Origin of the sequence: Paeniglutamicibacter sp. MACA_103 (genome assembly GCF_045798555.1) — a bacterium.
Taxonomy (GTDB): domain Bacteria; phylum Actinomycetota; class Actinomycetes; order Actinomycetales; family Micrococcaceae; genus Paeniglutamicibacter.
Genome location: NZ_JBIXLN010000031.1, coordinates 1 through 56,517, shown reverse-complemented (window position 1 = coordinate 56,517; position 56,517 = coordinate 1). Strand labels below are relative to the sequence as shown.

General features: G+C 67.2%; 51 protein-coding genes, 1 tRNA gene and 1 pseudogene (1 of these 53 only partly in view). 13 read left to right on the top strand and 40 right to left on the bottom strand.

Translation table 11 applies throughout. The annotated features are described in order from the left end of the window. The 3 genes from murI to clpS form a co-directional block, all read right to left on the bottom strand. On the bottom strand, window positions 1-67 hold the 5' end (the start) of the coding sequence (gene murI / locus ACIPVK_RS14975) for a glutamate racemase (protein ID WP_407612772.1). 863 nt of this gene lie to the left of the window's left edge; 67 of the gene's 930 nt are visible here — the first part of the coding sequence; its start codon is at window positions 65-67; the stop codon falls past the left edge of the window. A gap of 65 nt (window positions 68-132) precedes the next feature. Beyond that, on the bottom strand, window positions 133-702 hold the full coding sequence (locus tag ACIPVK_RS14970; RefSeq protein ID WP_407612771.1) for a DUF2017 domain-containing protein: 570 nt from the start codon (window positions 700-702) through the stop codon (window positions 133-135). A gap of 2 nt (window positions 703-704) precedes the next feature. Then, window positions 705-1,001, bottom strand: coding sequence for an ATP-dependent Clp protease adapter ClpS (gene clpS / locus ACIPVK_RS14965; protein ID WP_407612777.1), 297 nt, complete (start codon window positions 999-1,001; stop codon window positions 705-707). A gap of 283 nt (window positions 1,002-1,284) precedes the next feature. Here clpS and ACIPVK_RS14960 point away from each other — a divergent pair, with 283 nt between their 5' ends. Both ACIPVK_RS14960 and ACIPVK_RS14955 read left to right on the top strand, forming a co-directional pair. Next, window positions 1,285-2,598: a nicotinate phosphoribosyltransferase gene (locus ACIPVK_RS14960; protein ID WP_407612770.1), complete on the top strand. Its 1,314-nt coding sequence runs from the start codon at window positions 1,285-1,287 to the stop codon at window positions 2,596-2,598. Window positions 2,599-2,620: 22 nt separating this feature from the next. Continuing rightward, window positions 2,621-3,256 carry an isochorismatase family protein gene (locus ACIPVK_RS14955; protein ID WP_407612769.1) on the top strand — a complete coding sequence of 212 codons (636 nt, stop codon included), beginning with the start codon at window positions 2,621-2,623 and terminating at the stop codon, window positions 3,254-3,256. Window positions 3,257-3,350: 94 nt separating this feature from the next. Here ACIPVK_RS14955 and ACIPVK_RS14950 read toward each other — a convergent pair whose 3' ends face one another. From ACIPVK_RS14950 to ACIPVK_RS14920, 7 genes are all read right to left on the bottom strand, one after another. After that, window positions 3,351-4,955 (bottom strand): alpha/beta hydrolase domain-containing protein, encoded by a 1,605-nt coding sequence (locus tag ACIPVK_RS14950; RefSeq protein ID WP_407612768.1) that lies wholly within the window; start codon window positions 4,953-4,955, stop codon window positions 3,351-3,353. Window positions 4,956-5,224: 269 nt separating this feature from the next. Continuing rightward, window positions 5,225-7,021: a DEAD/DEAH box helicase gene (locus tag ACIPVK_RS14945; RefSeq protein ID WP_407612767.1), complete on the bottom strand. Its 1,797-nt coding sequence runs from the start codon at window positions 7,019-7,021 to the stop codon at window positions 5,225-5,227. A 94-nt stretch (window positions 7,022-7,115) separates the two neighbouring features. Continuing rightward, on the bottom strand, window positions 7,116-7,412 hold the full coding sequence (locus ACIPVK_RS14940; protein ID WP_407612766.1) for a DUF3039 domain-containing protein: 297 nt from the start codon (window positions 7,410-7,412) through the stop codon (window positions 7,116-7,118). Window positions 7,413-7,499: 87 nt separating this feature from the next. Then, window positions 7,500-9,068 carry a transporter gene (locus tag ACIPVK_RS14935; protein WP_407612765.1) on the bottom strand — a complete coding sequence of 523 codons (1,569 nt, stop codon included), beginning with the start codon at window positions 9,066-9,068 and terminating at the stop codon, window positions 7,500-7,502. Continuing rightward, window positions 9,050-9,829, bottom strand: a complete 780-nt coding sequence (locus ACIPVK_RS14930) for an ABC transporter ATP-binding protein (RefSeq protein ID WP_407612764.1) — start codon at window positions 9,827-9,829, stop codon at window positions 9,050-9,052. Before ACIPVK_RS14930 ends, ACIPVK_RS14935 begins: the two co-directional genes overlap by 19 nt. A gap of 254 nt (window positions 9,830-10,083) precedes the next feature. Beyond that, the gene (locus ACIPVK_RS14925; protein WP_407612763.1) at window positions 10,084-10,998 is read right to left on the bottom strand and encodes a co-chaperone YbbN; all 915 of its coding nucleotides are present in this window, start codon (window positions 10,996-10,998) and stop codon (window positions 10,084-10,086) included. 202 nt (window positions 10,999-11,200) lie between these two features. Then, complete coding sequence (locus tag ACIPVK_RS14920) at window positions 11,201-12,913, bottom strand: hypothetical protein (RefSeq protein WP_407612762.1); 1,713 nt, start codon at window positions 12,911-12,913, stop codon at window positions 11,201-11,203. Between the two features lie 225 nt (window positions 12,914-13,138). On the opposite strand from ACIPVK_RS14920, the gene ACIPVK_RS14915 reads away from it, so the two are divergent. Continuing rightward, window positions 13,139-14,440 (top strand): AI-2E family transporter, encoded by a 1,302-nt coding sequence (locus ACIPVK_RS14915; protein ID WP_407612761.1) that lies wholly within the window; start codon window positions 13,139-13,141, stop codon window positions 14,438-14,440. Between the two features lie 53 nt (window positions 14,441-14,493). On the opposite strand, the gene ACIPVK_RS14910 is transcribed toward ACIPVK_RS14915, so the two are convergent. Further along, window positions 14,494-14,844 (bottom strand): hypothetical protein, encoded by a 351-nt coding sequence (locus tag ACIPVK_RS14910; RefSeq protein ID WP_407612760.1) that lies wholly within the window; start codon window positions 14,842-14,844, stop codon window positions 14,494-14,496. 104 nt (window positions 14,845-14,948) lie between these two features. Between ACIPVK_RS14910 and nucS the strand changes: the two genes are divergently transcribed. The 3 genes from nucS to ACIPVK_RS14895 all read left to right on the top strand — a co-directional run bounded on the left by nucS (window position 14,949) and on the right by ACIPVK_RS14895 (window position 17,457). After that, window positions 14,949-15,644 (top strand): endonuclease NucS, encoded by a 696-nt coding sequence (gene nucS, locus ACIPVK_RS14905; protein WP_407612759.1) that lies wholly within the window; start codon window positions 14,949-14,951, stop codon window positions 15,642-15,644. Between the two features lie 158 nt (window positions 15,645-15,802). Continuing rightward, complete coding sequence (gene nagA, locus ACIPVK_RS14900) at window positions 15,803-17,026, top strand: N-acetylglucosamine-6-phosphate deacetylase (RefSeq protein WP_407612758.1); 1,224 nt, start codon at window positions 15,803-15,805, stop codon at window positions 17,024-17,026. Between the two features lie 227 nt (window positions 17,027-17,253). Then, window positions 17,254-17,457, top strand: a complete 204-nt coding sequence (locus ACIPVK_RS14895) for a cold-shock protein (RefSeq protein WP_068735141.1) — start codon at window positions 17,254-17,256, stop codon at window positions 17,455-17,457. 147 nt (window positions 17,458-17,604) lie between these two features. Here ACIPVK_RS14895 and ACIPVK_RS14890 read toward each other — a convergent pair whose 3' ends face one another. The 21 genes from ACIPVK_RS14890 to argS form a co-directional block, all read right to left on the bottom strand. After that, a complete protein-coding gene (locus ACIPVK_RS14890) occupies window positions 17,605-18,042 on the bottom strand; it encodes a DUF2550 domain-containing protein (protein WP_407612757.1) in 438 nt (145 codons plus the stop codon). 7 nt (window positions 18,043-18,049) lie between these two features. Continuing rightward, a complete protein-coding gene (locus ACIPVK_RS14885; protein WP_407612756.1) occupies window positions 18,050-18,334 on the bottom strand; it encodes a F0F1 ATP synthase subunit epsilon in 285 nt (94 codons plus the stop codon). Window positions 18,335-18,336: 2 nt separating this feature from the next. Continuing rightward, on the bottom strand, window positions 18,337-19,794 hold the full coding sequence (gene atpD, locus ACIPVK_RS14880) for a F0F1 ATP synthase subunit beta (RefSeq protein ID WP_217389146.1): 1,458 nt from the start codon (window positions 19,792-19,794) through the stop codon (window positions 18,337-18,339). 59 nt (window positions 19,795-19,853) lie between these two features. Continuing rightward, window positions 19,854-20,747: a F0F1 ATP synthase subunit gamma gene (locus tag ACIPVK_RS14875; RefSeq protein WP_217389145.1), complete on the bottom strand. Its 894-nt coding sequence runs from the start codon at window positions 20,745-20,747 to the stop codon at window positions 19,854-19,856. Window positions 20,748-20,825: 78 nt separating this feature from the next. Then, window positions 20,826-22,463 (bottom strand): F0F1 ATP synthase subunit alpha, encoded by a 1,638-nt coding sequence (atpA, locus tag ACIPVK_RS14870; protein WP_407612755.1) that lies wholly within the window; start codon window positions 22,461-22,463, stop codon window positions 20,826-20,828. A 122-nt stretch (window positions 22,464-22,585) separates the two neighbouring features. Further along, window positions 22,586-23,398: a F0F1 ATP synthase subunit delta gene (locus ACIPVK_RS14865; RefSeq protein WP_407612754.1), complete on the bottom strand. Its 813-nt coding sequence runs from the start codon at window positions 23,396-23,398 to the stop codon at window positions 22,586-22,588. Then, window positions 23,398-23,952, bottom strand: a complete 555-nt coding sequence (locus ACIPVK_RS14860) for a F0F1 ATP synthase subunit B (protein WP_407612753.1) — start codon at window positions 23,950-23,952, stop codon at window positions 23,398-23,400. Before ACIPVK_RS14860 ends, ACIPVK_RS14865 begins: the two co-directional genes overlap by 1 nt. Before the next feature lie 74 nt (window positions 23,953-24,026). Continuing rightward, the gene (locus tag ACIPVK_RS14855; protein ID WP_071213157.1) at window positions 24,027-24,242 is read right to left on the bottom strand and encodes a F0F1 ATP synthase subunit C; all 216 of its coding nucleotides are present in this window, start codon (window positions 24,240-24,242) and stop codon (window positions 24,027-24,029) included. A 100-nt stretch (window positions 24,243-24,342) separates the two neighbouring features. Next, on the bottom strand, window positions 24,343-25,149 hold the full coding sequence (gene atpB / locus ACIPVK_RS14850; protein ID WP_407612752.1) for a F0F1 ATP synthase subunit A: 807 nt from the start codon (window positions 25,147-25,149) through the stop codon (window positions 24,343-24,345). Between the two features lie 78 nt (window positions 25,150-25,227). Continuing rightward, the gene (locus tag ACIPVK_RS14845) at window positions 25,228-25,476 is read right to left on the bottom strand and encodes a hypothetical protein (RefSeq protein WP_407612751.1); all 249 of its coding nucleotides are present in this window, start codon (window positions 25,474-25,476) and stop codon (window positions 25,228-25,230) included. Then, window positions 25,463-25,960, bottom strand: a complete 498-nt coding sequence (locus ACIPVK_RS14840; protein ID WP_407612750.1) for a hypothetical protein — start codon at window positions 25,958-25,960, stop codon at window positions 25,463-25,465. Before ACIPVK_RS14840 ends, ACIPVK_RS14845 begins: the two co-directional genes overlap by 14 nt. Window positions 25,961-26,126: 166 nt before the next feature. Continuing rightward, window positions 26,127-27,245 (bottom strand): MraY family glycosyltransferase, encoded by a 1,119-nt coding sequence (locus ACIPVK_RS14835; RefSeq protein ID WP_407612749.1) that lies wholly within the window; start codon window positions 27,243-27,245, stop codon window positions 26,127-26,129. Continuing rightward, window positions 27,242-28,153 carry an L-threonylcarbamoyladenylate synthase gene (locus ACIPVK_RS14830; protein ID WP_407612748.1) on the bottom strand — a complete coding sequence of 304 codons (912 nt, stop codon included), beginning with the start codon at window positions 28,151-28,153 and terminating at the stop codon, window positions 27,242-27,244. The genes ACIPVK_RS14835 and ACIPVK_RS14830 overlap by 4 nt, the downstream gene beginning before the upstream one ends. Window positions 28,154-28,174: 21 nt before the next feature. Beyond that, complete coding sequence (gene prmC, locus ACIPVK_RS14825; RefSeq protein WP_407612776.1) at window positions 28,175-29,041, bottom strand: peptide chain release factor N(5)-glutamine methyltransferase; 867 nt, start codon at window positions 29,039-29,041, stop codon at window positions 28,175-28,177. 11 nt (window positions 29,042-29,052) lie between these two features. After that, window positions 29,053-30,135 (bottom strand): peptide chain release factor 1, encoded by a 1,083-nt coding sequence (gene prfA / locus ACIPVK_RS14820; RefSeq protein WP_407612747.1) that lies wholly within the window; start codon window positions 30,133-30,135, stop codon window positions 29,053-29,055. 131 nt (window positions 30,136-30,266) lie between these two features. Further along, a complete protein-coding gene (gene rho, locus ACIPVK_RS14815) occupies window positions 30,267-32,492 on the bottom strand; it encodes a transcription termination factor Rho (RefSeq protein ID WP_407612746.1) in 2,226 nt (741 codons plus the stop codon). 344 nt (window positions 32,493-32,836) lie between these two features. Next, window positions 32,837-33,772 carry a homoserine kinase gene (gene thrB / locus ACIPVK_RS14810; protein ID WP_407612745.1) on the bottom strand — a complete coding sequence of 312 codons (936 nt, stop codon included), beginning with the start codon at window positions 33,770-33,772 and terminating at the stop codon, window positions 32,837-32,839. 33 nt (window positions 33,773-33,805) lie between these two features. Beyond that, window positions 33,806-34,906: a threonine synthase gene (gene thrC / locus ACIPVK_RS14805; RefSeq protein WP_407612744.1), complete on the bottom strand. Its 1,101-nt coding sequence runs from the start codon at window positions 34,904-34,906 to the stop codon at window positions 33,806-33,808. Further along, a complete protein-coding gene (locus ACIPVK_RS14800; protein WP_407612743.1) occupies window positions 34,907-36,193 on the bottom strand; it encodes a homoserine dehydrogenase in 1,287 nt (428 codons plus the stop codon). Window positions 36,194-36,201: 8 nt separating this feature from the next. Then, window positions 36,202-37,623: a diaminopimelate decarboxylase gene (gene lysA / locus ACIPVK_RS14795; protein ID WP_407612742.1), complete on the bottom strand. Its 1,422-nt coding sequence runs from the start codon at window positions 37,621-37,623 to the stop codon at window positions 36,202-36,204. Window positions 37,624-37,629: 6 nt separating this feature from the next. Next, window positions 37,630-39,270, bottom strand: a complete 1,641-nt coding sequence (argS, locus tag ACIPVK_RS14790; RefSeq protein WP_407612741.1) for an arginine--tRNA ligase — start codon at window positions 39,268-39,270, stop codon at window positions 37,630-37,632. 203 nt (window positions 39,271-39,473) lie between these two features. Here argS and ACIPVK_RS14785 point away from each other — a divergent pair. The 3 genes from ACIPVK_RS14785 (at window position 39,474) to ACIPVK_RS14775 (ending at window position 41,683) form a co-directional block, all read left to right on the top strand. Then, window positions 39,474-39,549, top strand: a tRNA-Arg gene (locus ACIPVK_RS14785). A gap of 410 nt (window positions 39,550-39,959) precedes the next feature. Beyond that, complete coding sequence (locus ACIPVK_RS14780; RefSeq protein ID WP_407612740.1) at window positions 39,960-40,385, top strand: YciI family protein; 426 nt, start codon at window positions 39,960-39,962, stop codon at window positions 40,383-40,385. 32 nt (window positions 40,386-40,417) lie between these two features. Further along, window positions 40,418-41,683: an RNA polymerase sigma factor gene (locus tag ACIPVK_RS14775; protein WP_407612739.1), complete on the top strand. Its 1,266-nt coding sequence runs from the start codon at window positions 40,418-40,420 to the stop codon at window positions 41,681-41,683. A 145-nt stretch (window positions 41,684-41,828) separates the two neighbouring features. Here ACIPVK_RS14775 and ACIPVK_RS14770 read toward each other — a convergent pair whose 3' ends face one another. Further along, window positions 41,829-42,494, bottom strand: coding sequence for a response regulator (locus ACIPVK_RS14770; protein ID WP_407612738.1), 666 nt, complete (start codon window positions 42,492-42,494; stop codon window positions 41,829-41,831). Then, complete coding sequence (locus ACIPVK_RS14765) at window positions 42,491-43,858, bottom strand: sensor histidine kinase (protein WP_407612737.1); 1,368 nt, start codon at window positions 43,856-43,858, stop codon at window positions 42,491-42,493. Before ACIPVK_RS14765 ends, ACIPVK_RS14770 begins: the two co-directional genes overlap by 4 nt. Before the next feature lie 266 nt (window positions 43,859-44,124). On the opposite strand from ACIPVK_RS14765, the gene ACIPVK_RS14760 reads away from it, so the two are divergent. After that, window positions 44,125-44,355, top strand: coding sequence for a hypothetical protein (locus ACIPVK_RS14760; protein WP_407612736.1), 231 nt, complete (start codon window positions 44,125-44,127; stop codon window positions 44,353-44,355). A 90-nt stretch (window positions 44,356-44,445) separates the two neighbouring features. On the opposite strand, the gene ACIPVK_RS14755 is transcribed toward ACIPVK_RS14760, so the two are convergent. After that, on the bottom strand, window positions 44,446-44,817 hold the full coding sequence (locus ACIPVK_RS14755) for an iron chaperone (RefSeq protein WP_407612735.1): 372 nt from the start codon (window positions 44,815-44,817) through the stop codon (window positions 44,446-44,448). Window positions 44,818-45,009: 192 nt separating this feature from the next. On the opposite strand from ACIPVK_RS14755, the gene ACIPVK_RS14750 reads away from it, so the two are divergent. Beyond that, window positions 45,010-46,476, top strand: coding sequence for a carboxylesterase/lipase family protein (locus ACIPVK_RS14750; protein ID WP_407612734.1), 1,467 nt, complete (start codon window positions 45,010-45,012; stop codon window positions 46,474-46,476). Window positions 46,477-46,610: 134 nt separating this feature from the next. Then, entirely contained in the window at window positions 46,611-48,119 is a 1,509-nt protein-coding gene (gene cls, locus ACIPVK_RS14745) for a cardiolipin synthase (protein ID WP_407612733.1), read from the top strand. Between the two features lie 207 nt (window positions 48,120-48,326). On the opposite strand, the gene ACIPVK_RS14740 is transcribed toward cls, so the two are convergent. The 3 genes from ACIPVK_RS14740 to ACIPVK_RS14730 all read right to left on the bottom strand — a co-directional run bounded on the left by ACIPVK_RS14740 (window position 48,327) and on the right by ACIPVK_RS14730 (window position 51,136). Beyond that, on the bottom strand, window positions 48,327-49,118 hold the full coding sequence (locus ACIPVK_RS14740) for an ABC transporter ATP-binding protein (protein ID WP_407612732.1): 792 nt from the start codon (window positions 49,116-49,118) through the stop codon (window positions 48,327-48,329). Continuing rightward, a complete protein-coding gene (locus ACIPVK_RS14735) occupies window positions 49,111-50,034 on the bottom strand; it encodes an ABC transporter permease (RefSeq protein WP_407612731.1) in 924 nt (307 codons plus the stop codon). Before ACIPVK_RS14735 ends, ACIPVK_RS14740 begins: the two co-directional genes overlap by 8 nt. A 94-nt stretch (window positions 50,035-50,128) precedes the next feature. After that, window positions 50,129-51,136: an ABC transporter substrate-binding protein gene (locus ACIPVK_RS14730; RefSeq protein WP_407612730.1), complete on the bottom strand. Its 1,008-nt coding sequence runs from the start codon at window positions 51,134-51,136 to the stop codon at window positions 50,129-50,131. A 415-nt stretch (window positions 51,137-51,551) separates the two neighbouring features. Between ACIPVK_RS14730 and hrpA the strand changes: the two genes are divergently transcribed. Continuing rightward, window positions 51,552-55,538, top strand: coding sequence for an ATP-dependent RNA helicase HrpA (hrpA, locus tag ACIPVK_RS14725; RefSeq protein ID WP_407612729.1), 3,987 nt, complete (start codon window positions 51,552-51,554; stop codon window positions 55,536-55,538). 109 nt (window positions 55,539-55,647) lie between these two features. Here hrpA and ACIPVK_RS14720 read toward each other — a convergent pair whose 3' ends face one another. Then, window positions 55,648-56,076, bottom strand: a complete 429-nt coding sequence (locus ACIPVK_RS14720) for an HIT family protein (protein ID WP_407612728.1) — start codon at window positions 56,074-56,076, stop codon at window positions 55,648-55,650. Between the two features lie 9 nt (window positions 56,077-56,085). After that, a pseudogene (locus tag ACIPVK_RS14715) lies at window positions 56,086-56,517 on the bottom strand (NAD(P)-dependent alcohol dehydrogenase); the annotation flags it as partial.

The window sequence follows — 56,517 nt, the reverse complement described above, 5'->3', positions numbered from 1 at the left end:
TGCCCAGCGGGGCATTCGGATGGGGCCGTTCGGAGGGTCGATCCTCGCTAGTGGACACACTTGTCATGGTGTACGAAGCCTACGTGGTTTTCGCGCCCAACGGCTAGCAAGCGCGACACACTGTAGCCCAGCTCACAAGGACTTGAGCATGGCCTGCATCAGGGATTCCTGCAGCCAGGTCACGAAGTTGTAGACCAGCGCGAGGTATTCGTCGACGGTTTCGGCCTTGGACCAGTCGTCCTGCGCGTGGATCCGCTCGGCGTCTTCCTCGGACTCCAGGCCCAGCCTTTCGGCCAGCACCAGGCGCACGTCGTTGACGGCGGAGGCAAAGCGCGGGGCCGTCTGCTCGTTGAGCAGGATGGAACCGGACTCCATCAACAGGGCGGCCTCGCGCAGGGCACCGATCTTGCGTTCGCGGATCCCGCGCTCGGAGAGCCTGCGGAATTCCAGCGAGGCCGCGGCGTCGTCCGGATCCGCGTCCGGCAGCAGGCGCTTGGTGGCCCTGTCGCTGGGTGCGGCGAAGTCCGCCTTGTGCGAGTTGGGATCCAGGCCGACCATGGCCCACAGGGGATCCTCGTCCACGGCCCGTTGCGGCTCCAGCAGCGTGATGACGTCCTCGAAGAGGCCGCGAAGCAGTTGGCGTTCGGCGGCTTCCAGGGATGCGGAGAACCCGCGCATGGTGTTCTTGAATGCTCTTGCCATGCCTAGGCCGCGTCCGCCTTGGACAGGGTGGCCCACAGGCCGAACCCGTGCATCGCGGCCACGTCGGCCTCGATCTTCTCGCGGTTGCCGGTGGCCACCACGCTGCGGCCCTCCTGGTGGACCTGCATCATCAGCTTCTCGGCCTTGGCCTCGGAGTATCCGAAGTAGGAGCGGAAGACAAAGCTGACGTAGCTCATCAGGTTGACCGGGTCGTTCCAGATGATCAGGATGTAGGGCTGGTCGAGTTCGTGTGCTTGTGCCTGCTCCGCGTGCTCAAGCACATCGGGCATCGCAGTCATGATTGGCATAACTCCCATTCTACGACCGGGCACGATGGATGCGAACCGGGTGCCGGCGGGGCCGTGGACGCAACGGTTGGCGACCCGTCGGGCGGCGACTCACGGGCTCCAACGCGGCGCGGAGGCAACGCCGGGTCTAGAGTATCTACTAGCGTTTGTACCGACGAGCCGGTCGCGCCCGCCACCCGCGGCGGACCGGATCGCGCGCCCGGCGCCCGATAAAGGTGCAACCCAGTCCGGCATTCCATTGCCCCAGTCCCCCGTCGCGAGGAGCCCACCGGCCATGTGGCAGCAGCCCACCTCCCTTTTCACCGACCACTACGAACTGACGATGCTGCAGGCCTCCCTGCACTCGGGCGCGGCCCACCGCCCCAGCGTGTTCGAGGCCTTCGCCCGCCGCCTGCCCGAGGGCCGGCGCTACGGCGTGCTGGCAGGAACCGGCCGGGTGCTCGAGGGCATCAAGGAGTTCCGCTTCGGCGACGAACAGCTGCGCTTCCTCTCCGACACCAAGGTCGTGGACGCCGCCACCATCAAGTACCTTGAGGACTTCAAGTTCAGCGGCAACATCCACGGCTACGCCGAAGGGGAGATCTACTTCCCCTACTCCCCGGTGATGATCGTCGAGTCGACCTTCGCCGAGGCCTGCGTGCTGGAGACCTTCATCCTTTCGGCGCTGAACCACGACTCCGCGATCGCCTCGGCGGCCTCGCGCATGATCGCCTCGGCCGGAAGCCGGCCCTGCGTGGAAATGGGCTCGCGCCGCACCCACGAGGAATCGGCCGTCGCCGCGGCCCGTGCCGCGATCATCGCCGGCTTCGACTCGACCTCGAACCTGGAGGCCGGGCACCGCTACGGGCTCAAGACCGTGGGCACCGCAGCCCACTCCTTCACGCTGCTGCACGACACCGAGCGTGCCGCCTTCGAGGCGCAGGTCGCCTCCATGGGCGCCGGCACCACGCTGCTGGTCGACACCTACGACGTGGAGCAGGGGGTGCGCACCGCCGTCGAGGTCGCCGGCCCGGACCTGGGCTCGGTGCGCCTGGATTCCGGGGACCTGGTGGAACAGGCCCGCTGGGTCCGGGTGCTGCTCGATGACCTCGGCAACGAGAACACCCGCATCATGGTCACTTCCGACCTGGACGAATACGCCATCGCCGCACTCGGCTCCGCCCCGGTGGACGCCTACGGCGTGGGCACCTCGCTGGTCACCGGTTCCGGGCACCCGACCGCCTCCATGGTCTACAAGCTGGTGTCCCGGCAGAACGACGCCGGCGACTACGTCGACGTGGCCAAGGCCGCCAAGAACAAGGTCTCGGTGGGCGGGCGCAAGTTCGCGGTGCGCCGGCTCAACGAGCGCGGACGCGCCACCGAGGAACTCATCGGGGTGGGCGAACTGCCCGCCTCCGATGCCAACGACCGCGCCCTGCTCACCCAATTTGTCTCACACGGGGAGGTCGACGAGGCCTTCACCGGGGCCGCCGGCGTGCGCCGGGCCGTGAAGCGCCACCGGGACTCCATCACGGAAATGCCCGGCAGCTCCCGCCGCCTGCAGCGCGGCGAACCGGTCATCCCCACCAGCTTCATTGACGAGAACTGAGTACTGCGAGAGGTAAGTCATCATGACCCAGGAACCAACCAACGCGCCGGAGCAACCCGCGGCACGGGCATTGATCATCGTCGACGTCCAGAACGACTTCTGCGAGGGCGGCAGCCTCGGCGTGGAAGGCGGGGCCGCGGTGGCCGCCTCCATCGCCACGGTGCTGCGCGAGCGCGCCGACACCTACGCCGCCGTGGTGGCGACCCAGGACTGGCACATCGACCCGGGGTCCCACTTCTCCGACTCCCCCGACTTCATCGACTCCTGGCCGGTGCACTGCGTTGCCGCCACGGACGGCGCCGCCCTGCACCCGGAGCTGGAAGAGGCCGCCGGCTTCATCGGCCAGCACTTCCGCAAGGGCCGCTTCGCCGCCGCGTACTCGGGCTTCGAGGGACGGCTGGCCTCCGACGCCGAGAACGTGGACGACGAATCCGGCGAGTTGCTGGGCGACTGGCTGCGCGGGCAGGAAATCGGCGAGGTGGACATCGTGGGGATCGCCACCGACTACTGCGTGCGTGCCACCGCGCTCGATGCGAAGGCCCAGGGCTTTGCCACCACCGTCATCGCCCCGCTGACCGCCGCCGTCCATCCGGACAACACCCCCGCGGTGCTGCAGGAACTGCGCGACGCGGAGGTCACGGTCCTGTCCCTGGGCTGAGCCGTGCACGGCGGTCCTTGCCCTGGCCGATTCGCCGCCCATTTTCCAACGTCCGGGATTCCGCGCCCGCACCGATGCGTGCGGGCGCGGCCAATCAGCCCTGGCTGCCGGGCTTTTCGCCGGTTGGGCCCTTCGGCACACCGATGCGATCCATGAGACCGTTGGCGAAGCCGGCGAAATACTCCGCGCCCCATTCATTGAGGTAGCCGCGCTCGATCTGGGCGGCATCGACCTCGGCGATGAGCGCGAGATAGTCGGCGCGGCTCCCGTAGTTCTCCGCGAATTCCCCGGCCGAGATGAGCTCCGTGGAACCGTAGACGGCCCCGGGGGCCGCGGCACCGCGGTACTGCCCCAACGGGTGTGAGATGAGTCCGTAGCGGACTCCCCCGGAGACGTTGCCTTCCTTGTTCCGGGTGAGCGCCCCCTGGGCTTGGCCGAACCACTGGGAGGGCGCCGCCTCGCGGTTCGTTTTGCTCCATGCCATGAGCGCCTCGGCGGCCGCGATGACCGTTGGCTCCAGCGGATAGGGGTTCAGCGAATCCCGGAACGCGGCGTCGTGGACCGCGGTGTTGGGGAGCCGTCCCGCCTTGAGGATCTCCCCGTCCGCCGGGACGACCGGCGAGAGCAGGTCGGTGTGCGGGGTTCCGGGCACCTGCCAATGCCGGCGGTTCGCCGGCAGCTCCTTCTCGGCAAGTGTCGCGGCGCCGAACAGGCCGGCGTCGCCCTCCGAGGTGACGGTGATGAACGGGACGTCCAGCGCCGGCTCCGTGCCGGGCACCGTGACCAGGCCGCCCGCCTCCGCCTGGCGCAGCGGCCGTTCAAGGACTGCGCCGACGGTGTTGAGGTAGCCGTCGAACACCGGTCCGCCGTTGGCCTCGGTCACCGCCCGGTGGAAGTTGGAGGCATAGGTGTTGAGGTAGATCCCGGATTGGGACTGGCCCATGAGCAGGACGGTCTTCGCCTTCTGCCCGCCGAGGATCTTGCGTCCGTCCTTGCTCTGAAGCAGCGTGCCGACCTGGGTGATGATGTCCCACGCCAGTCCCTCTTCGGCACCGGGCACGGCCATGAACGGATCGAACGCCGCCGGATCCGCCGGGTCGGCAATGATCGGCTCGCGCTCGATGTCCTTCACGTCCCAGGTCAACTCCGCATAGCGCTCCGGGTCGAAGTTCTTCAGCGCATCCACCTGGATGGGCTTGGAGGTCACGCCGATGACGGTGTGCCCCTGCTCCATCGCCCAGTCCCCCATGCGCCGCAAGTGGTCCTCGCCCGGGAAGCCGTTGGAGGCGTTGAGGATGTCCACCAGCACGACCCCGGAGGAGTCCGCCTTCTTGGCGGGGCGGCGCACCAGGATGTGGTTGTTGTACGGCACGCCCCCGGTCAGGACCTGCAGTTCACCGTCCGGGTTGTCGTAGACGTTCGCCGTCCCGGAGAGGAAGTACTCCTCCTCGACATATCCGCGCTCGGCGACATCGAGGGGCACCCGGGCGCGCTCCAGCGTCGAGAACGGGTAGCTGTCGGCGGTCACGGCGATCGGCCCGACGACCTTGGGGATGGAGTCCAATGACGCGGTGGCCGCGCCCGTGTCACCCTCCGGCGCCGCGCCCGCGGGCGTCGACATCATGACCAGTCCAAGCGCACCGGCGCACGCGGCGGCCAGCACGGCACGATACCGGCGGCCTCTCAGTTGATTAGGCATAAGCCCCTCCTCGGTGGAACACCATTGTTCGAAAGGGAGCGCCCTTGCACCCCCGGCCCAGTGTGTCCAGCAACACATTCGAAGGTCCACTTGTTGCCACTTGTTGCCGGGTGCAGCTGAACCTCGACGGCATTGGCCAGTCGTCCGAGGCAGCGGCGCGCGTGCAACCCCTGATGCCCGGCGCCGAAACACCCAGACAAGCAAAAAACCGGTGGTTCGGTGCGTTGGATTCGCTCCCACGCACCGAACCACCGGCCTTCTTGGCGCAGCTACTTCTTGCCGATGAACCAGCCCTGCAGCTTGTTCAGCCGCTTCTGCAGCTGCTCGGCATTGGCCTGGGCGACTGCCGGTCCCCCGCACACCTCGCGCAGCTTGGTGTGGATGACCCCGTGCGGGGTGCCGGTGCGCGCGCTCCAGGCCGAGACGTTCTTCGAGAGCGTCGAGCGCATCTCCATCAGCGCCCGGTGGTCCACCACCGGTGCCGCCGCGGGTTCCTCGTGGCTCTTGCGCACCTTGCGCCGCGAAACCTGTTCGGCCTGGCGCTGGCGCAGCAGCACGCCCACCTGGTCGGCGTCCAGCAGCCCGGGGATTCCCAGGAAGTCTTCCTCCTCCTCGGAGCCCACGGCGCCGCCGGTGCCGAACTCGCCGCCGTCGAAGAGCACCCGGTCGAAGGAGGCGTTGGAGTTCAGCGCCTCGAACTTCTGCTTGTTCAGCTCGTCGCTGGCCTTTTCCTCGCGGTTGGCCTCGGCGACCAGGTCGTCCTCGGGGTTGTAGTCCGGGTCCTGGAAGTGCTTCTCCGGGCGGTCCAGCGCGTGGTCGCGCTCGGTCTCCATCTCGTTGGCCAGGGCCATGAGCACCGGCACCGAGGGCAGGAAGATGGAGGCGACCTCGCCGCGTTTCCGGCTTCGCACGTAGCGGCCGATGGCCTGCGCGAAGAACAGCGGGGTGGAGGTGGAGGTGGCGTAGACGCCCACGCACAGCCGGGGCACGTCGACGCCCTCGGACACCATGCGCACCGCGACCATCCAGCGGCTGTCGCCGGCGGAGAACTCGTCGATCTTCTTCGAGGCGCCCGCGTCGTCGGAGAGGATCACGGTGACCTTTTCGCCGCAGATCTTCTCCAGCTGCTCGGCGTAGCCGCGCGCGTCCTCGTGGTCGGTGGCGATCACCAGGGCGCCGGCGTCCGGCACGGTGCGCCGCACCCGGGTCAGGCGCTTGTCCGCGGCCTGGAGCACCGAGGGGATCCAGTCCCCGGCCGGGTCCAGGGCGGTGCGCCAGGCGTGCGCGGTGATGTCCTTGGTGAAGCCCTCGCCGAGCTGGGCCTCCATCTCCTCGCCCGAGCTGGTCTTCCAGCGCATGGAACCGGAGTAGGCCATGAACAGCACCGGGCGCACCACGTGGTCGCGCAGCGCATTGCCGTAGCCGTAGGTGTAGTCGGCCTTGGAGCGGCGGATGCCGTCGGGACCTTCGGCGTATTCGACGAAGGGGATCGCCGCGGTGTCCGAGCGGAAGGGGGTGCCGGTCAGCGCCAGGCGGCGGATCGCCGGCTCGAAGGCCTCGCGGATGCCGTCGCCCCAGGAAAGCGCGTCGCCGCCGTGGTGGATCTCGTCCAGGATCACCAGGGTGCGGGCGGCCTCGGTCTTGGCGCGGTGCAGCATCGGCTTGGAGGCGACCTGCGCGTAGGTGACGACGACGCCGATGTAGCCGTCACCGTGCCGGCCGTCGGAGTTCTTGAAGTTCGGGTCGATGGCCAGGCCCACGCGCCCGGCGGCATCGGCCCACTGCTTCTTGAGGTGGTCGGTGGGGGCGACCACGATGATGCGGTTGACGGTCTTCGCGTCGACCAGCACCTTGGCCAGGCGCAGCGCGAAGGTGGTCTTGCCCGCGCCGGGGGTTGCCACGGCCATGAAGTCGCGGGGGTTGGTGGTGAAGTACTTGTCCAGCGCCTCGGCCTGCCAGGCGCGGAGCTTCGGTCCGGTGCCCCAGGCCGCCCGTTCCGGGTAGGCGGGAGGAAGACGGTCCTCCATGGGCAGCTTGTCTGCAAGTGAGAACAAGGTATCGGTCATGCATACACCTCCACGGCAATAAAAAACTTCCCCCTGGGGCGCGGGCCGGCGCGCCCAAGGGGGTTCTGTGTGAACCTACGATGCGTGGAAGATGTTATTTCTTGTCCTTGTCCCCGCCGCCGGTGAGGCCCTCGTAGATTTCCTTGCACTCGGGGCACACAGGAAACTTCTGCGGGTCGCGGCCCGGGATCCACACCTTGCCGCACAGGGCAATGACCGGATCGCCGGAAAGCGCGGACTCCATGATCTTTTCCTTGCGCACGTAGTGCGCGAAGCGCTCGTGGTCACCGGCCTCGACTTCCTGGGCCACCTCGGTGCGCTCGATGGTGGTGGCACCGCCGCCGGAGGTTGTGCGCGGGTCATCTCGGAACGGATCTAGGGGCATGCTCATGTCCACCAGTCTAACAACGGATTGATCGACTTCCGGTAGATTCGCCGGGTGCCGTGCATCGCACCGGCGGGTCGGCGGCCCGGCGGCTCAACGGTTCACCATGACCGCCTGCATCAGTTCCGGCATCCGCGCCTCGAGCCAGCGCCCGCCGATGCGGATGCCCAGGACCAGCAGCACCGCGCCCTCCGCGACGCCCACCACCAGCGCCAGCCAGCCGAAGAGCGCATCCCCGGTGAGCACCTGGGCCACCAGCAGCCCGAGCCCCGGCAGCAGCAGCACGAACATGAGCGTGAAGGTGGCCAGCTGGACGATGGCCATCCGCGCCCCGGCACCCGGGGGCGTCTTGAACGGGCTCTCCCCGGGCAGCGGGACCGCGTAGGTGAAGCGCGCCGAGGCGACCGATGCCACGCCGAACCCGGCCAGCAACCCGCACAGCGAGATCCCGAGAAGCGCTGGCAGCAGGTCCAGCCGGTCCAGGAACACGGGCGGCAGGACCGCGGCCAGCAACGTCACCGGCAGCGCGAAGACGGCACACGCCAGCACTCGCCCGGTGCGGTCCGCGACCCCGCGCACCCCGGTGAGCACGTGCAGCGAAAATGCGGTGGAGTCGTAGGAGACGTCGGCGGAAATCGCGAAGGCCATCAGGATCCCCAGCAGCGGGCCCAGGACCAGCATGATCTCCGGGCTCCCCGCGTTCGTGGCGGTGAACCAGATCAGCACCGGCATCAGCGGGACGACCACGATGGACGCGGCGTAGCGCGGGTCCTTGAGCCAGTAGGTCAGCGACCGGGCAGCCACCGCCCCGACGGGGGTCGCGGGGAAGATGCCGAAGGCGCCCCTGCCCACGGCCTTGGTGCTCGTGCGCGGGGCCATCGGGTTCTCCATCGACCGGTGCAGCCCGCGCTCCCACGCCCAGAGCACCGCGCCGAGGTACCCCAGCCCCAGGGCCAGGCGGGCCGCGCCGGTCCCCCAGGCCCCGGCGGCCAGGTCCCCGGGCAGCGCCGCGAAGACGCCCAGCGGGGTGAACCCCAGCACGGTGACGAGCCGCGGCAGCCAGTCCAGCACCGAATCGATGCCCTCGGCCGCCGAGCCGATGATCGGGCCCAGCAGGATCAGCGGGATGATCGCGATGATCCCGGCGACGTCGCGGAAGCGCCGCGAACCGGTCAGCCGGGCCATCGAGGTGGTGGTCAGCCGTGCCAGCGCCAGGCACATCACCGCGGCCAGCACGCCGCCGAGGAGCGCCGCCGCCAGGGTTGCCGGGTTCTGGCGCCAAGCCAGGAACTGCCCGCCGAGCAGCACCAGCGTCAGCGCGCCCGGGACCCCGATGAAGCCCGAAAGCAGCAGCCCGGTCGCCAGCCGGGGCCGCGAAAGCGTGAAGGTGGTGAAGCGTGCCGGGTCCAGGGTCAGGTCGACCCCGAAGGCGACGAGCGGGATGAGAGCCCAGCCCAGGGTGATGAGCGAGACCGCGGACACCAGGATGGTGTTGGCCAGTGCCGGGTCGACCTCGGCGAGGTACACCGTGCCGGCCACCAGGGTCACGGCCATGCCCAGGCCGTAGAGCGCGCCGATGCCGACGCCGACCAGCTGCCAGGGACTGCGACGGAAAGAGTTCTTCAGCAGCAGGAGCTTGAGCCTTAGGAGGTGTGCAACCACGAGAGCCCCTCGTTCGTGCCGCGGCCGCCGACCAGCTCGACGAAGCGTTCCTCCAGGGAGGATCCGCCGCGCACTTGATCCACGGTGCCTGCCGCGAGCAGGTTGCCGTTGGCGATGACCGCCACATGGCTGCACATGCGCTGGACCAGGTCCATGACGTGGGAGGAGACGATGACGGTGCCGCCGTGGGCGACGTAGTCGGCGAGGATCTCGCGGATGTTCGCGGCGGAGACCGGGTCCACGGCCTCGAAAGGCTCATCGAGCACCAGCACCCGCGGGGAGTGGATCAGCGCGGTGGCCAGGGCGATCTTCTTGGTCATGCCCGCGGAGTAGTCCACGACCAGCTTGGCACCGGCGTCCTGAAGGTCCAGCACGCGCAACAGGTCCTCGGTGCGCTCTTGGACCGTGGCGCGGTCCATGCCGCGCAGCAGGCCGGAATACGTGACCAGCTGGCGCCCGGAGAGCCGGTCGAAGAGCCGCACCCCGTCGGCCAGCACGCCCATGGCGGCCTTGGCCTTCAGCGGTTCGGCCCAGACGTCGATCCCGTTCAGCCGGACCTGGCCGGCATCCGGGCGCAGCAGCCCGGTGGCCATGGACAGCGTGGTGGTCTTGCCGGCGCCGTTGGGCCCGACGAGGCCGAAGAAGGACCCCGCGGGGACGTCGAGGGAAATGCCGTTGACCGCGACCTTTTCGCCGAATCGCTTGCCCAGCGATCGGATCGACAGGGCCGGGGTGCCGGGTTCCGGAAAGGAGTTGCTCATGGAATCGAAATTAGCAGTCGTCACACGGTTTTGCCGTCATCCCTGCGGACTAATCCTCCCGCCCGAGCCATCTTTTCGGATGACGGCGGCGCCGGTGGCGGACAAGCCGGCAGGACGCGCGGCCCCCAATCCGGGCACGAAAAAGGGGAGTGCCGCCGCGATCCTTCCGGGCCCCGGCGACACTCCCCCACACCTATTCGGTTCCCTGCACGGCCCGCGGGCGGGCACACGCGCAAGGGCCGGCGAAGGCGTTCCTAGAACAGGACGCGTGCCAGCTTCTGGCGGGAGGCGACGACGCGCTCGTCGGCCACGCCTACCACCGAGTACAGTTCGACCAGGCGGGCGCGGGCGGCTTCCTTCTCGTCTCCGGCATTGCGGCCGATGAAGGCGACCAGCCGGGCGAAGGCGTCCTCGACGTGGCCGCCGACCAGGTCCATGTCCGCCACGTCCAGCTGCGCCTGCAGGTCATCCGGGGCGGCGGCGCCGGCTGCGCGCACGGCGGCAAGGTCCTTGTCCTCGGTGCGCATCAGCAGGCGCACCTGGTTCAGCCCGATGGAGGCCTCGTTGTCGTTGGGCTTCTCGTTCAGCGCCTGCTTGTACGCGGTTTCGGCGGCCGGCAGGTCGCCGGACTCGATGGCGTCCAGGGCGGCCTGGTGCAGCGGCGGCAGCGGGGCCGGGCCGGTGGCCGGCGCCGTGGTGCCCAGCGGCGGGATGGTCCCGGCCACGCCGTGCTGGACGCCCAGGGCCAGCAGCTCGTCGATCAGCGACTGGATCTGCGCGGTCTCGGCGCTGCCCTGGAACAGCGGGACCGGCTGCCCGTTGATCAGGGCGATGACGGAGGGAACCTGCGTGACCTGGAAGGCCTGGGCGATGGCGGGCTGCTGCTCGGCGTCGACGGTGGCCAGGGCGAGGGTGCCGCGCTTGGCATCGACCAGGGAGGCCAGCACCCCGTCAAGCTGCACCGATCCCGGGGAGCGCGGGCTGCCGAGCGAAACGATCACCGGCACCTGCTGGGAAAGGGCAACGACTTCCGGGAAGCTCTCCTGGTTGACGGAGCGCACCCAGGTGGGCAGCGCCTCCCCGGGTGTGCCAACCGGCTCCGGCTGGGATTGCTTGAAGGCTGCCAGATCAATGGCGCCGCGTGAGGAGGGTGCAGTGGGTTCAGGCATGCTGGTGGTCATTCCTCTACTTTAGGCCGCATCGGGCCCGGGTGGAAAACCCGTTGCCGCACCGCTGCCCGCGCACCGGCACGGCGCCAACGACGGAAGGCGCGGTGCCTCGGCCACGGGATCCGCTACCCGTGTCCTGCGGCACCACGCCTTCCGATGCGGGAACCGTGCGGTTCCCGGCTCCCTGGAAAGGGTGGGAGTGCTACTTCAGCAGCTTTGCTCCCCTGGTGAGGACCTCGGCGGCAACCACGGAAATCTTGTCCTTGGAGTCTGCAGCCGGGATGTAGATGAGCGCCGGCTCGCCGTAGGTGATTTCGATGCCCTTCTTGGTGTCCTTGGCGCCGACGATCTTGGCGGTCGTGTCGTCCAGGCCAATGGTCCCGCCGTCTTCCTTGGGCTTGGCGGTGGTCGTGGCGGTGAAGCTGCCCGAGACCAGTGCCCCGCCGTCCGGGGTGGCCAGCACCACGGTGTCCTTGGCGTTCACGGTCCGCTTGAAGGTGATCGTCGCGTCCTTGTTGGCCTTGACCAAGGCGTTCTGGTCCTTGGCGTTCAGGGTCAGGAAGGCGTTCTTGGCGAACTTGTCGCCATCTTTGGCCTTCTCGTTGTCCATGAACCCGGCGAGGCGCTCGAGGGCGGTCTTCGGGTTCATGACCAGGTCCTTGGCGTCGTCCTTGAGCTGCTTCACCGACTGGTCGCCCACGGCGATGCCGGGGAACGTGGAGCCGGGGAGCATCGGGGTGGCGAAGGCGACCTTGTAGTTCTCCCGAGGCCCGGACTGCGTCAGCGTGATCGCGGTGGGGATCGTGGAGGCGCCGGAGTCCTTGGCGGTGACGACCATGATGGAGCGCGGGAAGTGCGCGCCGTCGTCAGTGGGCACGGCAGCCGAGCGGATCACGCTGGTGTCGATGGCCGCCGGGGCGTCGATCTTGACCTTGTCATTGCGCAGCGCGTAGTTCTGGTTGCGCAGGGCCTTCAGTGCACCGGTGGTGCGGGCGTCCAGGTCCTTGGGGTTCCGGGACTTGTCGGCCTTGGCCACGGAGGCGGAAGCCTCGCCGAGGATGCGCTCGAGTTGGTTTTGCAGCACCACGGGGAAGACCTTCTCGGCTTCCTCGGTGGCGGAGCTTTCCGCCGGGCTCGACGAAGAACCGACGGCCAGGGCCGGTGCGGAGGGCAGCAGCACCAAGGCCAGCACGGAGGCGGTCGCCACGACCTTGGCCACGGTGTTCTCGCCGGACTTGGGCGCGGGCGTGGTGGGCAGCGTGTCGGTCTGCGGGGCGTCGGGCTGGCCGGCAGCACGGCGTCCGCCGCCGGAACCGCCGCGGGGCGCGGTGCGCACGGCGGCCAGGGCGATGCCGGCAATGAGCAGCAGCGAGCCGGCAATGATCAACGGCATCGAGAACGGGGTGGCGGTGTCGCCGGGCCAGGTCGCGGTGATGTCGGTGGGGGCCGCGGCCTTGCCGTCGGCGGCCAGCAGCAGCGTCCAGGATCCCTCGTCGGGATTGGTCCAGCGGTAGGTCATGGTCTTGTCGGCGTTTTCGGTCGCCTGGAAGATGTCGTCGCCGGCCGGGTTGGGCACCTGGTCTTCCCCGGTCTCGGAGGTCGACTCGAGGAGGGTATCTTCGGCATTGATGCCGGTGATGGTGGTGTGGGCGGCCTTGCCGACCCACGCCTGCGCATCGGCGGAGCGCACCAGCGAGGCGGTGAACTTGCCTTCGGCGTTGATGGTGATTTCCGTGGGGTGTCCGCCCACGGTTCCGGCCCCGGCTTCGATGAGTGTCACTGGGGCGGCTGCGGGGGCCTGGGCAAAGGAAGCGGTCAGCGTCTCGGGCGGTGCCCAAATGGTTCGCTGGCCGATCCCCACCACCAGGGCTGCCAGCCCAAGAATGATAGCGATCGCTGAGAAGATCTTTCGCACAATTACACCTAACGGATGAGGGGGTCGAGATTCGGCCTCGGGTGCCACCCACATCATTTATCAGGATGACACGCTCACAAGTCTAACGAGTTCTAGCGCATCGGGGTTCCGGAATGTGGGTAGCACCACGCCGACACCCCGTGAGGCGTCGGCCACTTTTCGGCCCATGCGACTTCGATAGGCCAATGCCGCCAAGTGGGCGCTCGGGGCATTAAGCTCGGAATTGTGACTACTCAAGACGGGGACGAAGCAGCAACGCCGGAAGGCACCGGGGCCCACGGCACCGAACCGGGAGCCGATGCCGAAGGACAGGCCGTCCCGGGCCCGAATGCCGTCCCGGAAAGGTCCGCGGCACCCCGCCGATGGTGGCGCAGGGCGCTGGGCAGCGCCCAGCAGACCCTGGACGCACGGATCAAGCCGCCGGCGAATTTCGGGTTCCCGCCGGAACCGCACCGCGATCCCGCCGAGGGCCCGCCGGATACCGACGTCTCCCCCCAGGCCAACCCGATCGCCTTCGGCTTCCTCTTCACCGTGGGCGTGGGGTTGGCACTGCTGGGCTTCTTCCTGCTGACCAACGTGGGGTCGCTGGTCATCTGGATCGCCATCGCCCTGTTCATTGCGCTGGGCCTGGACCCGATCGTGCGATTCCTGGTGGCCCGCGGATTCCCGCGGGCCGTCGGCGTGGTGGTCACGATGCTCGCTCTGCTCGGCGGTGTCGCCGGATTCATGGGCGCCATCATCCCGACGCTCACCGAGCAGACCGCGCAGTTCATCGAGCGCGCGCCGAAGATCGTCGACGACTTCCTGAAGTCCGAATTCTTCGTCACCCTCGATGCGCAGTACCAGCTCTCGGACCGGATCAGCGATGAGATCGGAAAGTTCTTCTCCGACACCGGTGCCGTGGGCGGGATCTTCGGAGGGGTGCTGGGGGTGGGCAGCGTGATTGCCCAGGGCATGTTCGGCGTGCTGACCGTGCTGGTGCTGGCCATCTACTTCCTGGCCTCGCTGCCGGCATTGAAGTCCTTCGCCTACCGACTGGCCCCGCATTCGCGCCGGGCCCGCGTGGAGGAACTGGGCAACACCATCACCCTTTCGGTCGGCAACTACGTCATGGGCCAGGCGTTCGTGGCGTTGTTGAACGCGACGGTCGCACTGGTGCTCATGAGCATCCTGGGCGTACCGTTTGCCGCGCTGCTGACCCTGCTGGTGGCCATGTTGGCCTTCATCCCGCTGGTCGGCGCCGTCATCGCCGGCATCCTCGTTTCCCTGGTCTCCCTGACCCTGGGCTGGCAGACCACCGCGATCTACGCGATCTGCTACTTCGGGTACCTGCAGATCGAGGCCTACTTCGTCTCCCCGCGGGTCATGCAGAAGGCGGTGTCCGTCCCCGGCGCGGTGGCGGTGATCGCGGTGATCGCGGGAGGCTCGCTGCTCGGCGTCGTCGGCGCGCTCATGGCCATTCCCGTGGCGGCCGCGGTCATGCTGATCCTGCGCGAGGTCTTCATCGTCAGGCAGGACAACCGCTAGGTGCACGGGTAGCGGGTTCGCGGCCGTGCGCCGCAGCCGTGTCGGCTCGCCCGTCAGTAGCGGTAGGAGCGTGATTCCCAGCACTTGGGGTGCCAGTGGCGCCGCGCCGCGGCCGAGGCGTCGTCGCCGGACCAATGGTCGGCTCGCCACGCCACCAGGTGCTCGGTCCCAGGCTTGATGAACTGCCCGCATCCGGGACACTTGTAGGTCTTTGCCGCGCCCACCGCGGATATCCGGCGCACGTGCCACTGGCCGTCAGGCGCGTCCTGCAGGCGCTGCACGCCGTAGCGGGCCTTTTCCAGCCACGGTTCATCCGACCCGTCGTCGGGCCGCGTCCACTTGTTGACCCGGCCGGAACGGGGCTTGGGGGCGGATGAGCGGGAGGGACGGTTCGAGCGGGCCATGGTCCAATTCTGCCCCAGATGCGCCGCCCGCCCGGCGCGGGACGCACCCGGGGCACCGCCCGTCGGGCCACGGCCGGCGCGCGAAACCCGGTAGAGTGCCTGTTGTGCGTTTAGTCATTGCCAAGTGTTCAGTTGATTACGAGGGCCGTTTGCGTGCCCACCTCCCCCTGGCGACCCGCCTGCTGATGGTCAAGGCCGACGGCTCGGTGCTGGTCCATTCCGACGGCGGCAGCTACAAGCCGCTGAACTGGATGAGCCCCCCGGCCGTGATGCGGGTCCTCGAGCCCGACGAGGAGCAGGCCGCCGAGGGCGACGTCGAGCTCTGGCACGTCGCGCACCAGAAGTCCGACGACCGCCTGGTGGTGCACATCAAGGAGATCATCCACGACACCGAGCACAACCTCGGGATCGATCCCGGGCTGATCAAGGACGGGGCCGAGGCCGACCTGCAGCGCCTGCTGGCCGAGCAGATCGAGACCGTCGGCGCCGGCTACACGCTGATCCGCCGCGAGTACATGACCGCCATCGGCCCGGTGGATATCCTGGCCCGCGACGCCGACGGCGCCACCGTGGCCATCGAGCTCAAGCGCAACGGCGACATCGACGGCGTCGAGCAGCTCACCCGCTACCTCGAGCTGCTCAACCGCGACCCGCTGCTCAAGCCGGTGCGCGGCGTCTTCGCCGCCCAGAAGATCAAGCCGCAGGCCCGCACGCTCGCCGCCGACCGCGGCATCGCCTGCCTGGTGTTGGACTACGACGCGATGCGCGGCGTCGACGACGTGGCGGCACGCCTCTTCTAGGTCCGCACCCTACGCCCCGCTCCCCCGCGGCCGGCCCCGCATTCCCGCGCGGCTGGGGGTCCCGGCGCGCGCATCGGCCGGCGGCGCGGAACCGTCCTCCGAAACTTTTGCGGCGCGGATGCATGATTCGCCGCCGTCCCCGGACCTAGACTGGGTCCATGACTGCCACCGATTCACCCGAACGTTACGCGCTGACCGGACGACTCGTCACTCCCGGAAGGGACATCGCCGAGGGCATCGTTGCCGTGGAGGGCGACCGCATCGCCTTCGCCGGCGACGAGCACGAGTTTACGTTTTTCGACGGATCGGACACCTTCGAGCTGCGCGAGAGCCCGGAAGGCACCATCATCATCCCGGGCCTGATCGACCTGCACTGCCACGGCGCCGCCGGCGGGGACTTCCCTTCCGGGGACCCCGAGTCGATCACCGCGGCCATCGAGCACCTGCACCGTTCGGGCACCACCACGTTCCTGGCCTCGCTGGTCACCGCCCCGCGCGCGGACATGCTGGCGGCCGCGGGAGTGCTGGCCGGATTCGCCCAGCGCGGGGACCTCGCCGGAATCCACGCCGAGGGCCCGTTCCTCTCCGTGACCCGCTGCGGCGCCCAGGACCCCGCGTACCTCTCCGACCCGGATCCGGACTTCGTCGACGAGCTGATCGATGCCGCCGCCGGCCAGCTGCGCACCATGACCTATGCCCCGGAACGCCCCGGGTCCGACGCCCTGCTCGAGCAGCTGGTCTCCCAGGGCGTGGTCCCTTCCCTGGGGCACACCGACGCCGACGCCGCGATGGCCACGGCCTCCCTTGAGGTTGCCCGCGAAGAACTTTCCAGCGCCGGGGTCGACGGCTTCACCGAGCGCCCCACCGTGACCCACCTGTTCAACGGCATGCCGCCGATGCACCACCGCGCGCCCGGGGCCGTCGCGGCCTGCCTGGAACTGGCCGCGCAGGGGAAGATCATCGTCGAGCTCGTGGCCGACGGCGTCCACCTGGACCCCGCCATGGTGCGGACCATGTTCGGCTTGCTGGGCGCCGAGTCCATCGCACTTGTCACCGACTCGATGGCCGCCGCCGGACTGGCCGACGGCAGCTACACGCTGGGTCCGGCGGAGGTCACGGTGAGCAACGGGGAGGCCCGCCTGGCCTCGGACGGATCGCTGGCCGGCGGCACCGCAAGCCTGCTCGAGGTGGTGCGTGCCGCGGTGGCCGCGGGCGTGGAGCTGCGCGACGCCGTCATCTCCGCCACGACGGTGCCCGCGAGCGTGCTGGGGCTGATCGACGAGGCAGGGCGCCTCCACCAGGGCTTCGTGGCCGACCTGCTGGTGCTGGACGCGGATCTGGGCCTGCGGCAGGTCGTGCGCAATGGCCGCAATCTTTTGTGAAGTTTCCGCTTAGCAACCGGCCTCGGGGTATTGACCCAAGTCACGCGATTGTGTGATGCTTGACTCAGTCTTTGTGTTGGTTAGTCATACCCGCCAAAGCAGTGCTGCGGGTGTGAAGTAGCTGCGGTGGGGTCAACCTCTCGCCAGTGTTCTTCTCACTTGAGTACCACCAAATGGTCGTTGCACAGTGCAACGGTCAGTTTTTCGCACTAAATGAGGAGAAATACATGGCTCAGGGAACCGTGAAGTGGTTTAACGCCGAAAAGGGATTCGGCTTCATCACTCCCGATGGCGCCGAGGCCGACGTGTTCGTGCACTACTCGGAAATCCAGACCAACGGTTTCCGCACGCTGGAAGAAAACCAGCGCGTGGAATTCGAAGTTGGCCAGGGCGCCAAGGGTCCGCAGGCCACCGGCGTCGTCGGTCTCTAAGGACTTCACAGACTCTTTGATCTTTTCGCCCGCAGGGAGACCGGCCGCGACGCGGCACGGAACCGGATGGGCGTCAACCTAAGAAGAAGCAAAAGGCATGGGGCGGGATGATTTATTCATCCCGCCCCATGCCTTTGTCTTGCTTGTTCAGTCTTGCCGCCAGGTGCCGACGCCCGCAACGGGGCCGGCTTCCAACCATGCCGAAAGGCCGTTGTAGGTCTGGTAATCCATGGCGACCAATACTTCTCGGCCTTCATAGCTCATCATCACGATGACGCTTCCGGGCTGCACCAGATGCTTTTCCTCTTCCGCGGGACGCCGCCAGCCCTTGAGCCGGATGGAGGTCCGCAGGAATCGATGCACCGGGATCGGGGAGACCGAAAAGAGCTTGAGGAACTCAAGCTCTCCGGGGCCATAACGCGCAATCGCCATCATCCACTTCCCGGAGGAAGTGCAGATGGAAGCGTCGAAAGTGCCAAGAGTGCGCCGCAATTGAATGCGGCGCACTCCCATGGCACCCAAGAACATCACCACAAGCAGCAGGGCTGCCAACACGATGAGCACAGGAATGCCGAGTTCGTTCAAGGCAGGACTATCGAGTTCCCGCCGGGACGGAGTCGGCCATGACGGCGTTGTCCGCTACGATCACGACGCGGTCGGCGTCAACGGAGAAGAACCCGCCATCAACCTGGACCGAGAACCGTGACCCGGAGACCGGAACGATTTCCATATCCCCGGCAGCCAGGACGGCCAACATCGGCACGTGGCCGGGAAGGATCCCGATCTCGCCGTTGCTGGTGCGTCCCTTGACCAGTTTCGCCGCACCCGACCACACGAAGTGGTCGGCTGCAACGATTTCGACTTGGAGTTCGGCCATGATTAGCGAGTCGACTTCTGGATGTCGGCCCACTGGCGCTCAACGTCGTCCATGCCGCCGATGTTGAAGAATGCCTGCTCGGCAATGTGGTCAACGTCGCCGTTGCAGATCGCGTTGAAGCCCTCGATGGTGTCCTTGATGGCAACCGTCGAACCCTCGACACCGGTGAACTGCTTGGCAGTGTAGGTGTTCTGGGAGAGGAACTGCTGGATGCGACGAGCACGCGATACAACGATCTTGTCCTCTTCACCGAGTTCGTCGATGCCGAGGATCGCGATGATGTCCTGCAGTTCCTTGTTCTTCTGGAGGATCTGCTTGACGCGAACCGCGGTGTTGTAGTGGTCGTGACCAACGTACTGCGGGTCAAGGATTCGCGACGTGGAGGTCAGCGGATCGATGGCCGGGTACAGACCACGGGAAGCGATTTCACGGGAAAGTTCCGTGGTCGCATCCAAGTGGGCGAAGGTCGCGGCCGGGGCCGGGTCCGTGTAGTCATCGGCAGGCACGTAAACGGCCTGCATCGAGGTGATCGAGTGGCCCTTGGTCGAGGTGATGCGCTCCTGGAGGAGACCCATCTCGTCGGCAAGGTTCGGCTGGTAACCCACGGCCGAAGGCATGCGGCCCAGCAGGGTCGACACCTCGGAACCGGCCTGGGTGAAGCGGAAGATGTTGTCGATGAAGAGCAACACGTCCTGCTTCTGCACATCGCGGAAGTACTCCGCCATGGTCAGTGCCGAAAGCGCCACGCGAAGACGCGTTCCTGGCGGCTCATCCATCTGGCCGAACACCAAGGCGGTGTCCTTCAAGACGTTGGCTTCTTCCATTTCGACCCAGAGGTCGTTGCCTTCACGGGTGCGCTCGCCAACACCGGCGAATACCGAGGTACCACCGAAGTTGCGGGCCACACGGGTGATCATTTCCTGGATCAGCACGGTCTTGCCAACGCCGGCGCCGCCGAACAGGCCGATCTTTCCACCCTTGATGTACGGGGTGAGAAGGTCGATCGACTTGATGCCGGTCTCCAGCATTTCGGTCGAGCCTTCGAGGCTCGCGAAGCTCGGAGCCTTGCGGTGGATCGGCCAGCGCTCGGTGATCTCGAGTTCCGAGGCCGCAACGTCGAGGGGCTCGCCCAGCACGTTGAAGATGTGGCCCTTGACAACGTCGCCAACGGGTACGGAGATCGGGGCACCGGAATCGACAACCTGGGTACCGCGGACAAGTCCGTCGGTGGCCTGCAGGGCGATGGCACGAACCATGGAGTCACCGAGGTGCTGGCTGGTTTCGAAGGTGATGGTGGTGGTCTTGCCGTTGAGAGTAATCTCAGCGGAAAGAGCATTGTAAATAGCAGGCAGGGAGTCGGCGGGGAATTCAACGTCGACAACCGGGCCGATAACGCGTGCGATACGACCGATTGCACCGGTCGAGGCAGCGGTACCCTGCTCGTTGAGTTGGGCAGTCATCTCTCTCTCACTTCACTTGTGTAGATGGCGTGGATGTAAGTGTGGGTAGGAAGTTCCCGTTAGCCGTTCAGCGCGTCAGCGCCGGCAACGATTTCGGAGAGTTCCTGGGTAACCTCGGCCTGGCGGGCGTTGTTACGAAGACGCGTGTACTTCTTGATGAGTTCCTTGGCGTTGTCGCCGGCGGACTTCATTGCACGCTGTCGGGCTGCGAGCTCGGAAGCCGCCGCCTGCAACATCGCGTTGAAGATGCGTGATTCGATGTACCGCGGAAGCAGTGCGTCAAGCACCTGCTCCGGCTCCGGCTCGTATTCGTAGAGCGGCAGCAGCTCGTCGGCAGGAGTCTCGGACTCCTCCTCGACAACCTCAAGCGGCAGCAAACGAATGACCGTCGGTTCCTGAACGACCATCGACTTGAACTGGGTGAAGACAACGTGGATCTCGTCCACGCCTCCCACTTCAAATTCGTCGGCGAAGTCCTTGAGCAGGGCTTCGCGCAGTTCGCGTGCGGTCGTAAACTCCGGGGCGTCGGTACCACCGGTCCACACCTTCGCGTATTCGCGTCCACGGAAATCGAAGTACGCCTGAGCCTTGCGGCCGACCAGGTAGGTCTTGACGTCCTTGCCTTCTTCATGGAGCAGTTCTACGAGGTGCTCTGCCTGCTTCAAGACGCTGGCGGAGTAGGACCCGGCGAGTCCGCGGTCCGAGGTCATGACCAAGACCGCCGCGCGACGGATTGACTCCGGCTCGGTGGTCAGTGGGTGATCAACCTCTGACTGTGACGCGACGGCAGTAACAGCACGGGTAATCGCATTGGCGTACGGCAGCGATGCCGAGACACGCGCGCGTGCCTTGCCAATACGGGAAGAGGCGATCAGTTCCATCGCCTTGAAGATCTTGCCCATCGACGTCGTCGATGCAATCTTCTGGCGGTAGACCCGAATCTGGGCTCCCATGTTTGTCCTTTCCTTATCCCTTTGCAGGGGCTGCCGCACCGCACCTTCGGGTGCGGCAACCCCTAATCAAAGGTGATGTCAGCGCTTTTGCTTGACGATCTTTTCCTGGTCGACGGATCCCTCGGCCAAGGCGTCGAATTCTTCCTTGCCGGCGGCGACAAGCTTGTCGTCGCCTTCACCGAAGAAGCCGGCCTTGAAGTCGACGATGTTCGACTTGAGCGATTCAACGGTCTCGTCCTCGAGCTTGCCGGTCTCGGCAATCACGGTGAGCACGTTGGTGCGGTGACGCAGGTGAGCGATGAACTCGGTTTCGAAACGACGAACGTCCTCAACCGGGACATCATCCAGGTAGCCCTTGGTACCGGCCCACACGGAGACGACCTGGTCCTCAACCGGGAACGGTGCGTACTGTCCCTGCTTGAGAAGTTCCATCAGGCGTGCGCCACGGGTCAGCTGCTGCTTGGAAGCGGCGTCCAGGTCCGAGGCGAACATGGCGAATGCCTGCATGTCGCGGAACTGTGCCAGCTCGAGCTTCAACGTACCGGCAACCTTCTTCATGGCCTTGATCTGCGCCGAGCCACCAACGCGGGACACCGAGATGCCCACGTCGACTGCCGGACGCTGGTTGGCGTTGAAGAGGTCCGACTGCAGGAAGATCTGGCCGTCGGTGATGGAAATGACGTTGGTCGGAATGAAGGCCGAGACGTCGTTTGCCTTGGTTTCGATGATCGGCAGACCGGTCATCGAGCCTGCTCCGAGCTCGTCGGAGAGCTTTGCACAACGCTCAAGCAAGCGGGAGTGCAGGTAGAACACGTCGCCCGGGTAGGCTTCGCGTCCCGGCGGGCGACGCAGCAACAGCGATACGGCGCGGTAGGCTTCGGCCTGCTTGGACAGATCATCAAAGACGATCAGAACGTGCTTGCCGTCGTACATCCACTGCTGGCCAATGGCCGAGCCGGCGTACGGTGCCAGGTACTTGAAGCCGGCCGGGTCGGAGGCCGGGGAGGCGACAATGGTGGTGTATTCCAGCGCACCATTGGTTTCAAGGGTCTGGCGCACTGCGGCAATGGTCGAAGCCTTCTGACCAATTGCCACGTAGATGCAGCGGACCTGCTTGTTGGTGTCCCCGGAAGCCCAGTTGGCCTTCTGGTTGATGATCGCGTCAACGGCCAGGGCGGTCTTGCCGGTCTGGCGGTCGCCAATGATCAGCTGACGCTGGCCACGGCCGATCGGGATCATCGCATCGATGGCCTTCATGCCGGTCTGCAGCGGTTCGTGAACCGACTTGCGCTGCGTCACGCCCGGAGCCTGAAGCTCCAGTGCGCGGCGACCGGAGGACGCGATCGGTCCCAGGTCATCGATCGGCTCGCCCAGCGGGTCAACCACTCGGCCGAGGAAGGCGTCGCCAACCGGAACCGAAAGGATCTCGCCGGTGCGCTCTACGCGCTGGCCTTCGGCGATGCCGGTGAAGTCGCCCAAGACGACGACACCGATCTCGCGGGTGTCAAGGTTCTGGGCCAGGCCCAGGGTGCCGTCTTCGAAGCGAAGCAGCTCGTTTGCCATGACGGAGGGAAGACCCTCCACCTTGGCGATGCCGTCACTTGCCGTGGTTACGCGGCCGACCTCGGTGCGCTCTGCTTTGCCCGGTTCGTAGGACGCTGCGAACTCATTCAAGGCATTGCGGACGTCGTCGGCGTTGATGGTCAATTCGGCCATCTGCAGTCCCTGCTCTCCTAAGTTGTGATTACCGCGGTCAATCGTTGCGGTAACCGAAATTTGATTCAGTCTATGGTGACTGGCCTGCAAGGCAGGCCCCCCGTGTTGAAGTGGGGGGCTGCCTAGCTTGCCAACTGGCGGCGAAGATCCGCGACGCGGGTGGCGATGGTTGCGTCAACAACCTCGTCTCCCACCTTGACGCGGATGCCGCCAACTAGTGCCGGGTCGATCTCGACATTGATCTTCAAGTCCCGGCCGTAAAGGTTGTTCAGGCCTGCCTGCAGGCGCGCTGTCTGCTCCGAAGTGAGGTCACGGGTGACACTCACCTGGGCAATCCAGCGGTCCTGGCGTTTAGCCACCAATTCCACGAAGCGCTCCAGAAGTGCGACGGGCTTGAGCCCGCGCGGCGAAGCGACGGCCTGGCGGATCAGCAGTGCAGATGCATCCGAGGCGTTCGGCACCAGCTTGAGCGCCAGGGCGCCCTTGGCTTCGGCCGTTGCCTTGGAATCATCGAGGGCACGCTGCAGATCGTGACTGGACCCAACCACACGGATGAACGCGAAGAGGTCTTCTTCGAGCCTCTCCAGTCCTGCGGAACCGCCCTGACGCTCGGCTACCGCGATGGCGACAGTTGCCGCCACGGTCTCCAGTGCATCGCCAATGTCTCGTGCCGAGCTCCAACGCGAGGTTGCCAGAGACGCGACGGTGGATTCGGCTTCCGCCGAGACCTTCCCGCGCAACAGCTGGGCAACAAGCCCCGCCTTGTCCGAGGCCCCGCGGGCCGGATCAGTCAGTGCGCGACGCAGGCCAGCATTGCCATCCAGAACGTCAACCGTCCCAAATAGCTCGGCGGACAATTCCAAGGACGCGTGTGCAAGCTTGGTTTCCAACGACGCCAGCGCCGCGGACAGTGACTCGCTCGATACACCTGCCATTAGTTCGATGCACCTGCGTTCTGCTGGGTTTCAAGGTCTGCCAGGAACTTGTCGACCACGCGGGAAGCGCGCTCGTCGTTCTCAAGGGCGTCGTCGACGATCTTGCTGGCAAGCGAAGTTGCCAGGGTTCCGACCTCGGCACGCAGCGAGGTAACTGCTGCGGTGCGCTCGGCTTCGATCTGGCGGTGGGCCTGCTCGGTGATGCGAGTCGACTCTTCTGCTGCCTTGGTCTTCAGTTCCGCAAGAATCAGGGCACCTTCTTCGCGCGCTTCCTCACGGATGCGGTTGGCTTCGGTGCGTGCTTCAAGCAGCTGTGCCTTGTACTGCTCAAGGGTGGCGTTGGCTTCGGCCTGTGCGGCCTCTGCCTTCTCAAGTCCACCCTCGATGGCCGTGACACGGTCCTGGTAGGACTTCTCGAATGCCGGGGCAATGTACTTGACCACCAAAAACAGCAGGACAGCGAAGCCTGCAGCAGTGACAAGAATTTCCCACGGGTTCGGAAGCAGCGGGTTGGCACTCTCGCCTGCAGCGAGGATCAATTCGTTGCTGATCATTCTCACTCTTCCTTATCTCTTAAGTTCCAATTGCAATGGCGCCTGCGACAGTGGCAGGGCCACTACGAGGGGAACTAGGCGCCGACGACGAAGGCGAAGACGAGGCCCAAGATTGCCAGTGCTTCTGCAAGGGCGAAGCCCAGCATGGCGATGGGCTGAAGGATGCGCTGAGCTTCCGGCTGACGAGCTACACCGTTGATGTAGGCAGCGAAGATCATGCCCACGCCGATGGCCGAGCCGATTGCAGCCAGGCCGTAGCCGATCATGTTGAGGGAGCCGTGGAGTTCCATTTCGTTCCTTTCAAGATACCGACACTTTGTCGGCAGGTTGTGAGGTCATTCCCCCATTCAAGGGGGAAAACTTTAGTTGGTTGGTGCGAGCCCGGAAAGCTTAGTGGGCGTCTGCATCCAGGGCACCCTGGATGTAGATGGCGGTCAGCAGGGTGAAGACAAATGCCTGCAGGACCATGATCAGGAGTTCGAGGAAGTACATCGCCACCGAGCCGACGATGACCAGGACGCCGACGGCGTTCAGGGCCAGCGACTCCTGGACCATGATCAGGTGACGGGCGCCGGTGGAGGCAAGCATCACGATCATGTGGCCGGCGAGCATGGTCGCCATCAAACGCAAGGAGTGTGTCAGCGGGCGAACGATGAAGTTGGAAATGATTTCCAGCGGCACCATCAGCGGCATGATCCAGCCCGGGACTCCCGAGGGAACAACGGCCAGCTTGAAGTAGCGGATGCCGTGGTTCTTCACGCCGACGGCGATCCAGGTGCCGTAGATGATGATGGCCATGGCGTAAGCCGCACCGGCGTGGGAGAACGAGGGAAGCTGAAGGAACGGGATTGCCCCGAAGAGGTTGTTCAGCAGGATGAAGAAGAAGGTCGCAAAGAGCAGCGGCACCCACTGGGCGAAGTTCTTCTCGCCGATGATGTCGCGGCCCACGCTGTTACGGACGAAGCCGTAGGCGCTTTCGGCCAGGAACTGTGCCTTGCCTGGTACCAGCTTCGGATTCTTGATGGCCGACTTGAAGAACCACACGATCAAGATGATCGAGAGGATGATCATGACCATCTGCTTGCCGAAACCGGTCCCGTACTCGGCTAACCATGGCAGCACCTCGGGAAGGTGGGTGTCGGAAATCGACGGCGGGACATAGGGTTCTGTGGCCGTCGGAAGCGCAAACGCGGTCAACGCGCTGTCCTCTCTGCAGTTTCGGTCGTGGGGCAATATCGGCGATTTGGCGCAAGGCACCGCTCGCCGTGTGAAGTTCTAGTGGTCGATCTCATCACTGCGTGGAAACCCGCGGCGTCGATGCCGCAAATGATGGCGAGCCAGAAACAATCCTGCGGTGGCGCCTAGCAGCGCACCGAGGAAAACAATCCAGCGGGTGTCCAGCAAAAGATCCAGTCCCCAGCCTATCAAACCCCACGCGATCAGCCCGCCAACAATGTAGTTGACGTACTCGCGGGTGGGAGCTTGTTTTGGCGCGTGGCCGGGGTCCGTTTCAGGGTTTTCCATGGTCCCCTCCCGTGGATGGGGACGGCGATGGATCGTCGTGGTCGAAAATGGGAAGCCTCGCCCGGGAAAAGGCGCGGATCTCCCCAAACTGCCACAGCACGAGGGAACCAATGGCCCCCCACATGAAGTAGGGTGCGAGCACCCATTCGGGCAGCCCGGAAAAAAGCACCAGGAAACCCATGCCCAGGATCTTGACGATGTACATGAACAGGAACGCGGGCAGTGCCCAGGCGGCGCGATATCGGCCGGCCGACTCGGCAACGAGCAGGCTGATGCCAAAGAACACGACAATCAGGCCGCACCCGAAGGCCAGCGAACCGGCGGCTTGCGCGCCCAGGATCGGCCACGCGGCAATGGAAACCACGGCCCCGACACCAAAGGTGTAGGAAACGCAGGTTTTCAGGATGCCCAGCCAAGGGGAACGCGGAGCCGACGATGCTACCAACGCACCGCTGGGCTTCGAACCGCGTCCCGGCTTGATCATGTATATCCAGTTCCCTTGTGTCTGCAACACCCACCGATGATGGGTCCCGCACGACATGGAGGCTTGATGAGGGGTATGTTCCTCAGTGAAGAGGCACCTTGAATTCTACACGAGATAGAACGAAGGCCGGACTCGGCGGCCGGCAGCTTCCCCGGACGAACCGCTCCTACTTGCCGCCGGGCATCCCCAGCTTGCCGCGGGCCCGCTTGAGCATGGGCAGCCAGGTGATGAACGTCACCAAAATGAAGGCCGCAACATACGCGGGAATTGCGATCCGCCGGTCGCTGAGGGATATCACCACGACGCCCGAGGCGACCAGGACGGCCCACAGGTAGAGGATCAGCACCACCGCGCGGGGGCTGTGCCCCAGGTCCACCAGCCGGTGGTGGATGTGCCCGCGGTCGGCGCTGAACGGGGACCTGCGCTTGGCGGTGCGCCGAATGACGGAGAGCAACAGGTCAAGGTACGGAAGCACGATCACCGCGATCGGCAGGATCACCGGCATGAACGCCGGGACGTTGCGGAAGCGGTAGGCGTCCTCCCCCAGCACGTCGCCGGTAACCGCGAGCGTGGCCACCGCGAAGAGCAGCCCGATGGCCAGCACTCCGGTCTCCCCCATGAAGATGGAAGCCGGCTGGAAGTTGTGCGGCAGGAAGCCCAGCGTGGCGCCCAGCAGCACGGCACACAGCAGTGCCGAGAGGTTTGCGTAGTCCTCCGCGCTGACGCGCGTTGCCAGCAGGTAGCTGTAGACAAAGAAGGTTGCCGCGCCGATGGCGGAGATCCCGGCGGCCAGGCCGTCCAGGCCGTCGACGAAGTTGATCGCGTTCATGGTGCCCACGATGATCAGCACCGTGACGGCGACCTGCAGCGACGGGGAATCGATGTGCAGCGAGCCCACGGGAAGCGCCTTGAGCAGGATCCCGTGCTGGACTATCACCAGGCCCACCGCGACCTGGCCGATGAGCTTGGCCCACCAACGCAGGTCTATCAGGTCATCGAGCACTCCCATCACCAGGATGATGCCCAGGGCGATCAACACCCCCCGGATGGGTTCGGGAGACCTGAAGATCCCGGTGAAGAACCACATCTGCTCGGCGACCGAGATGCCCAGGTACAGGGCCCCCACGATGGCAACGCCGCCCAGCTTGGGGGTGGGCTTCTCGTGGAAGTCGCGGTCGCGCACCGGGAGCTGTGGCATGAAGCGCACGCCCAGGACGCGGAGCACCGGAGTGAGCAGATACGAGGTCAAGAACGTGATCCCGATCAGCAGCAAGTAGCTTCTCATGGCGTCCGGGCGGACTCCCCTGCGGCGTCCCCGCCTGGCGCGGCACCGCGATTCGCTGTTTCGCCGGGGACCGCATCGGGGCCGGCAGTCGCGTCGGTGTCGGTCGACGTGTCGGTGGAATCGTCAGGGGCGGGCTGCGCGGCCCGGGCTGCGTCGTCCGCGCCCGATTCGCGCTCGCCCGCGTCGGTGGCCGATGCCTCCGGTTCCGGTGCGGTGTCATCCGCCAAGGCCGCATCCGGCTCTTCATTGCCGTCCAGGAGGTCGGGGACCACCACGCGCAGCGCTTCGAGCGAGAGGGCCCCGGCGCGCACCACGCGCGGCGGGGTGAGCGTGCAGTCGATGATGGTCGAGCTTAGTGCTTCCCCGGAGATCGGGCGGGGCCCGGCCTCCAGGTACACCTCGACCGATTCGCCGAGCTGTCCGAAGGCCTCTTCGGCGGTGGCCGCGGCCGGGTTGCCGGTGCGGTTCGCCGAGGAAACGGCCAACGGGCCGGTGCTGCGCAGCAGCTGGCGGGCCACCTCGTCGTCGGGCACGCGCAGCGCCACGGTGCCGCGGGTCTCCCCCAGGTCCCAGGTCAGCGACGGCTGGGCATGCAGGATCAGCGTCAGCGCACCGGGCCAGAACTCGGCCGCCAGCTCGCGGGCGAAGCCCGGGACGTCGACGGCCAACCCGTCCATGGTCGCGGCCTGCGGGATGAGCACCGGCGGCGGCATGTTGCGCCCGCGCCCCTTGGCGGCCAGCAGCGTCGCCACGGCCTGGGCGGAAAAGGCGTCGGCGGCAATGCCGTAGACGGTGTCGGTGGGCATCACGATGCATCGGCTTTCGGCCAATGCGGCGCGTGCGGCCTCGAGGCCAGCCTCGAGTTGCTGGCTGTCGCGGGCATCAAAACGTGAAGTCACGTGTTTCATTCTTCCATGTTTCGTGGGGTTTCAGCGGCGGATGCCGCTCGTGGCCCGGTCCCGTCCGGTCAGGTCCAGGTGGGTCGTTACCTGCTCCCAGGCGCCGGAGGCGGCAAACATCGCGGACATCGCCGCGGCCTGGACCTCGGCGTGTTCCATGACGAAGAAGCCCCCGGGGCGCAGCAGCCGTGCGGCGGTGGCCGCGGCGGCGGTGGGCAGGACCATGCCGTCCTCCCCTCCCCCGTACAGGGCCATGTGCGGGTCGTGGTCGCGGGCCTCGGGCTCGCGCGGCACCGCGTTGGCGGGGATGTAGGGCGGGTTGGAGACGACGACGTCGACGGTGCCGTCGAGCTCGGCAAACGCGTGGGTCAAGTCCCCCTGCACGAGCCTCACGCCCAGCGGCTCCAGGTTGCGCGCCGCGTAGGGGTAGGCATCGTCGGACAGCTCCACCGCATGCACCCGGGCTCCGGGCAGCTCGTGGGCCAGCGAACCGGCGATGGCGCCGGATCCGGTGCCCAGGTCCACCATGAGGGGGTGCTCCAGGCCGCGGGCCGCGTCGATGGCCAGTTGCACCACCGACTCGGTCTCCGGCCGGGGCACGAACACGCCCGGGCCCACCGCGAGGTCAAGGTAGCGGAAGTGGGCGACGCCGGTGAGGTGCTGCAGCGGCACGCGGGTGGCGCGCCTGGCCACCAGCTGTGCATAGGCCTCGGCCTCGGAGACGGCAAGGCCCTGGCCCATCATGGCCAGCGACGCGAGCCGCCCGCGGGTAACGCCCAGCACGTGCGCCGCCAGCAACTCGGCGTCCACCCGCGGGGAGGGGACCCCGGCGGAGGCCAGCGCGGCCGCGGCCCCGGCAAGCACCTGGGCCAGCGGCGTGCCGCTTCCCGATTCGATCACCTGTGTGCCTAGCCCTTGTCCCCGCCGATGGCGTCCAGGCGCTGCTGCTCGTCCATCTCGATGCAGGAGTTGATCAGCGGCTCCAGCTCGCCGTTCATCACGTGGTCGAGGTTGTAGGCCTTGTAGCCGGTGCGGTGGTCCGCGATGCGGTTTTCCGGGTAGTTGTAGGTGCGGATGCGCTCGGAGCGGTCCATGGTGCGCACCTGCGACTTGCGGATGTCGGAGTTCTCCGCGTCGATGATGGCCTGCTGGTGGGCCAGCAGGCGCGAGCGCAGCACGCGCATGGCGGCCTCGCGGTTCTGGATCTGCGACTTCTCGTTCTGCATGGCCACCACGATGCCGGTGGGCAGGTGGGTGATGCGCACCGCGGAGTCGGTGGTGTTCACCGACTGGCCGCCGGGGCCCGAGGAGCGGTAGACGTCGATCTTCAGGTCGTTCTGGTGGATGTCGACCTCTTCGGGCTCGTCGACCTCGGGCAGGATCAGCACGCCGGCCGCCGAGGTGTGGATGCGGCCCTGGGACTCGGTCTGCGGCACGCGCTGCACGCGGTGCACCCCGCCCTCGAACTTCAGGTGCGCGTAGACGCCCTCCGCGGGGTCGTTGGACTTGCCCTTGATGGCCATCTGGGCGTCCTTGTAGCCGCCGAGGTCCGACTCGTTGAAGGAGATCAGCTCCGTCTTCCAGCCCTTGTTCTCCGCGTAGCGGGTGTACATGCGCAACAGGTCCGCGGCGAACAGTGCCGCCTCGTCGCCGCCTTCCCCGCCCTTGACCTCGAGGATCACGTCGCGCGCGTCGTTGGGGTCGCGCGGGATCAGCAGCCGGCGCAGCTTCTCCTCGAGCACCGGCAGCTTCTCGTTGAGCTCGGCGACTTCGGCGGCGAAGTCGGGGTCCTCGTCGGCCATTTCCTGGGCGGTCTCGAGGTCCTCGGTGGCCTGCTTCCAGCGCTTGTGCGCCTCGACGATGCCGTTGAGCTCGGCGGAGCGGCGGCCGAGCTTCCGGGCCAGGGCCTGGTCTTGGTAAACGGCGGGGTCCGAGAGCTTCGCCTGGAGGGCTGCGTGCTCGTCGAGTAGGCCCTGTACGGACTCAAACATGTTTTCAGCTTCTTTCACTACGACTGGTTCCCAGTGTAGGGAACGAAGAGGGATCTTGGTGTTAACGACCAACGCCCAGCCTCACCGCGCCCGGGGGTTCCGGGCACGGTGAAACTGGGCGTGTAGGGCAGCTAGGCGTCGTTCTTGGAGCCCAGCGTGGTCTTGTTGATGAGCATCAGGAACTCGGCGTTCGAGGAGGTCTCGCGGATCTTGCCCGTGAGGGTCTCCAGCGCCTGCTGGGTGTCCAGGCCCGAGAGCACGCGGCGCAGGCGCCACATGATGCGCACCTCGTCCGGGGACAGCAGCTTCTCCTCGCGGCGGGTGCCCGAGGCGTTGACGTCGACGGCCGGGAAGATGCGCTTGTCCGCCAGCTGGCGGGACAGGCGGAGCTCCATGTTGCCGGTGCCCTTGAACTCCTCGAAGATGACCTCGTCCATCTTGGACCCGGTCTCCACCAGCGCGGTGGCCAGGATGGTCAGCGAGCCGCCGTTCTCGATGTTGCGGGCGGCACCGAAGAAGCGCTTCGGCGGGTACAGCGCCGAGGAATCGACACCACCGGAGAGGATGCGCCCGGATGCCGGGGCGGCCAGGTTGTAGGCACGGCCCAGGCGGGTCATCGAGTCCAGCAGGACCACGACGTCCATGCCCATTTCCACCAGGCGCTTGGCACGCTCGATGGCGAGCTCGGCCACGGTGGTGTGGTCATCGGCCGGGCGGTCGAAGGTCGAGGCGATGACCTCGCCCTTCACGGTGCGCTGCATGTCGGTGACTTCTTCGGGACGCTCGTCGACCAGCACCATCATGAGGTGGACCTCGGGGTTGTTGATGGTGATGGCGTTCGCGATGGACTGCAGGATCAGCGTCTTGCCGGCCTTCGGCGGGGAGACGATCAGGCCGCGCTGGCCCTTGCCGATCGGGGCGACCAGGTCGATGACGCGGGGGCCGACCAGCTTCTGGTCGGTCTCCAGGCGCAGGCGCTCGGTCGGGTACAGCGGGACCAGCTTGGAGAAGTCAACGCGGTTGGAGTTCTCCTCCGGGGTCTTGCCGTTGATCGCGGTGAGCTTGACCAGGGCGTTGAACTTGGCGCGCGAGGAGGCGTTCTCGTTCTCGCGGGGGGCGCGGATGGCGCCGACCACGGCGTCGCCCTTGCGCAGGTTGTACTTCTTGACCTGGTTCAGGGTGACGTAGACGTCCGACGGGCCGGCGAGGTAGCCGGAGGTGCGGATGAACGCGTAGTTGTCCAGCACGTCCAGGATGCCGGCGACCGGCAGCAAAACGTCCGAGTCGTTCAACTCGGTGTCGTCGACGTCCGGCTGGTTGCGGTTGCGGCCGCGGCGGTTGTTGCGGTCCGTCCGGTCGTTGCGGTCGTTGCCGCGGTCCTGGCGGTCGCCGCGTTCGCTGCGGTCGCGGTTGCGTTCGCGGTTGCGCTCATTGCGTTCGCGGTTGCGCTCGCGGCGGTTGGCCGAGCGGTCCTCGGAGCTTTCGCGGCCCCGGTCCTCGGAGCGGTCGTTTGACTTGGACTCGTTCTGGCGCGAGTCGGCCTTGGCCTCGACCTGCTTTTCCTCCTGTGCCTCGGTGGGCTCGGAGGACTCGGCGGCTTCGGCGTTGGCGTTCTCGCGGCGGTTGCGGTTGCGGTCCCGGCGGTTGCGGTTCCGGTCGCCGCGCTCGTGGCGCTCTCCGCGTTCGTGGCGGGACTCGGTGGCTTCCTGGGTCGGCTCGGCGGCTTCGCCCGCTGCCTGGTCGGCGGCGGGTGCGGCCTCGGCCGGGGCCTCGGAGGTGCCGGTCGACTCGGCGCGGCGGTTGCGGGTGTTGCGGCGCGGTGCGCGCTCCTCGGCCGCCGGGGCCTCGGTGGTTGCCGGTGCGGCGTCGGCCTTGGGCTCTGCGGCGGCGGGTGCCTCCGCGGCCGGGGCAACGGTTCCGCTGGAATCGGCGCGGCGGCTGCGGGTGCGGCGCGTGGCGGGCTGTTCGGTCTTCGCCTCGGCGTCTGCCGGAGCGGCGTCTGCCTTGGGCTCCGCGGCAGGGTCCTCGGCCTGCTTCGCCGCGGTCTTGGCGGCGCCACGGGCCGGGGCCTTGGCTGCCCTTGCCGGGGCCTTGGACTCCGCCTTGGCGGGGGCCTCGGTCTTGGCGTCGGCCTTGGGCTCCGCCTTGGCCTTGGCGTCACGGTCGGCCACGGAACCGCCACGCTGGTGGCTCGAGATCGCGGTGACAAGATCGTTCTTGCGCATCCGCGAACCGCCGGTGATGCCCAGCTGGGACGCAAGCACCTGCAATTGTGCAAGTTTCAGGCCGGCAAGTCCGCCGCCCTTGGATGCGTTGTTTTCTTCCACGCCTGCAGTCAGGCTGGTGGTTTCGGTCACGAAGGTTCCTTCCCCCTCGTCGGGCGGCCCTCATCAGAGAGAGCCGCAACTTTTGACTAGCCCTTGTTCCCGCGTCAGATGCGGGAAAAGGTTCGACCGTGCACCGCCAAGTCAGACGAGGCGAATGCTTCGGTCGATCGTGAGACACACCAAGGGATCTAGTCACCAACATGGTTGACGGTTTCAATCGGATGGTGTGGGTGTGCCTGCTCGCCCAGCGAAAATGGTTTGTGGTGATCGAATCCCCAAAGATCCGCCCGCCGCGGCGGGGGGAAGGGATTGATGGCTGCACGAAACGCGGTGAATCATCCATTTGAATGCGGATGACTCTTTTCAGGCGGGTGCTAGAGCACTTCTACTCTAACACCCGTTGGCGGTACGGACTCAATCCGGACACGCCAGTTTGTTTCATCGTGGCTTGCCGCGTACCCGGAAATCGCGTCGGCGGCCCGCTGCGCACCGTCCTGGCCGTCGCACAGCACCAGCACAGTGGGACCGGCGCCGGACACCACTGCCGCATGGCCGGCCGCCCGCAGGTGCGCGATGAGGTCCGCGCTCTGCGCCATGGCCGGGGCCCGGAACCCCTGGTGCAGGAAGTCCTCGGTGCCGACCAGAAGTGCGGCCGGCTCGTGGGCCAGCGCGTGGATGAGCAGGCCCACCCGTCCCCCGTTGGCCGCGGCCAGGGCGTGCGGCACCGTTTCCGGCAGCAGCCCGCGGGCCGCGGCGGTGGACAGCTCGATGTCGGGGATCGCGATGACCGGGACGATGTCCTGGTGCAGCACCCCCTGCAGCGTGCCGAATCCGTCCTCCGTGGTCCAGGACAGCGTCAGCCCGCCGTAGACGGCCGGGGCGACGTTGTCCGGGTGGCCTTCCCAGCGCGAGGCGGCCTGGAAGATTTCCTCCGGGCCCGACTGCGCCTCGGCGGGCAGCAGCGCATTGGCGGCTGCCAGCGCACTGACCATGGCCGCGGCGCTGGAACCCATGCCGCGGCCGTGCGGGATGTTGTTCGTCGCCTCGAGGCGCAGGCCGCAGGGCTCGAAGCCCAGTTCCGCCCAGCGCTCCAGGATCGTCTTGGCGATCAGGTGGCTCTCGTCGGTGGGCAGCGTTTCGGCTCCCTCGCCGGTGATGGACACGCTGACGCCGGGCTCGGGGCGGGTGTGCACCACCAGGGTGTCGCACACGCCGAGGGCCAGGCCCAGCACGTCGAATCCGGGCCCCAGGTTCGCGCTCGTGGCCGGCACGTGCACGGCAATGGATTGGCCGGCTTGGATCTGCGCCATATAGTGCTGGTTCCTCGTGTTCCGGGGCGGGTGCTAGGCCAGGCCGAGCGCCGAGGCCACTGCCACGACGTCGAACTCGACCTTGGTCGGGGTGACTGCGGAACCGTCTTCGCGCTTCAGGGCCCAGTCCGGGTCCTTCAGACCGTGGCCGGTCACCGTAATGACGATCTTCTTGCCCGCCGGAACGTTGCCCGCCGCGTGGTGCTTGATGATGCCGGCAACGCCCGCGGCGGAACCCGGCTCCACGAAGACGCCCTCGCGGCTCGAGAGCCAGCGGTGCGCCGCGAGGATTTCCTCGTCGGTCACCGAGTCGATGATGCCGCCGGACTCGTCGCGGGCCTCCTCGGCCTGCTTCCAGGACGCGGGGTTGCCGATGCGGATGGCGGTGGCGATGGTGTCCGGCTCGGTCACCGGGTGGCCCAGCACGATGGGTGCGGCGCCGGCGGCCTGGAAGCCCCACATGATGGGGGTCTTGGTGGACACCGGGGCCAGCTTCTCGCCGGCCTGGTTGGTGTACTCGGCAGCGTACTCCTTGTAGCCCCGCCAGTACGCGGTGATGTTGCCCGCGTTGCCCACCGGCAGCACGTGGTAGTCCGGGGCGTCGCCGAGGTAGTCGACGACCTCGAAGGCGCCGGTCTTCTGGCCCTCGATGCGGGCCGGGTTCACCGAGTTCACCAGGAACACCGGGTAGTTCTCGCTCAGCTTGCGGGCGACCTCGAGGCAGTTGTCGAAGTTGCCGTCGACCTGGAGCAGCTCGGCGCCGTGGGCGATGGCCTGGGAGAGCTTGCCCATGGAGATCTTGCCGTCCGGGACCAGCACCGCGCACTTGAGCCCGGCCTGGGTGGCGTAGGCGGCGGCGGAGGCGGAGGTGTTGCCGGTGGAGGCGCACACCACGGCCTTGGCGCCGGCGGCGACCGCGGCGGTCATCGCCATGGTCATCCCGCGGTCCTTGAAGGAGCCGGTCGGGTTCATCCCCTCGACCTTGAGGTACACCTCGGAGCCGGTGAGCTCGCTCAGGGCCGGGGCGAACACCAGGGGTGTACCGCCTTCGCCCAAGGTGATGACCTTGGTGTTTTCGTCAACGGGCAGGCGTTCGGCATATTCGCGGATGACTCCGCGCCACTGGTGGGCCACTTAGTTTCCTTCAACTCGCAGTACAGAGGTTACTTCTTGGACGGCATCCAAGTCGGCGACGGCTGCAACGACGGCGGCCAACGCGGACTCGGTGGAGCGGTGGGTCACGATGCGCAGCTCGGCGGACCCGCCGTGGTTTTCTTCGATCACGGACTGGCGCAGCGCCTCGATGGAGACCGAGTTGGCGGCGAAGATCGCGGCGATCGCGGCGAGCACGCCGGGCTCGTCGGAAACGCGCAGGCCGATCCAGTAGCTGGTGGAGATCTCGTCGAACGCCAGGGCCTTGACCGGCTGCTGCGCGGCGATGGCCGGCAGCGGACCGCCGGAGACCACGCGGCGGGCCACAGCCACGGTGTCGCCCAGCACGGCCGAGGCGGTGGGGGCCCCGCCGGCGCCGGCGCCGTAGAACATCAGCTCGCCGGCGTTTTCCGCCTCGACGAAGACCGCGTTGAAGGCGCCGTGGACGGCGGCCAACGGGTGCGTGCGGCGCAGCAGCGTCGGGTGCACGCGCACCCCGATGCCGTCCTGACCGCGTTCGGCGATGGCCAGCAGCTTGATGACCATGCCGGCGTCCTTGGCCGCGGCCACGTCGGCGGCGGTGATCTTGGTGATCCCCTCGCAGTGCACGTCCTCGTAGGCGAAGTCGGTGTGGAAGGCCAGGGAGGCGAGGATCGCGGCCTTCGCCGCGGCGTCGTGCCCGGCCACGTCGGCGGTCGGGTCGGCCTCGGCGTAGCCCAGGGCCTGCGCCTCGGCGAGCACGTCGTCGAACTGCGCGCCCGTGGTGTCCATGGCGTCGAGGATGAAGTTGGTGGTGCCGTTGACGATGCCCATGATCTTGGTGATCCGGTCCCCGGAGAGCGAATCGGAGATGGGGCGCAGGATCGGGATGGCGCCGGCGACGGCGGCCTCGTAGCGCAACTGGGCGCCGGATTCGAAGGCCAGGGCGTTGAGCTCGGCGCCGCGGGCCGCGAGCAGCGCCTTGTTGCCGGTGACCACGGAGGCGCCGCGGGCCAGGGCCTGGCGGATCAGCGTCGCGGCCGGTTCCAGGCCGCCGAGCAGCTCGATGACGATGTCCGCCGAATCGACCAGGGAAGGCGCGTCGGTGGTGAACAGCTCCGCGGGGATCCCCGCGTCGCGCTTGGCCTCGAGGTTGCGCACGGCGATCCCGGCAAGTTCAAGCCTCGCGCCGGCGCGGTCGGCCAGCACGTCCGCATCGTTCAGGAGGATGCGTGCCACCTGGGACCCGACATTGCCGCAGCCAAGCAGGGCCACCTTCAGTGTTTTCACGTGTTTTACTATGCTCCCAAATCGCGGGCCAACAGATCGGCTTCGGTTTCCCTGCGGATGATGGCGCGGGCGGCGCCATCGCGCACTGCAACCACGGCCGGACGGCCCAGGTAGTTGTAGTTGCTTGACAGTGCCCAGCAATAGGCCCCGGTTCCCGGAACGGCCAAAAGGTCGCCGGCGGCAACATCCTCGGGCAGGTAAACGTCCCGTACGACTATGTCACCGGACTCGCAGTGTTTGCCAACCACCCGTGAAATAATCGGTTCACTTTCCGTCACACGGCTGGCCAACACCGCGGTGTAGTCAGCGTCGTAGAGCACCGGGCGGGCGTTGTCGCTCATCCCGCCGTCCACCGAGACGTAGCGGCGCGGCACCAGGGTACCGTCCTCAGTCTCGACCTGGACGGATTTGCGCACCCCGGCCTCGTAGAGGGTGAAGGTGGAGGGACCGGCGATGGCGCGGCCCGGCTCGATGGAGATCCGCGGGACCTTGATGCCCAACTCGGCCGCGGTGGTGCCCACGACCTCGGCCATCGCGGCGGCCAGCACGGCCGGCTCGCGCGGGGTGTCGACCTCGGTGTAGGCGATGCCGTAGCCGCCGCCCAAGTCCAGCTCGGGCAGCTCGACGCCGTGGTCCTGCTTGACCTGTGCCAGGAAGCCGAGCATCTTTTGCGCGGCCAGGGCGAAGCCCTCGGCCTCGAAGATCTGCGAGCCGATGTGCGCGTGCAGGCCCAGCAGGTTCAGTTCCGGGTGCGCCAGCGCGAAGTCGACCGCGGCGGCGGCCGGGGAAGCGTCCTCGCCGACCGGGATCATCGAGAGGCCGAACTTCTGGTCCTCGTGCGCGGTGGCGATGAACTCGTGGGTGCTGGCGTGCACGCCGGGGGTCAGGCGCAGCATCACGTTGGCGCGCATGCCGGTTTCGCGGGCCAGCAGGGCCACGCGCTCGAGCTCGTCCAGCGAGTCGATGACGATGCGGCCCAGCTCCGTCTCCAGCGCGGTGCGGATCTCGGTGACCGACTTGTTGTTCCCGTGCAGCGACAGGTTCGCGGCGGGCACGCCGGCGACGCGGGCCACGGCCATTTCCCCGCCGGAACAGGTGTCAAGGCGCAGGCCCTCGGCGGTGACCCAGCGGGCGACCTCGGTGCTCAAAAACGCCTTGCCGGCGTAGTAGACGTCCACGCCGCCGCACAGGTCCGCGAACGCGGCGTCGAAGGCCTGCTTGAAGCCGGCCGCGCGGGCGCGGAAGTCGTCCTCGTCCAGCACGAACAGCGGGGTGCCGAATTCCTTGGCCAGGTCGCTGACCTTTAGGCCCTGGACGGCGAGTTCGCCGGATGCGGAGCGGGCGACGCCTTGTGCCCATTCGACCGGGCGCAGCGCATTGACATCGGAGGGCAGGGAAAGCCAGGCCGGGGCAAGTGGTGAAGTGCTCATGGTTCCTTACATCTTTTCCGGGGCGGAGACGCCCAGCAGTCCCAGGCCGTTGGCCAGGACCTGGGTGGTGGCGTCGTTGAGCCACAGGCGGGTGCGGTGGATGGGTTCGACGGCGCCGTCGCCCACGGGGGTCACGCGGCAGGCCGCGTACCAGGAGTGGTAGGCACCGGCGAGCAGCTCGACGTGGCGGGCCACGCGGTGCGGTTCACGGTGGGTGGCGGCCTGGGCGACGACCGAGGGGAACTGGCCCAGGGCCGCGAGCAGGTCGTTCTCGGTCTCGTGGGTCAGCAGTGTCGCGTCGAAGTCGGTGCGCGTCACGCCCTTCTCCACGGCGTTCCGGGAGGCCGCGCGGGAGCGGGCGTGGGCGTACTGGACGTAGAACACCGGGTTGTCGTTGGTGTTCTTCTTCAGCTGCTCCGGGTCGATGGTCATCGGCGAATCGGCCGGGTAGCGGCCCAGCGAGTAGCGCAGCGCGTCGGCGCCGAGCCAGTCGATGAGGTCGCGCAGCTCGATGATGTTGCCGGCGCGCTTGGACAGCCGTGCCCCGTTGACCGAGATCAGCTGGCCGATGAGCACCTCGATGTTCTTCTTCGGGTCGTCACCGGCGCAGGCGGCAATGGCCTGCAGGCGCTTGACGTAGCCGTGGTGGTCGGCACCGAGCAGGTAGATCTTCTCGATGAAGCCGCGGTCCTTCTTGGAGAGGTAGTAGGCGGCGTCGGCGGCGAAGTAGGTCGGCTCGCCGTTGGCGCGGATCAGCACGCGGTCCTTGTCGTCGCCGAAGTCGGTGGTGCGCAGCCACACCGCACCGTCGGTGTCGTCGATGTGGCCCTGTTCGCGCAGGCGTGCCACGGCGTCCTCGACGGCGCCGTCGGAGTGCAGCTCCTGCTCGGAGAAGAAGACGTCGAACTTCACGCCGAAGTCGTTGAGCGTCTCCTTGATGTCGGCCATCTGCGCCACGTAGGCGGCGTGGCGGACGATCGGCAGCGCGGCTTCCTGGGTCAGCGAGCGGATGTCCGGGTGGGCCTTGGCCACGGCATCGGCCAGTTCCTTGATGTAGGCGCCCGGGTAGCCGCCCTCGGGAACCGGCAGGCCGTGCAGGCGGTTGTAGACCGACAGGGCAAAGATGTTCATCTGGTTGCCGGCGTCGTTGATGTAGTACTCGGAGGTGACGGTGGCGCCGCTGGCCTTGAGCACGCGGGCGATCGAGTCGCCCAGGGCGGCCCAGCGGGTGTGGCCGATGTGCAGCGGGCCGGTGGGGTTCGCGGAGACGAACTCCATGTTGATCTCGTGGCCGGTGAGGGCATCGTTCTTGCCGTACTCGGCGCCGGCCTCGACAATGGTCTTGGCCAGTTCCCCGGCGGCGCCTGCCTCGAGGGTGATGTTCAGGAAGCCCGGACCGGCGATCTCGACGCCAGCAACCCCGGCCGACTCGGCCAGGCGCGTGGCCAGGATCTGGGCGAAGTCGCGCGGGTTCATCCCGGCCTTCTTGCCCAGCTGCAGGGCGATGTTGGTGGCCCAGTCCCCGTGCTCACGACTCTTCGGTCGCTCCACACGCACATTCTCGGGCACGTCGACGGAAATCTGGCCGGCGTCGACTGCGTCGCGGAGGCAAGCGGAAATGGCTGTGGAGAGTTCTTCAGGAGTCACCCCTCAAGGATAACCGGGGGCGCGGACGCCATTGGACGATGTGACGGGGCGACGTCGCACACATCAGATGCGCATTTGGCGGCCCCGGGTCGGCCCCGGAGCGCCAATTTGTCATTCACCGCTTCACACCTGCTAAGCTCGTCTACGTTCCCAGCCGGAAAATGTTTCAGAAACCATGGATTTGGTCGTTGAATTCCGGCAATGCCCTCGTAGCTCAGGGGATAGAGCGTCCGCCTCCGGAGCGGAAGGTCGAAGGTTCGAATCCTTTCGAGGGCACCACGGCAAGAGTCGCTATTTCCTGGTTTGACCGGGAGATAGCGACTTTTTTGTTGCCCCGGGGCCTATCCGCCAAAAGTGGGCACCCGCTGCCCGGTCCACCGGTCGCCGGTCGTTGGGCGCCGATGCCGTCCTGTGTCCGATCCACGGCGCCCCATGCGGCCCGCTTCCTCACGCGGGCAGGCCGAGGATCCCGCCAAGGGACACCGTCTCGCCGCCAAGCACCGCGTGCCACAGTGCCAACTGCCGAGCCATCGTGTGGGCGCCGGTTACCGGCGTGCCGCCCGCCGGTAACCACACGGGTTCCAAAGTTCTTGAAAGTTTTTTCGCGCACCTGTCGATTTCCGTCTTCCCCGTTCGATGTAATGGGTGAAGGACGTATTTGCGCGCCTTCCCGAACCAAGGAGAACACCATGAAATTCATGCTGATCATGCGCTCGACCCAGGCAGCCAAGGAAGCCTACGAGAACGCGGACTTCACCGAGATCATCAATGCCATGGGCGCCTACAACGAGTCCCTCATCAAGGCCGGCGTGCTTCTGGCCGGCGAGGGCCTGTCCGATGACCTCAGCGAGGCCTTCGTCGTCGACTTCTCGGAAGAAACCCCGATTGTCACCGACGGCCCCTACGGCGAAGTCCACGAACTGTTCAACGGCTTCTGGATCCTCCAGGTCTCCAGCAAGGAAGAGGCCGTGCAGTGGGCCAGCAGGGCACCCCTGGGCGCCGGCAGCAAGCTCGAGGTCCGCCGCGTCACCGACATGTCCGATTTCGAGGACTACGCCGACAACGAATACATCAAGAAGGAAGAAGCCTGGCGCGAGGAACTCGGACAGAAGTAGGCCCCGAGTCCCCCGCCGCCGGAAGGCAATCCGTGCCCGACACCCAACGCACCCTCGACGCGCTCTGGCGCATCGAGGGTGCGCGCATTGTCGCAACCCTTGCCAAGGTGACCGGGGACCTGGGGTTGGCGGAGGACCTCGCGCAGGAAGCGTTGGTTGATGCCCTAGCGCAATGGCCGCAGGAGGGGATCCCGAAGAATGCCGCCGCCTGGATCACCGCGGTGGCCAAGCGCAAGGCCATCGACGCATGGCGCCGAGAGACCAGGCTCGATGAACGCCATCGGGAGATGGCCCGGAACCTGCGCGAATCGACCGAGGAATCATGGGAACCCATCGACGACGACGTGCTGCGCCTGGTCTTCACCGCGTGCCACCCGGTGCTGTCCCGCGAGGCCCGCGTCGCGCTGACGCTGCGCGTCGTGGGCGGGCTGGGGACCGAGGAAATTGCCCGGATGATGCTGGTGCCCGTGGCCACGGTGCAGCAGCGGATCGTGCGTGCCAAGAAGACGCTCGCCGCGGCACGGATACCGTTCGAGACCCCGGAACCCCAGGCGTGGGGCGAACGCCTTTCCGCGGTGCTTGCGGTCATCTACCTCGTGTTCACCGAGGGCTACGCGGCCACGGCCGGCGACCAGCTGATCCGCCGCGAACTGGCCAACGAGGCGCTGCGCCTGGGCAGGATCCTCGTCGGCCTGCTTCCCCGGGAACCGGAAGTGCACGGCTTGGTGGCGTTGATGGAGATCCAGGCCTCGCGGTTTTTGGCCAGGGTCTCCCGGGACGGCAACCCGATCCTGCTGGCGGACCAGGACCGTTCCCGCTGGGACCACTCGCAGATCATGCGGGGGCGCGGCGCGCTGGAGCGTGCGGATTCGCTGGGGCGCGGGCGGGGCTTCTACGGTCTCCAGGCGGCCATCGCGCAGTGCCATGCGGTGGCCAGGAGCGTCGAGGAAACCGACTGGGACGGGATCGTGTTGCTCTACGAGGCCTTGTGCCGCCTTGCGCCGGGACCCGTCGTGGAACTGAACCGGGCGGTGGCGGTCTCGATGGCCGAGGGACCGGATCCGGCCCTGCGCATCGTGGACCATCTGGCGGAGCAGGGGGCCTTGAAAGGTTCGCATTTGTTGCCGAGCGTGCGCGGGGAGTTGCTGGCCCGATTGGGCCGCGCACCCGAGGCGGCGGCCGAATTCCGGCTGGCGGCCTCGCTCGCCGGGAACATTCGCATGGGCGCCGTCTTCGAGGCGAAGGCGGGGGCCCTTGAATCCGGGTCTTCGGGGGAATTAGGACAGCCCCCACAGTGACGGCGAATCTCTGTGGGGGCCTAACCGCCGCTCCTTTGAGAAAAGTCGCATTGGCTTCCATGAACACTACATCCATCGGTGCCCGCAGGCCGCATTGCCGCGAGGTGATACGCACTACATTGCCGCAGGCCCCGAGCGCCCGGGCCTACCGGCCGATGCCGTTCTCGTAGGAATACACCACGATCTGCACCCGGTCGCGCAGCTCGAGCTTGCGCAGGATCGCCCCGATGTGGGTCTTGACCGTGGACCCGCTCAGGAACAGCCGTTCCGAGATCTCCTGGTTGGTCAGCCCCAGCGCCACGGACTCGAAGACCTCGCGCTCCCGCTCGGTGAGTTCCAGGAATTGCGCGGGAACCTCGGGAACCGGTTCCGGCTCGTCGCGCAGCAGCGCGGCCAGGGACTGCGGGGCGATCACCGCGGACCCGCCGTTGACCGCGCGGATCGACTCGCAGACGAACTCGGGCGTGCTGTCCTTGAGGATGAAGCCGCTGGCCCCGTGCCGGATCGCGGTGGCGGCATGTTCGTCCCAGTCGAAGGTGGTCAGCATGATCACCTTCGGGAGCCTGCCGAAGCGGCCCGTGGCGTCCTCGAAGATCTTGCGGGTGGCCTCGACCCCGCCCATCGGCGACATCTGCACATCCATCAGCACGACGTCGGGTTCGTGGGCGGCGATGGCGCCCAGCGCCTCGGTGCCGTCGGCGGCCTGTGCCACCACCGCCATGTCGGGCTGGGCGCCGATGATCACCGCCAGGCCGGAACGGAAGAGCTGCTGGTCATCGACCAGCGCCACGCGGATCTGCGGTTGGTTCAACGGGTGGTCCATTCGTGGTTGATCGGAAAGGTTGCGGCAATCGTGAACAGGTCGGGGGCGCCGGCCGTCCCGTCCTCGGTATCGATGCTCAGGGTGCCCGACAGGCTGGCCAGGCGCTGGCGCATGCCCGCGATCCCGGTCCCGGTGCGCCTGGACGCGGCGGGCGGCTCGAAATGGTTTGTCAGGCTCAGCGTATAGCTGGTGGCGCCCCAATAGTGCCTGACGTAGATCGGCGTGGTGGAACACCCGTGGTGCAGCGCATTGGCGAGCATCTCCTGGATGATCCTGCGGGTGGCCGGAACGATGTCCGCTGGAAGCGGCACCGGCTCCCCCAGCGTTTCCTCGCACACCTCGTACCCGGTGCCGCGCACGTGCTGCAGGATGGCCGAGATCTCCGAGGTTGCCGGGGGCAGCAGGCCCAATTGGGCGGTGACCAGGGCCAGGCTGCGCGTCGCCGGGTACGCGTCGCTCCCGGCCGCCGCGAGTTTGGTGTCCGCGGGTTTGGTGTCCGTGGGCCGGGCATCGACGGGCCCGGTCTCGGCGGTCTGGGACAGCACCTGGCGCACCTCGCCCAGGGACCGGCGGGCGGCCTCGGCGATGGTCCCGGTCGTCTCGCGGATGCGGGCGACGTCGGTGTCGGGAATGAAACGGATCGAGTCGGCCTGGGCAATGATCACCGCCAGGGAATGGCCGACCACGTCGTGCACATCGCGTGCCAGTGCCGCGTTTTCCGAACGCAGCCGCGCAAGCTCCAGGGCGCTGTCGGCCTCCTCGCGGGCCCGGGCCGAGCCGCGCTCGGCGGTTTGTTTCCCGGCGAAGAGCCGCAGCAGCAGCCCCAGCAACCACGGCAGGGTCAGCACCGAGGCGACCACCACGAAGACCGCAATGACCTGGTTTTTGCTCGGCCAGGCGTTGGACTCCATGGCGCGGAAAAGAGGGTCGGACACCCAGGATCCGATCCGGCCGATGTAGATGGTGCCCAACACCGAACCCGCGGCGATCGACAGGCCCGAGACGAACACCCAGAGCCGCGTGCCGTATCTGGCGGCGATACCCACCACGTACAGTGCCGCCAGCTGGGCCAGGTCGACGTCGACCCCGCGGAGCATCTGCAGCAGGGTGCCGGCCCAGACCAGTGAGAGGGCCACGCCCGGCAGGACCCGGGCGCAGCCGATGGCCACGGCGGCGGCCAACACGAAGAACGAGGTGTCTGCCAGGTAGCTGCCCGAGTAGGAGCCCAGCCGAATGAACTCGTGGCAGAACACCACTAGGGCCAGGAACATGGCCGCCGCCGTCACATCCGAACGCCATCCCCAGCGCCCGCGCCACCGCACCGGCTCGAACCCCTCGGCCCTGGCGCTCACTGTTCGCCCGCCACTGCCGGTGCCGGTGCCTGAACCGGTGACCGGCGGGCAAACCGGGCGCCGCGGTTCCGGGCCGGAATTCCGGCCCGCGGGCAGTCCGCGGGGCGGGAAACGCAAGTGTGCATGCTACCTACCGTAGACGGACCGGCCCGCCGGGGCGTCACCCGCAGGTACCGGACGGATCAGACGCAGGTACCGCAGACCGTGCTCCAGGAAAGGCCCGGGGGCCGATGCGCACGCCCGGCGCCGAGGGAAGACTTGGTGTCATGTTGAGATTCCCGTCGCAGATCCCGCGCTCGCGCAGGGCCAAGGCCATTCGCCTGGCCGTTGCCCTGGCAGCACTGGCCACCTTTGGCGCCTCGATCCTCGGGCTCACCTACGCCCTGAAGCCCGCCTTGGACGAGGCGCCGGATGCGTGGGACGCGGTGCCGCCCGGGGTCCAGGCCGTCCACGGGGCCACGGAACCGGCATCGTCCGGCGGCCCCTACGGCCCCTGAATGGCACGCGGGTTATAGCGGCACGATGCGCCGGGGCGCTGGTCGGCATCGGAACGGCGGGCTGCGTGCCGGTGGCCGGGGCGCCCGCCCCTACATCCAGCGCACGTGCTGCTGGCGGAACTCTTGCTCCCTGGCCGTGGCGACAAGCTTGACGAGCCCCAACGGGAGCGGCGCCTCGTGCGGAAGCTGGATCGAGCCCTTGCCCAGCGTGTAGCCGACCAGCTCCCCGGCGAGCGCGTTGCGTGAACTGGGCGTGGTGTAGAGGTTGATGCGCTTGGAAAACACCGCGTAGGCCACCAGGATGGTGTCGTCCACGAAGGCGGGCTGCCCCCACTTGATTTGGACCTCGGCATGGGGCAGCGCCTCGCACAATGCTTGGTGCAGGGCCCTTGCCCGGGGCTGGAGATCGACGGGGACGTTGTCGAGGTATTCCTTGGGGGTGGCTCCACTGATCTTGGCCATGGTGCTCCTTGCGCTTTCTGCCGGTGGACCCGTGATTGGCCCGGGGGCCTGGGGCCTGGGGCCTGGGGCCTGGGGCCTGGCTTCATTCTGCCCCATGTGGCGCCCGGGCGCTCCACTCCCCCCTGCCGTTGGAGCATTTGCCCGGCTAGTGTGGTCTTAGGCATAAGTGCCGCTGAGTACGGGGTGGTCTTCATGGGCGTCGGCAATGATCCGCACGGAATTTCCCTGGTCCGCGACACGCCCTGCGGTCCGGTGGAAGGGCTGCTCAGTGGCGGCGTGGAGCGATTCCTGGGGATTCCGTATGCTGCCGCGCCCGTGGGCAGGAACCGCTTTGCCGTCCCCACGCTCCCTGCCCCGTGGACCGGGACGCGGGCAGCAACCGGCCACGGCCCCACGCCCGGGCAGGTTCCCTATTCCGGAGCTCTGGGCAAGCTGCTGCCCACCGTCTCCATCCCCGGCGACGGCTGCCTGAACGTGAACGTCTTTGCCCCGGCCAAGCGCCCCGCCGGCCTGCGCCCGGTGCTGCTCTGGATCCATGGCGGATCGCTGCAGCATGGCTCCAACGCCCTGCCGGTCCACGACGGAACCGCGTTTGCCCGGGACGCGGTGGTCTTCGTCGCGGCAAACTACCGGCTGGGCGCTGAGGGGTTCTCGGTGCTGGAGGATGCCCCGCTGAACCTGGGGCTGGCCGACGTCGTTGCCGCCCTGGAATGGGTCAGGGCCAACATCGCCTCCTTCGGCGGGGACCCGGACCAGGTCACGCTCATGGGACACGGGGCCGGCGGCTCGCTGGTGGCGGCGCTGCTGGCCCACCCCAGGGCCTCGTCCCTGTTCGCGCGCGCCATCATCCAAAGTTCCCCGCTCTCGGCCTGGCCCCTGGCCCGGGCCAGGCGGATGACCCAACGCATCGCCACGGATTTGGGCATCGAAGCCACGCGCGAGGATTTTGCGGCCCGCACGCCCGCGGACCTGCTGGCTTCCCAGGCCCGCGTGGCCACCGAGTCGACCCCGTTGAACGGCGGCCCCGCCTATTCACTGGCGATCGAGCCCCAGCTGGTCCCCGAGGATCCGCTGCAGGCCATGCTTGGCGGCGCCGGAACCGCCATCCCGCTGCTGATCGGCACCACGGCCCAGGAGTGCCGGCTCTGGCTTGGGCCGACGGGCCGCGGAGCCAAGGTCTCCCGGATGCACCTGGCCCTGGCCCGGCGGAAGGCCGGCATCTCCAAGGAGGCGCAGCGGCTCTTCTGGCGCAACCGCCCCGGTGCGGGCCCGGGCGAGATCCTCGGTGCCCTGGCCACCGACAAGTTGCTGCGGGTGCCGGTGTACACGCTGGCCGATGCCCGGCGCTATGCCGGAGGCCAGACCCAGGTGTACGAATTCGCCTGGCACAGCCCCGTGGATGACCTGGGCGCTGCACACGGAACCGAGCTTCCCTTCGTCTTTGACAACCTGGCCGCCGAGGACGCGACTTCACTGGTGGGCGGACAGGCCCCGCAGTCCCTGGCCGGGGCGATGCACGAGGCCTGGGTCTGTTTTGCCACCATGGGGATCGCCGAATGGCCGCCCTGGGACATCAGCCGCCCGGTGAAGACCTTCAACGGGCTGGGCAACGAGGTCGTGTTCTCCCCGCGCGACGACGAGGCCGAGGCGATCGGCTGACGCGCGGCTCGCCCTCCCGCGGGTCCCGCGCACTTCCCCTCCCCCGTGTTGCGCGTCCCGGTGTCGAATCCCGTTCCGGGGATCGGCTAGCGTACCTTGGGAATGAATAGCGGATTTCGGGGAAAGTTGCCTACATGTTTACTGGTGCCTGGTGGTGGGCGACCGCATTGGTGGTCCTTGATTTGGCCATTCGCGTCCTGGCGGTGATCTTCGTTCCCCGCAACCGCCGTCCCACCTCGGGCATGGCGTGGCTGCTGGCCATTTTCCTGATCCCCTACTTCGGGGTCATCGCGTTCCTGCTCATCGGTTCCCCGAAGCTGCCGCGCAAGCGCCGCGAGGTGCAGGACGAGATCAACACGTTCATGCGCGCGGTGAGCGCCGAGGAACTCCACGACGAAACCCACGGGAAGAACCCGGCCTGGTTCAACTCGCTGGTCGAGATGAACACCAGATACGGCGGCCTGCCGCTCTTGGCGGGGAATTCCGGTCGGCTGCTGGGCGACTACGAACAGACCATCAAGGCCATGGCCGACGCCGTCGATGCGGCCAACGACTACGTCCACGTGCAGTTCTACATCCTCAGCGCGGACGCGACCACCAACGACTTCTTCGAGGCGCTGGAGCGGGCGATTGCGCGCGGGGTGCGGGTGAACGTGATGCTTGACCACTGGGCCTCCCGCGGCAAGGCGCACTATGCCGACACCACGGCGCGCCTGGAGGCGATGGGCGCGCAGTGGAGCCTGATGCTTCCCCTGCAGCCGCTGAAGGGCAAGTTCCAGCGCCCCGACCTGCGCAACCACCGCAAGATCCTCATCATTGACGGCACCGTCGGCTACATGGGTTCGCTGAACATGATCTCGCGCCACTACAACGTGAAGAAGAACATCAAGCGCGGGCTGTTGTGGAAGGAGCTGGTCGTGGAGCTGCGCGGTCCGGGCGTGGCCACGCTGGACGCGGTGTTCATCTCCGACTGGTACTCCGAAACCGGGGAGGTCATCCTCGAGGGGGTGCGGCGGGCCGAACTGGTGGCCAGCGGGGAATCGCTGGGGCGGCTGAGCGGTGCGCTGATCGACCACCGGGTCCAGTCCGGCACCATGCTCACCCAGGTGGTCCCCTCGGGACCCGGGTTCGAGCGGGAAAACAACCTGCGCCTCTTCCTGGGGCTGATCCACGCGGCCCAGGAGCGCATCGTGATCACCTCGCCCTACTTCGTGCCCGACGAGTCGCTGATGTACGCGATCACCTCGGCGGTGGCGCGAGGGGTCCCGGTGGACCTGTTCGTCTCCGAGATCGGGGACCAGGCGCTGGTCTACCACGCGCAGCGCTCCTACTACGAGGAGCTGCTGCGCGCCGGGGTGGACATCTACCTCTACCCGGCCCCGTACATCCTGCACGCCAAGCACTTCACCATCGATGACGAGACGGCGCTGATCGGCTCCAGCAACATGGACATGCGCTCCTTCGGCCTGAACATGGAGGTCTCGATGCTGGTGCGCGACGCCGGCTTCGTGGCGCAGATGCGCGAGGTCGAAGACGGGTACCGGGAGGTCAGCCGGCTGCTGACGCTGGAAGAGTGGATGCGGCAGCCGCTGCGCTCCACGGTGTTGGACAACCTGGCCCGCCTGACCTCCGCCCTGCAGTAGCCGGCGCGGGCGGAAGGGACATAGAAGCCGCGGCGGCAAGTTCGCGGCCGCCCCGGCCGCGAACTTGCTGCCCCTGCGCACGCAAAAGGGAGCGGCACCGCCCACCCGCGCTCCCCCGTTTCGGAAGGACCACTGGCTTCTGGCGGCACCGCTCCCTTGAAGGCTCCTCGCCTCCGTCAGGAGGCGGGCGCGGGGGCGTGGGCCGGACTACTGGAGCATGGTCCGGTCGTCGAGCTGGGCACCCTTGATCTTCTCGAACTCGTGCAGCAGGCCGGGAACCGTCATCTTGGCCTTTTGTGCCGAGTCCAGGTCCAGGATGATCTGTCCGTCGTGCATCATGATCAGTCGCGTGCCCAGGCGCAGCGCCTGTTCCATGTTGTGCGTGACCATCAGCGTGGTCAGCTGGTGGCGCACGACGATTTCCTCGGTCAGACGTGCCACCAGCGCGGCGCGCTGCGGATCCAGGGCCGCGGTGTGCTCGTCGAGCAGCAGGATCTTGGGCCCGGAGAACGTGGCCATGAGCAGGCTCAGCGCCTGGCGCTGGCCGCCGGAGAGCAGCCCGACCTTGGCCTTGAGCCGGTTTTCCAGGCCGAGTTCCAGCGAGCGCAGTTCCTCGACGAACATCTCGCGCTTGCGCTTGTTGACCCCGAAGGCCAGTCCGCGCAGCGTGCCGCGGCCCAGCGCGAGGGACATGTTCTCCTCGATGGTCATGTTCGGCGCGGTGCCGGCCATCGGGTCCTGGAAGACGCGGCCGATGTACCTGGCGCGGGCGTGGTCCGGAAGCTTGGTCACGTTCTTGCCCGCGATGCTCACAGCCCCGGTGTCGGGACGCAGCTTGCCGCCGACCATGTTCAGCACGGTGGACTTGCCGGCGCCGTTGGAGCCGATGACCGTGACGAATTCGCCGTCGGTGAGCGTCAGGTTGATGTCCCGCAGCGCCTTGCGCTCATTGACGGTTCCGGGGAAGAACGTCTTGTTCAGGCTGGTGATCTCAAGCATCGACACCCACCTCCTTCTTGTCCTCGGTGGTCATGGACTTGGTGCGGATGCTGATGCGGTTGGCGAACTTCCCGAATCCCTTCCATTGCGGCAGGAGCAGGGCGATGACCACGAGGACCGCGGAGATCAGCTTCATGTCGTTGACTTCCAGACCGGCCATCAGGGCCAACTGGATGACCATCCGGTAGGCGACGGAACCGAAGACGACGGCCAGCGCGGCAATCCAGATGAACTTCTGGCCGAAGATGGCCTGGCCCACGATGACCGAGGCGAGGCCGATCAGGATGACACCGATGCCCATGCCGATGTCGGCGAAGCCCTGGAACTGGGCGATGACCGCTCCGGAGATGCCGACCAGGCCGTTGGAAAGAGCCAGGCCCAGGATCTTCTGGTTGTCGGTGTTCACGCCGAGGGAGCGGATCATTTCCTCGTTGTCGCCGGTGGCGCGCATGGCCAGGCCGACGTCTGTGCGCAGGAACCACACGATGACCGCCACCGCGACCAGGCAGCCGACGAACATCAGCCCGGCGGAGGCCCAGGTCCCCAGCATCCGGTTCTCCCGCAGGAAGGTCAGCACGGTGGTTTCACCCAGCAAGGGGAGGTTCGCCTTGCCCATGATGCGCAGGTTGATGGAGTAGAGGGCGATCATGGTGAGGATACCGGCCAGCAGCCCGTCGATCTTGCCCTTGGTGTGCAGCAGGCCGGTGATGACACCGGCGATGGCCCCGATGAAGAAGGCGAAGATCGTGGCAATGAACGGGTTGACGCCATTGATGATCGAGATTGAGGCGACGGCCGCGCCGGTGGTGAAGCTTCCGTCGACGGTCAGGTCGGGGAAGTCGAGAATGCGGAAGGTCAGGTAGACCCCGAGTGCCATGATCGCGTAGATCAGGCCTAGTTCAACCGCGGTGATCATGGGTGGATCCTTGCGTTCTGGGAGTTGGGTAAATGTCGGTGGCCGGTCGGAGTAAGCCGACCGGCCACCGGATGGACCGTGTTTGCGGCCGGGGTTACTTGTAGGTTTCGGCCGCTTCGGAGAGCATCTCTGCCGGGAAGGTAAGTCCGATCTTTTCCGCGGCGGTGGTGTTGACGTACAGCTCGACCTGGGTGATGGTCTCGACCGGCATCGTTGCAGCCTGGGTCTCGCCCTTGAGGAGCTTCACGGCCATGGCCGCGGTCTGCTCGCCGAGCTTCTCGTAGTTCAGGCCGTAGGTGGCGGTGGCCCCGCGCTTGACGGACTCGCCGTCGGCCGCGATCACCGGGATCTTCTTGTCCTGGGCGGTCTGCAGCAGGCCTTCCAGGGCGGAAACCACGGCGTTGTCGGTCGGGACGTAGAAGGCGTCGACGTCCATGCCCGATGCCGCCTGCTGGACCTCGGAGGATGCCGAGATGGCCTTCTCCTCGATGGTCAGGCCGAGTTCGGCCGCGGCGTCCTTGGCCCACTGGACCTGGACCCCGGAGTTGACCTCACCGGAGGAGTAGACGATGCCGACGGTCTTGGCATCCGGCTTGATCTTCTTGAGCAGCTCGAGCTGCTCCTTGACGGGGTTTTTGTCCGAGGTGCCGGTGACGTTGGCGCCCGGGGCCTCGAGGCTGGAGACCAGCTTGGCTTCCAGCGGATCGGTGACGGCGGAGAAGAGCACCGGGATGTTGGTGATCGACTGGGCCGCGGCCTGCGCGGTCGGGGTGGCGATGGCCAGGACCAGGTCCATGTCCTTGTCGGATGCGAACTTGCCCACGATCGAGGTGTTCGTGGCCTGGTCGGCCTGGGCGTTGGCGAAGTCGTACTTGACCTTGTCGTCGCCCGTGTAGCCGGCGTCCGCCATGCCCTTCTTGAAACCGGTCACGACGGCATCGAGGGACGGGTGTGACACGTACTGGGCAATGCCGATCGTCACGGGGCCCGCTGCTGCCGAGGTACCGGTGGCCTCCGGGGTCGTGGATCCGCCGCAGGCGGTGAGCACCAGGGCGGTGGCAGCGACCGAGGCTGCGATCTGTACGGACTTGAAGATTTTCATTGTGTTCCTTTCATGACGTGCGAGTGTCATGCCTGGCGTTCGGTGTTGGCCATTTCCGGGCAAATTCAGGATTTGTACCTCCTCGGCCGAAGGGCAGGAAGTTCGTCTCATGAGGTGATTCGATACTACATGTGAAGCTACTCACATTTCTTCCATCTGCCCTGAATTGCAAGACAAACAGTGCTTCATTCATCATCTTGCCACGCATCTTTCATCAATTGACAACGAGAATCGGACAATTGGTATCCATCTGTGGCGAGAATCAGACGGTACCGTGGACAAAGCCGTGTTTTGACACCTCGAAAGTCGGGAATCCGGTGGCCGGCGGCGGGATCCGCTGCACCCGGTGACCTGCCCTGGCCCATGGCAGGGGCAGCACAGGCCCCCGACACCGCTGGCATAGACTTGGGTCATCATGGCCCTGACGATTTCGTACCCCGAAGCCCTTCCCGTTTCCGCGCGACGCGATGACATCATGTCCGCCATCAAGGACAACCAGGTGGTCATCGTCGCCGGTGAAACCGGGTCCGGCAAGACCACCCAGCTGCCCAAGATGCTCCTGGAGCTGGGCATGGGCGAACGCGGCATGATCGGGCACACCCAGCCCCGCCGCCTGGCCGCACGCACCGTCGCCGAGCGCATCGCCGAGGAGCTGGGCACCAAGATCGGCGAGGACGTCGGCTTCCACGTGCGCTTCACCGGCGAGGTCTCCCGCGCCACCAAGGTCAAGGTGATGACCGACGGCATCCTGCTGGCCGAGATCCAGCGCGACAAGCTGCTGAAGAAGTACAACGCCATCATCATCGACGAGGCCCACGAACGCAGCCTCAACATCGACTTCCTGCTCGGCTACCTGCGCCGGATCCTGCCCAAGCGCCCGGATCTGAAGATCGTCATCACCTCGGCGACCATCGACCCCCAGCGCTTTGCCGAGCACTTCGCCGCCCCCGGGCCCGAGGGCGAGGAACCGGTGCCCGCGCCGATCATCGAGGTCTCCGGCCGCACCTTCCCGGTCGAGCTGCGCTACCGGCCGTTGAACCCGGCCGACGGCATGGACGATGACGAGCTGGACCCCGACGCCCAGGCCGAGGACCGCGACCCGCTGGACGCCATCGCCGAGGCCGTGGACGAACTTGCCGCCGAGGCCCCCGGGGACATCCTCATCTTCTTCCCCGGCGAGCGCGAGATCCGCGACGCCGCCGAGGTGCTGCGGGCCCGCGTGAAGACCAACCGGCGCCTGGCGGGCACCGAGATCCTGCCGCTGTTCGCCCGGCTCTCTCTGGCCGAGCAGCACCAGGTCTTCAACCCCGGGAAGAACCGGCGCATCGTGCTGGCGACCAACGTCGCCGAGACCTCGCTGACCGTGCCGGGCATCAAGTACGTCATCGACACCGGCACCGCGCGCATCTCGCGCTACTCCCACCGCACCAAGGTCCAGCGCCTGCCCATCGAGCGGGTCTCGCAGGCCAGCGCCAACCAGCGCTCGGGCCGTTGCGGGCGCGTGTCCGACGGCATCGCCATCCGGCTCTACTCGCAGGACGACTTCGAGACGCGCCCCGAGTTCACCGACCCGGAGATCCTGCGCACCAACCTGGCTGCCGTCATCCTGCAGATGAGCTCCATGGGCGTGGTGCGCACCGCGCGCGACGTCGCGGACTTCCCCTTCGTCCAGCCCCCGGATGCCAAGTCGATCAACGACGGCGTGGCGCTGCTGCGCGAGCTCGGCGCGTTGAACACCGGCACCGAGGCCACCATCACCCCGGTCGGCAAGTCGCTGGCCCAGCTGCCCGTCGACGTCCGGCTGGGCAGGATGATCGTGGAGTCCGGATCCCGGGGCTGCGCCAAGGAGGTCATGGTGCTGGCCGCCGCCCTGTCCATCCAGGACCCGCGCGAGCGCCCCAGCGAGGAAACCGGCAAGCGCGAGCGCGCCCAGGAGATGCACAAGCGCTTCATGGACGCGAAGTCCGACTTCTCCTCGCTGCTGAACCTCTGGCGCTACCTGCAGGAAAAGCAGAAGGAGCTCTCCTCCTCCGCGTTCCGGCGCCTGTGCAAGAACGAATACATCAACTACCTGCGCGTGCGCGAGTGGCAGGACCTGTTCACCCAGCTGCGCCAGCTGGCCAAGCCGCTGGGCATCGCGATCTCCCCCGAACCCGTGGACCCCGCGGCCAACGAGGACGCCATCCACATTTCCCTGCTCACCGGACTGCTGGGCCACGTGGGCTCCTGGGACGAGCGCAAGCGCGAATACGTCGGGGCCCGCGGCACCCGCTTCTCCGTCTTCCCCGGCTCCGCGCTCTCGCGCAAGAACACCGAGTGGGTCATGGCCGCCGAACTGGTGGAGACCAGCCGGCTCTGGGCCCGCACCGCGGCACGGCTGGACCCCCGGTGGGTCGAGGAGGTCGCCGGGGACCTGCTCAAGCGCAGCTACTCCGAGCCGCACTGGTCGCGGAACTCCGGGGCCGTCATGGGGTACGAGAAGGTCACGCTCTTCGGGCTGCCGATCGTGCCGCGCCGCCGCATCCAGTACTCCCGCGTGGACCCGGAGCTCTGCCGCGAGCTGTTCATCCGCCACGCACTGGTGGAGGGCGACTGGAAGACCCACCACAAGTTCTTCGCCCGCAACCGCCGGGTGCTCGAAGACATCGAGGAACTCGAGACCCGCATGCGCCGGCGCGACTTGCGCGTGAGCGACGAGGACCTCTTCGAGTTCTACGATGCGCGCCTGGGCCCCGAGGTCCTCTCCGAGCGGCACTTCGACAAGTGGTGGAAGGCCGCCCGGCACGAGGACCCGACGCTGCTGGACTTCAACCCCGAAGACATGCTGGCCGCCGACGCCACCGAACTGGACGAGGACGCCTACCCGCGCACCTGGCGCCACGGCACCCTGGACCTGGATTTGGTCTACGAGTACAACCCGGCGGCCCGCGCCGGGGAATCCGACGGCGTCTCGGTGCGCGTGCCGGTGCTGTTCCTGAACCAGCTGGACCCCGTGCGCTTCCGCTGGCTCATCCCGGGGCTGCGCGTGGAACTGGTCACCGCGCTGATCAAGTCGCTGCCCAAACACATCCGCAAGAACTTCGTCCCGGCCCCCGACGTCGCCCGCGCCGCCGTGGCCGCGCTGGAGGCGGACTTCAACCCGGAGACCGACGACCTGGCCGCGTCCCTGGAGCTGGCGCTGCGCCGGCTCAAGGGCGTGGTGATCCCCCCGGGGTCCTGGAACTGGGAGGCGCTGCCTGCGCACCTGCGCTTCACCTTCACCGTCGTGGACTCCGACGCCAAGATCCTGGACGAGTCCCAGGAACTGGCGGTGCTGCAGCAGACGCTGGCCGCCGCCAACCGCTCGGCCCTCGCCCGTTCCCTGGGCGTCAAGCCCGGAGCCGCGCTGCCCACCGGCTCACCCGGTTCGCCCGGTTCGTCCGACGCGAAGTTGGGCCAGCAGAAGGGCAGGGGCGCCAAGGCCCCCGCCGCCTCGCGTCCCGGCGCCGCAACGGTAGTGGCGACCACGGTGTGGGAACGCACCGGGCTCACCGACTGGGACACCGGCGTGGGCATCAATGGTGCCATCACCCCCAAGGTCGTCACCGAGGTTGCCGGGCAGCAGGTCACCGCCTACCCGGCGCTGCTGGACGAGAAGAGCTCCGTGCGCCTGACTGTCTTCCGCAACCCCGTCGAGCAGCTGGCCGCCCACCGCACCGGCGTCATCCGGCTGCTGCTGCTCAAGGTCCCCTCCCCCGCCCGGTACGTCCTTGACCACCTGAACAACCAGGAAAAGCTGGTCTTCACGCAGAACCCGCATGGCTCGGTGGCCTCGCTGATCCAGGACTGCACCATGGCGGCGGTGGACCGGCTCGTCCCCGAGAAGTTGCCCTTCGACAAGGCGGAGTTCGACGCGCTCTACGAACGCGTCCGCGCCGAGCTGATCGACACGGTCTTCGCGGTCACCGCCATCGTCGAGAAGGTGCTCTCCGGGACCCGGCGGATCAACAAGGAGCTGAAGTCCGCCTCCTCGCTGGCCCTGGTCAATGCGCTGAACGACGTGAAGTCCCAGCTCGAGCAGCTGGTGTACCCGGGATTCGTGGCCAACACCGGCTATGCGCAGCTGGCCCAGCTGCCGCGCTACATCGCGGCCATCGAGAAGCGGCTGGAAAAGCTCGGCACCGGGCACCTGGCACGAGACAACGCGGCGACCCTGGACATCCAGGCGCTGGAGGACGAATACGACGCGGCGCTCGGGCAGCTGGTCCCCGGGGTGCGCACCCCCGCTCCGCTCGCTGCGGTGAAGTGGATGCTGGAGGAATACCGGGTCTCGCTCTTCGCCCAGGAACTGGGCACGGCCTACTCGGTCTCCGCCAAGCGGATCCGCACGGCCATGCGCGACGGGCTCGCCGCCGCCAAGTAGGCGCGCCGCCCGGCACCGGCCGGCAACGCCCGGGTACACGCAAGGCTGCCCGGGACGATCACAGTGGATCGTCCCGGGCAGCCCCATGTTTCGGCCCGGGCCTCCGGGATCAGGCGTCGGGGACCAGGTCCCCGTGGCCGTCGGCCCGCAGCGCCTCGCGCAGCGTCTGCGCGTTGGCATCCATCGTCGCCGGATCCGGGTCGTTGTCCGCCCGCGCCAGGTCGAAGTCGGCCAAGGAGTTGGTGGGCCACACGTGCACGTGCAGGTGCGGGACCTCGAACCCGGCGACCATGAGCCCGGCCCGCTGGGAGCCAAAGGCCCGCACCTGGGCCCGGCCGATGTGCCCGGCCACCGCGAGAAGGTGGTTCATCAGCTCGGCCGGGGCGTCGACCCAGTGGTCCACTTCCTCACGCGGCACCACCAGGGTGTGGCCGTGCGTGATCGGGCCGATGGTCAAAAACGCCACACAGTGCTCGTCCTTCCAGACGAAGCGTCCGGGGATATCGCCGTCGATGATCTTGGTGAACAGCGTGCTCATGCACCCTCCTTAGTCGTTCCCGCCCAATGTGGCGAGGTCCAGAACAAACCCATGTTGCACGTCCGCGGCGAGAATCCGTTCCCACGCCTCGTTGGCGTCCCGCGCATCCACCAGCTCGATCTCGCAGGCAACCTGGTGTCCCGCGCAGAATTCGAGCAACTGGCGGGTTTCTGCAATCGAGCCTACCAACGACCCGGCATCGCCCGGGCGTCCGGAAACCGCCGTCCCGATGTCGATGAGCACCTCCGGCGAACCGTCCGCCGCCCCCGGGCCCGGTGCCGGATCGCGTGCGGCGCTGCCGACGGCCAGCACGCTCGCCTTGGCACCCATCGCTTCCGCGAGCCGCACGGCCAGGTGGCCGGCTCCGCCCGGCCCCAGCCCCCCGACCTTGCTGCCCGGCCCCACCCGGTGCTCCCGCAGCAACGAATAGGCCGCGATCCC

What these genes read in the sequence shown, in the direction of transcription:
- ACIPVK_RS14970 (WP_407612771.1), bottom strand. Translation starts at nt 702, where the DNA reads ATGGCAAGAGCATTCAAGAACACCATGCGCGGGTTCTCCGCATCCCTG.
- clpS (WP_407612777.1), bottom strand. Translation starts at nt 1,001, where the DNA reads ATGACTGCGATGCCCGATGTGCTTGAGCACGCGGAGCAGGCACAAGCA.
- ACIPVK_RS14960 (WP_407612770.1), top strand. Translation starts at nt 1,285, where the DNA reads ATGTGGCAGCAGCCCACCTCCCTTTTCACCGACCACTACGAACTGACG.
- ACIPVK_RS14955 (WP_407612769.1), top strand. Translation starts at nt 2,621, where the DNA reads ATGACCCAGGAACCAACCAACGCGCCGGAGCAACCCGCGGCACGGGCA.
- ACIPVK_RS14950 (WP_407612768.1), bottom strand. Translation starts at nt 4,955, where the DNA reads ATGCCTAATCAACTGAGAGGCCGCCGGTATCGTGCCGTGCTGGCCGCC.
- ACIPVK_RS14945 (WP_407612767.1), bottom strand. Translation starts at nt 7,021, where the DNA reads ATGACCGATACCTTGTTCTCACTTGCAGACAAGCTGCCCATGGAGGAC.
- ACIPVK_RS14940 (WP_407612766.1), bottom strand. Translation starts at nt 7,412, where the DNA reads ATGAGCATGCCCCTAGATCCGTTCCGAGATGACCCGCGCACAACCTCC.
- ACIPVK_RS14930 (WP_407612764.1), bottom strand. Translation starts at nt 9,829, where the DNA reads ATGAGCAACTCCTTTCCGGAACCCGGCACCCCGGCCCTGTCGATCCGA.
- ACIPVK_RS14925 (WP_407612763.1), bottom strand. Translation starts at nt 10,998, where the DNA reads ATGCCTGAACCCACTGCACCCTCCTCACGCGGCGCCATTGATCTGGCA.
- ACIPVK_RS14910 (WP_407612760.1), bottom strand. Translation starts at nt 14,844, where the DNA reads ATGGCCCGCTCGAACCGTCCCTCCCGCTCATCCGCCCCCAAGCCCCGT.
- nagA (WP_407612758.1), top strand. Translation starts at nt 15,803, where the DNA reads ATGACTGCCACCGATTCACCCGAACGTTACGCGCTGACCGGACGACTC.
- ACIPVK_RS14895 (WP_068735141.1), top strand. Translation starts at nt 17,254, where the DNA reads ATGGCTCAGGGAACCGTGAAGTGGTTTAACGCCGAAAAGGGATTCGGC.
- ACIPVK_RS14885 (WP_407612756.1), bottom strand. Translation starts at nt 18,334, where the DNA reads ATGGCCGAACTCCAAGTCGAAATCGTTGCAGCCGACCACTTCGTGTGG.
- atpD (WP_217389146.1), bottom strand. Translation starts at nt 19,794, where the DNA reads ATGACTGCCCAACTCAACGAGCAGGGTACCGCTGCCTCGACCGGTGCA.
- ACIPVK_RS14875 (WP_217389145.1), bottom strand. Translation starts at nt 20,747, where the DNA reads ATGGGAGCCCAGATTCGGGTCTACCGCCAGAAGATTGCATCGACGACG.
- atpA (WP_407612755.1), bottom strand. Translation starts at nt 22,463, where the DNA reads ATGGCCGAATTGACCATCAACGCCGACGACGTCCGCAATGCCTTGAAT.
- ACIPVK_RS14865 (WP_407612754.1), bottom strand. Translation starts at nt 23,398, where the DNA reads ATGGCAGGTGTATCGAGCGAGTCACTGTCCGCGGCGCTGGCGTCGTTG.
- ACIPVK_RS14860 (WP_407612753.1), bottom strand. Translation starts at nt 23,952, where the DNA reads ATGATCAGCAACGAATTGATCCTCGCTGCAGGCGAGAGTGCCAACCCG.
- ACIPVK_RS14855 (WP_071213157.1), bottom strand. Translation starts at nt 24,242, where the DNA reads ATGGAACTCCACGGCTCCCTCAACATGATCGGCTACGGCCTGGCTGCA.
- ACIPVK_RS14845 (WP_407612751.1), bottom strand. Translation starts at nt 25,476, where the DNA reads ATGGAAAACCCTGAAACGGACCCCGGCCACGCGCCAAAACAAGCTCCC.
- ACIPVK_RS14840 (WP_407612750.1), bottom strand. Translation starts at nt 25,960, where the DNA reads ATGATCAAGCCGGGACGCGGTTCGAAGCCCAGCGGTGCGTTGGTAGCA.
- ACIPVK_RS14835 (WP_407612749.1), bottom strand. Translation starts at nt 27,245, where the DNA reads ATGAGAAGCTACTTGCTGCTGATCGGGATCACGTTCTTGACCTCGTAT.
- ACIPVK_RS14830 (WP_407612748.1), bottom strand. Translation starts at nt 28,153, where the DNA reads ATGAAACACGTGACTTCACGTTTTGATGCCCGCGACAGCCAGCAACTC.
- prfA (WP_407612747.1), bottom strand. Translation starts at nt 30,135, where the DNA reads ATGTTTGAGTCCGTACAGGGCCTACTCGACGAGCACGCAGCCCTCCAG.
- thrB (WP_407612745.1), bottom strand. Translation starts at nt 33,772, where the DNA reads ATGGCGCAGATCCAAGCCGGCCAATCCATTGCCGTGCACGTGCCGGCC.
- lysA (WP_407612742.1), bottom strand. Translation starts at nt 37,623, where the DNA reads ATGAGCACTTCACCACTTGCCCCGGCCTGGCTTTCCCTGCCCTCCGAT.
- ACIPVK_RS14780 (WP_407612740.1), top strand. Translation starts at nt 39,960, where the DNA reads ATGAAATTCATGCTGATCATGCGCTCGACCCAGGCAGCCAAGGAAGCC.
- ACIPVK_RS14760 (WP_407612736.1), top strand. Translation starts at nt 44,125, where the DNA reads ATGTTGAGATTCCCGTCGCAGATCCCGCGCTCGCGCAGGGCCAAGGCC.
- ACIPVK_RS14755 (WP_407612735.1), bottom strand. Translation starts at nt 44,817, where the DNA reads ATGGCCAAGATCAGTGGAGCCACCCCCAAGGAATACCTCGACAACGTC.
- ACIPVK_RS14750 (WP_407612734.1), top strand. Translation starts at nt 45,010, where the DNA reads ATGGGCGTCGGCAATGATCCGCACGGAATTTCCCTGGTCCGCGACACG.
- cls (WP_407612733.1), top strand. Translation starts at nt 46,611, where the DNA reads ATGTTTACTGGTGCCTGGTGGTGGGCGACCGCATTGGTGGTCCTTGAT.
- ACIPVK_RS14740 (WP_407612732.1), bottom strand. Translation starts at nt 49,118, where the DNA reads ATGCTTGAGATCACCAGCCTGAACAAGACGTTCTTCCCCGGAACCGTC.
- ACIPVK_RS14735 (WP_407612731.1), bottom strand. Translation starts at nt 50,034, where the DNA reads ATGATCACCGCGGTTGAACTAGGCCTGATCTACGCGATCATGGCACTC.
- ACIPVK_RS14730 (WP_407612730.1), bottom strand. Translation starts at nt 51,136, where the DNA reads ATGAAAATCTTCAAGTCCGTACAGATCGCAGCCTCGGTCGCTGCCACC.
- hrpA (WP_407612729.1), top strand. Translation starts at nt 51,552, where the DNA reads ATGGCCCTGACGATTTCGTACCCCGAAGCCCTTCCCGTTTCCGCGCGA.
- ACIPVK_RS14720 (WP_407612728.1), bottom strand. Translation starts at nt 56,076, where the DNA reads ATGAGCACGCTGTTCACCAAGATCATCGACGGCGATATCCCCGGACGC.